The 55040-nt window shown below is 63.0% G+C and carries 58 protein-coding genes, 1 tRNA gene and 1 pseudogene (1 of these 60 running past the window's edge); 29 read left to right on the top strand and 31 right to left on the bottom strand.

Going from position 1 to position 55040, the window contains the following annotated elements; all coding sequences use genetic code 11:
- Positions 1-22 carry the 3' portion of a low molecular weight protein-tyrosine-phosphatase gene (locus IEV82_RS17520; RefSeq protein WP_188483340.1) on the top strand. 440 nt of this gene lie to the left of the window's left edge, so only the last 22 of its 462 coding nucleotides appear in the window; its start codon lies off the left edge, out of view; the stop codon is at positions 20-22.
- Here IEV82_RS17520 and IEV82_RS17515 read toward each other — a convergent pair.
- The 5 genes from IEV82_RS17515 to lepA form a co-directional block, all read right to left on the bottom strand.
- Positions 13-195 carry a CTP synthetase gene (locus IEV82_RS17515; RefSeq protein WP_188483339.1) on the bottom strand — a complete coding sequence of 61 codons (183 nt, stop codon included), beginning with the start codon at positions 193-195 and terminating at the stop codon, positions 13-15. The two genes, IEV82_RS17520 and IEV82_RS17515, sit on opposite strands and share 10 nt — an antisense overlap.
- A gap of 91 nt (positions 196-286) precedes the next feature.
- Entirely contained in the window at positions 287-598 is a 312-nt protein-coding gene (locus IEV82_RS17510) for a TraR/DksA family transcriptional regulator (protein ID WP_188483337.1), read from the bottom strand.
- Positions 599-680: 82 nt separating this feature from the next.
- Positions 681-1349 carry a hypothetical protein gene (locus IEV82_RS17505; RefSeq protein WP_188483335.1) on the bottom strand — a complete coding sequence of 223 codons (669 nt, stop codon included), beginning with the start codon at positions 1347-1349 and terminating at the stop codon, positions 681-683.
- Between the two features lie 384 nt (positions 1350-1733).
- A complete protein-coding gene (locus IEV82_RS17500; protein ID WP_188483333.1) occupies positions 1734-2396 on the bottom strand; it encodes a hypothetical protein in 663 nt (220 codons plus the stop codon).
- A 118-nt stretch (positions 2397-2514) separates the two neighbouring features.
- Positions 2515-4317, bottom strand: coding sequence for a translation elongation factor 4 (lepA, locus tag IEV82_RS17495; protein ID WP_188483331.1), 1803 nt, complete (start codon positions 4315-4317; stop codon positions 2515-2517).
- Positions 4318-4493: 176 nt separating this feature from the next.
- Here lepA and IEV82_RS17490 point away from each other — a divergent pair, with 176 nt between their 5' ends.
- The gene (locus IEV82_RS17490) at positions 4494-4841 is read left to right on the top strand and encodes a hypothetical protein (RefSeq protein WP_188483330.1); all 348 of its coding nucleotides are present in this window, start codon (positions 4494-4496) and stop codon (positions 4839-4841) included.
- Here the strand turns inward: IEV82_RS17490 and IEV82_RS17485 are convergent.
- Entirely contained in the window at positions 4835-5599 is a 765-nt protein-coding gene (locus tag IEV82_RS17485) for an alpha/beta fold hydrolase (RefSeq protein WP_188483328.1), read from the bottom strand. The two genes, IEV82_RS17490 and IEV82_RS17485, sit on opposite strands and share 7 nt — an antisense overlap.
- Positions 5600-5677: 78 nt before the next feature.
- Here IEV82_RS17485 and IEV82_RS17480 point away from each other — a divergent pair, with 78 nt between their 5' ends.
- The 3 genes from IEV82_RS17480 to IEV82_RS17470 are packed head-to-tail and all read left to right on the top strand — an operon-like array spanning position 5678 to position 8251.
- A complete protein-coding gene (locus IEV82_RS17480) occupies positions 5678-6037 on the top strand; it encodes a hypothetical protein (RefSeq protein WP_188483326.1) in 360 nt (119 codons plus the stop codon).
- Between the two features lie 40 nt (positions 6038-6077).
- Positions 6078-6743 (top strand): SDR family NAD(P)-dependent oxidoreductase, encoded by a 666-nt coding sequence (locus IEV82_RS17475; RefSeq protein ID WP_188483325.1) that lies wholly within the window; start codon positions 6078-6080, stop codon positions 6741-6743.
- On the top strand, positions 6737-8251 hold the full coding sequence (locus tag IEV82_RS17470; RefSeq protein ID WP_188483323.1) for a cryptochrome/photolyase family protein: 1515 nt from the start codon (positions 6737-6739) through the stop codon (positions 8249-8251). Before IEV82_RS17475 ends, IEV82_RS17470 begins: the two co-directional genes overlap by 7 nt.
- Positions 8252-8293: 42 nt before the next feature.
- Here IEV82_RS17470 and IEV82_RS17465 read toward each other — a convergent pair whose 3' ends face one another.
- Together IEV82_RS17465 and IEV82_RS17460 are read right to left on the bottom strand one after the other, a co-directional pair.
- On the bottom strand, positions 8294-10573 hold the full coding sequence (locus tag IEV82_RS17465) for an NADP-dependent malic enzyme (RefSeq protein ID WP_188483321.1): 2280 nt from the start codon (positions 10571-10573) through the stop codon (positions 8294-8296).
- An 86-nt stretch (positions 10574-10659) separates the two neighbouring features.
- Entirely contained in the window at positions 10660-10851 is a 192-nt protein-coding gene (locus IEV82_RS17460) for a DUF3072 domain-containing protein (protein WP_188483319.1), read from the bottom strand.
- A 62-nt stretch (positions 10852-10913) separates the two neighbouring features.
- Between IEV82_RS17460 and IEV82_RS17455 the strand changes: the two genes are divergently transcribed.
- From IEV82_RS17455 to IEV82_RS23975, 6 genes are all read left to right on the top strand, one after another.
- Positions 10914-11366 (top strand): cytidine deaminase, encoded by a 453-nt coding sequence (locus tag IEV82_RS17455; RefSeq protein WP_268236132.1) that lies wholly within the window; start codon positions 10914-10916, stop codon positions 11364-11366.
- Positions 11366-12658, top strand: a complete 1293-nt coding sequence (locus IEV82_RS17450) for a thymidine phosphorylase (RefSeq protein ID WP_188483315.1) — start codon at positions 11366-11368, stop codon at positions 12656-12658. The genes IEV82_RS17455 and IEV82_RS17450 overlap by 1 nt, the downstream gene beginning before the upstream one ends.
- Positions 12655-13863, top strand: a complete 1209-nt coding sequence (locus IEV82_RS17445) for a phosphopentomutase (protein WP_188483310.1) — start codon at positions 12655-12657, stop codon at positions 13861-13863. Before IEV82_RS17450 ends, IEV82_RS17445 begins: the two co-directional genes overlap by 4 nt.
- A 98-nt stretch (positions 13864-13961) precedes the next feature.
- Entirely contained in the window at positions 13962-14939 is a 978-nt protein-coding gene (locus IEV82_RS17440; RefSeq protein ID WP_188483452.1) for an adenosine deaminase, read from the top strand.
- The gene (gene upp, locus IEV82_RS17435; RefSeq protein WP_188483308.1) at positions 14936-15568 is read left to right on the top strand and encodes a uracil phosphoribosyltransferase; all 633 of its coding nucleotides are present in this window, start codon (positions 14936-14938) and stop codon (positions 15566-15568) included. The genes IEV82_RS17440 and upp overlap by 4 nt, the downstream gene beginning before the upstream one ends.
- Positions 15537-15764 (top strand): DUF6471 domain-containing protein, encoded by a 228-nt coding sequence (locus tag IEV82_RS23975; RefSeq protein WP_308420454.1) that lies wholly within the window; start codon positions 15537-15539, stop codon positions 15762-15764. Before upp ends, IEV82_RS23975 begins: the two co-directional genes overlap by 32 nt.
- Here IEV82_RS23975 and IEV82_RS17430 read toward each other — a convergent pair.
- Entirely contained in the window at positions 15745-16287 is a 543-nt protein-coding gene (locus tag IEV82_RS17430) for a hypothetical protein (RefSeq protein WP_188483307.1), read from the bottom strand. The genes IEV82_RS23975 and IEV82_RS17430 overlap by 20 nt on opposite strands.
- A 298-nt stretch (positions 16288-16585) precedes the next feature.
- Between IEV82_RS17430 and IEV82_RS17425 the strand changes: the two genes are divergently transcribed.
- Positions 16586-17239 carry a hypothetical protein gene (locus IEV82_RS17425; protein WP_188483306.1) on the top strand — a complete coding sequence of 218 codons (654 nt, stop codon included), beginning with the start codon at positions 16586-16588 and terminating at the stop codon, positions 17237-17239.
- Here the strand turns inward: IEV82_RS17425 and IEV82_RS17420 are convergent, their stop codons facing one another.
- On the bottom strand, positions 17240-18265 hold the full coding sequence (locus tag IEV82_RS17420; protein WP_188483305.1) for a hypothetical protein: 1026 nt from the start codon (positions 18263-18265) through the stop codon (positions 17240-17242). It abuts the gene before it with no gap.
- Between the two features lie 118 nt (positions 18266-18383).
- Positions 18384-20012, bottom strand: a complete 1629-nt coding sequence (locus IEV82_RS17415; protein ID WP_188483304.1) for an AMP-binding protein — start codon at positions 20010-20012, stop codon at positions 18384-18386.
- Positions 20013-20117: 105 nt separating this feature from the next.
- Here IEV82_RS17415 and IEV82_RS17410 point away from each other — a divergent pair, with 105 nt between their 5' ends.
- Positions 20118-20768 carry a sulfotransferase family 2 domain-containing protein gene (locus IEV82_RS17410; protein ID WP_188483451.1) on the top strand — a complete coding sequence of 217 codons (651 nt, stop codon included), beginning with the start codon at positions 20118-20120 and terminating at the stop codon, positions 20766-20768.
- A gap of 169 nt (positions 20769-20937) precedes the next feature.
- Complete coding sequence (locus IEV82_RS17405; protein WP_188483303.1) at positions 20938-21132, top strand: hypothetical protein; 195 nt, start codon at positions 20938-20940, stop codon at positions 21130-21132.
- A gap of 79 nt (positions 21133-21211) precedes the next feature.
- On the opposite strand, the gene IEV82_RS17400 is transcribed toward IEV82_RS17405, so the two are convergent.
- The 8 genes from IEV82_RS17400 to IEV82_RS17365 form a co-directional block, all read right to left on the bottom strand.
- Entirely contained in the window at positions 21212-23398 is a 2187-nt protein-coding gene (locus IEV82_RS17400; RefSeq protein WP_188483302.1) for a 3-hydroxyacyl-CoA dehydrogenase NAD-binding domain-containing protein, read from the bottom strand.
- 38 nt (positions 23399-23436) lie between these two features.
- The gene (locus IEV82_RS17395) at positions 23437-23916 is read right to left on the bottom strand and encodes a hypothetical protein (protein ID WP_188483301.1); all 480 of its coding nucleotides are present in this window, start codon (positions 23914-23916) and stop codon (positions 23437-23439) included.
- A 248-nt stretch (positions 23917-24164) separates the two neighbouring features.
- Positions 24165-25376, bottom strand: a complete 1212-nt coding sequence (locus IEV82_RS17390) for an acetyl-CoA C-acetyltransferase (protein ID WP_188483300.1) — start codon at positions 25374-25376, stop codon at positions 24165-24167.
- Between the two features lie 13 nt (positions 25377-25389).
- Positions 25390-26028, bottom strand: a complete 639-nt coding sequence (locus IEV82_RS17385; RefSeq protein WP_188483299.1) for a glutathione S-transferase family protein — start codon at positions 26026-26028, stop codon at positions 25390-25392.
- A 304-nt stretch (positions 26029-26332) separates the two neighbouring features.
- The gene (locus IEV82_RS17380; protein WP_229747896.1) at positions 26333-27472 is read right to left on the bottom strand and encodes an acyl-CoA dehydrogenase family protein; all 1140 of its coding nucleotides are present in this window, start codon (positions 27470-27472) and stop codon (positions 26333-26335) included.
- A gap of 68 nt (positions 27473-27540) precedes the next feature.
- On the bottom strand, positions 27541-29322 hold the full coding sequence (locus tag IEV82_RS17375) for an acyl-CoA dehydrogenase C-terminal domain-containing protein (protein WP_188483298.1): 1782 nt from the start codon (positions 29320-29322) through the stop codon (positions 27541-27543).
- 29 nt (positions 29323-29351) lie between these two features.
- The gene (locus IEV82_RS17370) at positions 29352-29756 is read right to left on the bottom strand and encodes a MerR family transcriptional regulator (RefSeq protein ID WP_188483297.1); all 405 of its coding nucleotides are present in this window, start codon (positions 29754-29756) and stop codon (positions 29352-29354) included.
- 291 nt (positions 29757-30047) lie between these two features.
- Positions 30048-30419 carry a MerR family transcriptional regulator gene (locus IEV82_RS17365; protein ID WP_188483296.1) on the bottom strand — a complete coding sequence of 124 codons (372 nt, stop codon included), beginning with the start codon at positions 30417-30419 and terminating at the stop codon, positions 30048-30050.
- Between the two features lie 121 nt (positions 30420-30540).
- On the opposite strand from IEV82_RS17365, the gene IEV82_RS17360 reads away from it, so the two are divergent.
- The 4 genes and pseudogenes from IEV82_RS17360 to trpB all read left to right on the top strand — a co-directional run bounded on the left by IEV82_RS17360 (position 30541) and on the right by trpB (position 34067).
- On the top strand, positions 30541-30963 hold the full coding sequence (locus tag IEV82_RS17360) for a PaaI family thioesterase (protein WP_188483295.1): 423 nt from the start codon (positions 30541-30543) through the stop codon (positions 30961-30963).
- 1 nt (position 30964) lies between these two features.
- Complete coding sequence (locus IEV82_RS17355) at positions 30965-31483, top strand: PaaI family thioesterase (RefSeq protein ID WP_188483294.1); 519 nt, start codon at positions 30965-30967, stop codon at positions 31481-31483.
- A complete protein-coding gene (locus IEV82_RS17350) occupies positions 31476-32804 on the top strand; it encodes an MATE family efflux transporter (protein ID WP_188483293.1) in 1329 nt (442 codons plus the stop codon). The genes IEV82_RS17355 and IEV82_RS17350 overlap by 8 nt, the downstream gene beginning before the upstream one ends.
- A gap of 80 nt (positions 32805-32884) precedes the next feature.
- Positions 32885-34067: pseudogene (trpB, locus tag IEV82_RS17345) on the top strand (tryptophan synthase subunit beta).
- Between the two features lie 303 nt (positions 34068-34370).
- Here the strand turns inward: trpB and IEV82_RS17340 are convergent.
- Entirely contained in the window at positions 34371-35006 is a 636-nt protein-coding gene (locus IEV82_RS17340; protein WP_188483292.1) for a hypothetical protein, read from the bottom strand.
- Between the two features lie 40 nt (positions 35007-35046).
- On the opposite strand from IEV82_RS17340, the gene IEV82_RS17335 reads away from it, so the two are divergent.
- Positions 35047-35484, top strand: coding sequence for a hypothetical protein (locus IEV82_RS17335; RefSeq protein ID WP_188483291.1), 438 nt, complete (start codon positions 35047-35049; stop codon positions 35482-35484).
- A gap of 30 nt (positions 35485-35514) precedes the next feature.
- A complete protein-coding gene (locus IEV82_RS17330; RefSeq protein ID WP_229747895.1) occupies positions 35515-36042 on the top strand; it encodes a helix-turn-helix transcriptional regulator in 528 nt (175 codons plus the stop codon).
- 6 nt (positions 36043-36048) lie between these two features.
- On the opposite strand, the gene IEV82_RS17325 is transcribed toward IEV82_RS17330, so the two are convergent.
- From IEV82_RS17325 to IEV82_RS17300, 6 genes are all read right to left on the bottom strand, one after another.
- The gene (locus tag IEV82_RS17325; RefSeq protein ID WP_188483290.1) at positions 36049-36432 is read right to left on the bottom strand and encodes a DUF2237 family protein; all 384 of its coding nucleotides are present in this window, start codon (positions 36430-36432) and stop codon (positions 36049-36051) included.
- A 34-nt stretch (positions 36433-36466) separates the two neighbouring features.
- Positions 36467-37504, bottom strand: coding sequence for a DUF2332 domain-containing protein (locus IEV82_RS17320; protein WP_308420453.1), 1038 nt, complete (start codon positions 37502-37504; stop codon positions 36467-36469).
- Positions 37501-38205 (bottom strand): aminoacyl-tRNA hydrolase, encoded by a 705-nt coding sequence (pth, locus tag IEV82_RS17315; protein ID WP_188483289.1) that lies wholly within the window; start codon positions 38203-38205, stop codon positions 37501-37503. Before pth ends, IEV82_RS17320 begins: the two co-directional genes overlap by 4 nt.
- 76 nt (positions 38206-38281) lie before the next feature.
- A complete protein-coding gene (gene chrA / locus IEV82_RS17310) occupies positions 38282-39538 on the bottom strand; it encodes a chromate efflux transporter (RefSeq protein WP_188483288.1) in 1257 nt (418 codons plus the stop codon).
- 60 nt (positions 39539-39598) lie between these two features.
- Positions 39599-40780 (bottom strand): glycoside hydrolase domain-containing protein, encoded by a 1182-nt coding sequence (locus tag IEV82_RS17305; protein ID WP_188483287.1) that lies wholly within the window; start codon positions 40778-40780, stop codon positions 39599-39601.
- A gap of 130 nt (positions 40781-40910) precedes the next feature.
- Positions 40911-41555 (bottom strand): 50S ribosomal protein L25/general stress protein Ctc, encoded by a 645-nt coding sequence (locus IEV82_RS17300; RefSeq protein ID WP_188483286.1) that lies wholly within the window; start codon positions 41553-41555, stop codon positions 40911-40913.
- Between the two features lie 93 nt (positions 41556-41648).
- Between IEV82_RS17300 and IEV82_RS17295 the strand changes: the two genes are divergently transcribed.
- Positions 41649-42884 carry an MFS transporter gene (locus tag IEV82_RS17295; protein WP_229747894.1) on the top strand — a complete coding sequence of 412 codons (1236 nt, stop codon included), beginning with the start codon at positions 41649-41651 and terminating at the stop codon, positions 42882-42884.
- 336 nt (positions 42885-43220) lie between these two features.
- On the opposite strand, the gene IEV82_RS17290 is transcribed toward IEV82_RS17295, so the two are convergent.
- The gene (locus tag IEV82_RS17290; protein ID WP_188483285.1) at positions 43221-44387 is read right to left on the bottom strand and encodes an alpha-hydroxy acid oxidase; all 1167 of its coding nucleotides are present in this window, start codon (positions 44385-44387) and stop codon (positions 43221-43223) included.
- A gap of 138 nt (positions 44388-44525) precedes the next feature.
- On the opposite strand from IEV82_RS17290, the gene IEV82_RS17285 reads away from it, so the two are divergent.
- Positions 44526-45647, top strand: coding sequence for an Acg family FMN-binding oxidoreductase (locus tag IEV82_RS17285; protein ID WP_188483284.1), 1122 nt, complete (start codon positions 44526-44528; stop codon positions 45645-45647).
- The gene (locus IEV82_RS17280; RefSeq protein WP_188483283.1) at positions 45640-46101 is read left to right on the top strand and encodes a MarR family winged helix-turn-helix transcriptional regulator; all 462 of its coding nucleotides are present in this window, start codon (positions 45640-45642) and stop codon (positions 46099-46101) included. Before IEV82_RS17285 ends, IEV82_RS17280 begins: the two co-directional genes overlap by 8 nt.
- A gap of 298 nt (positions 46102-46399) precedes the next feature.
- Here the strand turns inward: IEV82_RS17280 and IEV82_RS17275 are convergent, their stop codons facing one another.
- Entirely contained in the window at positions 46400-47188 is a 789-nt protein-coding gene (locus IEV82_RS17275; protein ID WP_188483282.1) for a 2-keto-4-pentenoate hydratase, read from the bottom strand.
- The gene (trpA, locus tag IEV82_RS17270) at positions 47181-47972 is read right to left on the bottom strand and encodes a tryptophan synthase subunit alpha (protein WP_188483281.1); all 792 of its coding nucleotides are present in this window, start codon (positions 47970-47972) and stop codon (positions 47181-47183) included. The genes IEV82_RS17275 and trpA overlap by 8 nt, the downstream gene beginning before the upstream one ends.
- 150 nt (positions 47973-48122) lie before the next feature.
- Between trpA and ppk2 the strand changes: the two genes are divergently transcribed.
- The 5 genes from ppk2 to ychF all read left to right on the top strand — a co-directional run bounded on the left by ppk2 (position 48123) and on the right by ychF (position 53258).
- Entirely contained in the window at positions 48123-49064 is a 942-nt protein-coding gene (ppk2, locus tag IEV82_RS17265) for a polyphosphate kinase 2 (protein WP_188483280.1), read from the top strand.
- Between the two features lie 75 nt (positions 49065-49139).
- The gene (locus IEV82_RS17260; protein ID WP_188483279.1) at positions 49140-49781 is read left to right on the top strand and encodes a DUF1007 family protein; all 642 of its coding nucleotides are present in this window, start codon (positions 49140-49142) and stop codon (positions 49779-49781) included.
- On the top strand, positions 49760-50692 hold the full coding sequence (locus IEV82_RS17255) for a nickel/cobalt transporter (RefSeq protein ID WP_188483278.1): 933 nt from the start codon (positions 49760-49762) through the stop codon (positions 50690-50692). Before IEV82_RS17260 ends, IEV82_RS17255 begins: the two co-directional genes overlap by 22 nt.
- 64 nt (positions 50693-50756) lie before the next feature.
- Positions 50757-52124, top strand: coding sequence for an MATE family efflux transporter (locus tag IEV82_RS17250; protein WP_188483277.1), 1368 nt, complete (start codon positions 50757-50759; stop codon positions 52122-52124).
- 36 nt (positions 52125-52160) lie between these two features.
- The gene (gene ychF, locus IEV82_RS17245) at positions 52161-53258 is read left to right on the top strand and encodes a redox-regulated ATPase YchF (RefSeq protein ID WP_188483276.1); all 1098 of its coding nucleotides are present in this window, start codon (positions 52161-52163) and stop codon (positions 53256-53258) included.
- A gap of 20 nt (positions 53259-53278) precedes the next feature.
- Here the strand turns inward: ychF and IEV82_RS17240 are convergent, their stop codons facing one another.
- Positions 53279-53944, bottom strand: coding sequence for a hypothetical protein (locus IEV82_RS17240; protein WP_229747893.1), 666 nt, complete (start codon positions 53942-53944; stop codon positions 53279-53281).
- Entirely contained in the window at positions 53941-54423 is a 483-nt protein-coding gene (locus IEV82_RS17235) for a hypothetical protein (protein ID WP_188483275.1), read from the bottom strand. The genes IEV82_RS17240 and IEV82_RS17235 overlap by 4 nt, the downstream gene beginning before the upstream one ends.
- A 186-nt stretch (positions 54424-54609) precedes the next feature.
- On the opposite strand from IEV82_RS17235, the gene IEV82_RS17230 reads away from it, so the two are divergent.
- Positions 54610-54699 (top strand) — tRNA-Ser (locus IEV82_RS17230).
- The last annotated feature ends 341 nt before the right edge of the window (positions 54700-55040 follow it).

Here is a 55040-nt window from a genome sequence, read left to right as displayed (position 1 = left end):
GCGCCCCGCACGTCAGGACTGAGTGATTTCGCGCGCCACGAAATAGCTGACCGGCAGCGCCACGACGGCACCTATAACGGCAGCGATCAGGATGGGCACAAGCGTGTCATAGCCTGCGGTCAGCACCGCGATCACGGCGCTGCCTGCAAGCGTGGTTGCAATGAGCGAATAAAGAATGCCGGCGAGTCGGAGCATCTGAGCCTCCATGTCATCAGGATCGTGTGCTGTATTCCACGATCCCGATATGTCCGCCTTGATGCGGATCAAATCGGCATACAGCAAAGCGTCAGGCGCAGACCCGGCAGAGGGCGGCGGTGGGAACCGCGCTCAACCGTTCATCGGAAATCGGGTCACCGCATTTGACGCAGACACCATATGTTCCGGCCTCGATCCGCCCCAACGCGGCATCGACGCGGTGCAATTCGTCAAGATCGGCCTTGCCAAGCGCTTCGAGCACCTCGTCGCCCTGCCGTTCCGTGGCGCGGTCTTCCCAATCCTGGGGCATCGGATCGTCGAGCGAATCCTCGATCCGGCCAAGCTCTCCGGTGATCTCGGCGCGGCGCTTCTCAAGCATGTCTTTTTGGTGGTTCAGGTCCATGATGGTCTCCCTTTGATCCCGTCATCCTGCCCGACCGGATCGGCCTGCACATTGATGTCGCGCAAGTGAGGCTTTGAAAACGTCAGGGGGTTTCGACCTCGATCACCTGCAATCCGACCTCGCCGATGACCGTGTTCCGCCCCCGGTCGCGGTGCATCAGGGTGCCATCAGCGATATAGAGGTTTTCCACGTCAAAGATGAACGGCCCGATCCCGGTTGACGCGACACGCACCTTGTTGGCGGTGGCAATCGCGTCGCGCCCGCGCAGCGTGACATAGGGGCTGCCCTCGCGGATCAGGGTGAACATGGTCGGGTCGGAATTGGCCGACAGGTTGCTGACGATATAGAGGATCTCGTCGTAGTCGGTGATCCGTTCGACCTGGAAATGGCACACGCCCTCGTAGCCCCCCAGCGCCACGGCGGTCAGCCCGGCCACCGCCAATGTGACCGGTGCCGTGACGATGGCACCGGCGGCTGTCGCGGCCCCACCGGCGCCCGTGGCAAGGCTGGTGCCCGCCGCTGTGACGCTGCTGAGGCCGGTGCTGATCATGCTGACGCCGGACACGGGGTTTTCCAGCGTATAGGTGCCCACGGCGCGAATGCCTTCGGTGGTCACGGAGGCCACGGTTCCGGCAGTGGACTTGGCGGCTTGCCCGGCCTTTCCGGCAAGGATGCTGGGGCGGTAATCGCACACATCCGCCGTGGCGGCCTGCGCGACAAGGGTAAGGGCGGCGATGAGAATCGGGCGCATTGGTGATTGGTCCTGCTCGTGTTTTTTTGCCACAATAGCAGAGTGTCGCGCAGCAGAGCAGGGGGTGTTCGGTCACATCACCGGGAGAGGCGGAAGGTTGCGCAGGCTGGGGACTGTCTGGAGCAGGGCAGCGGCTGGCCGCGGCCTGCCGCGCATCGGCCTGAGGTCGCCACTTTATGCCGGGCAGATCCGGACGACCTCAATCCCCGCGCTTGCGGCACCAAAGCGGCTGGCCGGGGGGCGGCCATCCGCTGCCCGAGGGCGCTGCGCGCTGTTCCTCGGGCGGGGTCGTAGGATGCGTGTTCACACGCACGTTTTGAAGGGTCGAAATTGGTGCGTGAGATCACGCACCCTACGCCGCTGAGAGTGCGCAATTCCAATTTTTCAGGATTTCCTTGCAGCGCTTAATGCGCGCATTACAAGGTTAAAAGTTGGCCAGTCCACTTGGTGGTGCTGATGTTCGCGAAAGTGGTCTTCCAGAATTATCGCTGTCGCATCAACATCATTAAAAAAATCTAATTGCTTGCTCTGCAGAGCCTCACCTTCATAAAAAAGTTCTTTGATATCTATAAAGGAATGAGCGAATTGGTCTCTTGTAGACTTGATCGCGCGCAGCTTTTTCTCTGTTTCTTTATCGATCTTCCCCCCCTCTTTTAGGATCTTCAGTCTTTCGGAGAAAGTCTCTGTTTTTTCATCGTAGGAGGGATCCAAGTGATACTTTGGAAACTTACATAGGAAATAAATAACGTATTCAAAGAAAGTGAATATACGTCGAAGGTGGTTCGTCGTCAGCTTGAGGTTATCTCTAAGGAAGGTGGATCCTGCCTCCCTTTCCATTCTGTCTGACAGAACTAGTCTATTTAAAGACAGACTAATATTAAGTTCGTCAGAGATTAAAAAGACTGTTGTGGTATTCGCTGCAGCCCGCAGGCTCGTATTTAAGTCACGCAGCGCCCCACCACTGACACTCTCGTCAAAGAAATCCGCTATTTGAGCTTCTCCCTTCGACGCTGTCCGCAACGTGTCAATTATTAATTTGTTTGCCACAATTGACCTCAATTCTTGGGCGAAGTCTTTGGTAGCGCACCATTGCAAAACGCCCTTGACTTCACATCAAGGGAACAACATCGATTGTGTCTATCACATTCGCTGCTCGACAAAGCCCTCAACTATCCATCTTCAATGCCGAGATGAACGCTTCCTGCGGGATCTCGACCTTGCCGAACTGGCGCATCTTCTTCTTGCCCGCCTTCTGCTTTTCCAGAAGCTTCTTCTTCCGGGTGGCGTCGCCGCCATAGCATTTGGCGGTCACGTCCTTGCGCAGGGCGGACAGGGTTTCGCGGGCGATCACCTTGCCACCGATGGCGGCCTGGATCGGGATCTTGAACATGTGGCGCGGAATCAGGTCCTTGAGCTTTTCGCACATGGCGCGGCCCCGCGTCTCGGCGCGGTCGCGGTGGACCATCATCGACAGCGCATCAACGGGCTCGTCGTTCACCAGCACCTGCATCTTGACGAGGTTGTCCTCGCGGTAGCCGATCATCTGGTAGTCAAAGCTGGCGTAGCCCTTGGTCACCGATTTCAGGCGGTCGTAGAAATCGAACACCACCTCGTTGAGCGGCAGGTCATAGACCACCATTGCGCGGCTGCCGACATAGGTCAGGTCAAGCTGCAGACCGCGCCGGTCCTGGCAGAGCTTGAGCACATCGCCCAGATATTCATCCGGAACGAGGACCGACGCCTTGATGCGCGGCTCTTCGATATGGTCGATGGTCGACGGATCGGGCATGTCGGCGGGGTTGTGCAGTTCGAGCATTTCGCCGTCGCGGGTGTGGACGTGATAGATCACCGAGGGCGCGGTGGTGATCAGGTCGATGTCATACTCGCGCTCCAGACGGTCGCGCACCACTTCGAGGTGCAGCAGCCCGAGGAACCCGCAGCGGAAGCCGAAACCAAGCGCCGCCGAGGTTTCCATCTCGAAGGTGAAGGACGCATCGTTCAGCGCCAGCTTCTCCATCGCGTCGCGCATGTCCTCGAAATCATTGGCGTCCACCGGGAACAGCCCGCAGAACACTACGGGAATCGACGGCTTGAAGCCGGGCAGGGGGGTCTCGCAGCCCTTTTTCTCGGTCGTGATCGTGTCACCCACGCGGGTGTCGCTGACCTGCTTGATCTGCGCGGTGATATAGCCGATCTCGCCCGGTCCCAGTTCCTTGATCTCCTGCATCGCGGGGCGGTAGACGCCGATCCGGTCGATGTCATAGGTGCCGCCGGTCTTCATCATCTTGATGCGCTGGCCCTTGCGCAGGACTCCGTCGATGACGCGCACGATGACCACGACACCGAGATAGGAATCATACTTGCTGTCCACCAGCATCGCCCTGAGAGGCTTGTTCGCGTCGCCCTCATGCGGCGGCGGCAGGCGCTTGACGATGGCCTCCAGCACGGCGGGAATGCCGACGCCGGTCTTGGCCGAAATCTCCAGCGCTTCGGAGGCGTCGATGCCGATCACATCCTCGATCTGTTCCTTGACGCGCGCAGGTTCGGACGCGGGCAAGTCGATCTTGTTGAGCACCGGCACGATCTCGTGGTCGGCATCGATGGCGGTATAGACATTGGCCAGCGTCTGCGCTTCCACACCTTGCGTTGCATCCACCACCAGCAACGATCCTTCGACCGCGCGCATCGACCGGGACACCTCGTAGGCGAAGTCCACGTGTCCGGGCGTGTCGATCAGGTTGAGGATATACACCTCACCATCATCGGCCTTGTATTCGATGCGGACCGTGTTGGCCTTGATCGTGATGCCGCGCTCGCGCTCGATATCCATCGAGTCGAGAAGCTGCTCCTTCATCTCCCGTGCCGTCACGGTGTTCGTGGACTGGATCAGCCGGTCGGCCAGGGTGGATTTCCCGTGGTCGATATGGGCAACAATGGAGAAATTGCGGATGTGCGAAAGCTCTGTCATGGCTCGGATATGATGCGGTTTCGGGGTCTGGTCAAGGTGGCGTGACAGCTTGGGCCCGCTTGACAAAAGGTGATTTGAATCCAACTGGCCTTTCGGGCATATTTCCCCCAGGCAAATGGCTGCAACACCGGGCATAAGACCCGGGGCGCGGCCTTGAGTAGGTGAGATCAGGCGTCATGAAATTCTGGACAGCACTCTTGGTAACGGCATTGGTTGCGGGATGCGGCGGAAACCGGTTCGATCGCGACGACACGGGCGCGGTCACGCGGTTCTCGACCGGCCCGATCAGCCGCGCCTGCCTGTCCTCGGATCGCAGGGCGCGCAATTCCCGTTTGTGTGGCTGCATCCAAACCGTCGCCAACAGTTCCCTCTCGGGCGCGGACCAGCGCAAGGCGTCGCAGTTCTTTTCCGACCCGCAGCGCGCACATGAGACGTGGATGTCGCAGTCGCCGGCGGATGACGCCTTCTGGGAGCGCTACAAGGCCTTTGCCGCGCGCTCCGAAAATTCCTGTCGCGGTTACTGATCCCGGTCGAGAAAGGCCCGCACCGACGCTTCGAACTCGCGTGGCTTTTCGGCGTGCAGCCAGTGCCCAGCGCCCGGTATCTTTGCGAACCGCGCTTTGGGAAACAGCGTTTTGATCGTCGGACGGGCGTCGGGTGTCACGTAGTCCGACTGCGCGCCGGACAGAAACAGCACCGGCTTGTCAAAACTGCCGCCGATCTGCGGAAAGCCAAGGATCTTCGGCATCTCGGCCGCCAGCGTATCGAGGTTCAGCTTCCAGCGTTTGTCCTTCACGTCCAGCGACTGGGTAAAGAACGCCTGCAAGGTCGGATCATCGACCAGCCGGGCCAGTTGCTCGGATGCGTCCGACCGTTTCTCGACGCTGGACAGGTCGACCGCGCGCATCGCCTCGATGAACTGGATCTGCGAATGGGTGTAGGTGACCGGCGCGATATCGGCCACGATCAGCCGCTCCACCAGCTCGGGTCGCGTCAGCGCCAGAACCATCGCCGCCTTGCCGCCCATCGAATGGCCGATCACATCGACCGGGCCACCCTGCGCCGTGATGACTTCGGCCAGATCACCAGCCATATCTTCGTAGCTGTGGCTTTCGGACCAGAAACTGTCGCCGTGATTGCGCTGGTCCACGGCGATCACCGGACCCCGATCCGAAAGGCGTTTGGCGATCACGCCCCAGTTGCGACCGGACCCGTAAAGCCCGTGCACGATAAGGACCGGGCGGGCGGAACCGGTCGAGTCTGTAAACACTGTGTTCAGCATTCGCGCTGCATACTGCGCCACAACTGTCTTGAGCAAGAGGAGAAGGGGACGTAAGTTGACGCAATGGAACATGTAAAGATGATCAAGTCCAACGCCGATGCGTTGCGGACCCTGATGGCAAAGCGGCTGGGTCTCAAGCGCGGGTCGCTGTCGCGCCGCGTCGCGAAGGCCGGTCGTCGTTTGCCGTCAGGTGTGCTTCGGGATATCGGCATCGTCGCCGAGGCGGAAAAGATGTCGCGCAATCCCAAGCTGGCGATGCGCCTTGATCCCAACGCCACCAAAAGCGCCTATGACCGCGCGGCCACCCATCTCAAGGCGATCGACGTGATGGACCGCCGCAAGGGCATCGCATTGTCGGTGCTGGGCAGCATGGCGTTCAACCTGCTTGCGGCGATGACCCTGCTGATCGTTGTTCTGCGGTGGCGCGGGCTGGTCTGACCCGTTGACCGGTTGATCCGCCACCCTAGATGGCGGGGTCATGGAAAACGCACTCATCATCGGGTCAAGCGGCGGCATCGGCTCTGCTTTGACAGACACTCTCACCACACGCGGCGTGACCGTCACAGGCCTGTCGCGCAGCCGCGACGGCCTGGACGTGACCGACGAGGCCAGCGTGGAACAGGCGCTGGGCGCGCTTGAAGGGCCGTTCGACCTGATTTTCGTCGCCACCGGCGCTTTGGAGATCGACGGGGCGGAGCCGGAAAAGAGCCTGCGCCACATCACGGCAGAGGCGATGATCGACCAGTTCAAGCTGAACACGGTCGGGCCCTCGCTGGTTCTGAAACACGCGATGCGGCTCTTGCCGCGCAAGGGTCGGTCGGTTTTTGCCGCCCTGTCGGCGCGCGTCGGCTCCATCGGCGACAACAATCTGGGCGGCTGGTACAGCTACCGGACCTCGAAGGCGGCGCTGAACCAGATGCTGCACGGGGCTGCCATCGAACTTGGGCGCACTCACAAAGACCTGATCTGCGTCGCGCTGCATCCCGGCACCGTCGAGACGTCGTTTACCGAGAAGTACGTGGCCAACCACCCGACAGTGCCCGCGCCCGAGGCGGCGCAAAATCTGCTCTCTGTGCTGGATGGCCTGACCCCCGAGCAGACAGGCAAGTTTTTTGACTGGCAGGGCAAGGAGGTGCCGTGGTGACCCGCCTTGTCCTGGTCCTGGGCGACCAGCTGACCGACACGCTCTCGGCCCTGGACGCGGCGGACAAATCCTCAGACGTGGTGGTGATGGCCGAGGTGTCGGAAGAAGCCACCTATGTCCAGCATCACCCCAAGAAGATCGCGTTCATCTTTGCCGCCATGCGCAAATTCGCGGCCAGCTTGAAGGATGAGGGCTGGGACGTGCGGTATACCCGGCTAGACGACCCCGAAAACGCAGGCTCCATCCCAGGCGAACTGTTGCGCCGGGCCGATGAGACCGGCGCAACCGAAGTGATCGCCACCCAGCCGGGCGAATGGCGCCTGATCGAAGCGCTTGAGGACATGCCGCTCAAGCTGAGCATGAAACACGACACCCGTTTCGTCAGCACGCAGGAGGAATTCGAAACTTGGGCCGAAGGGCGCAAGGCGCTGCGGATGGAATATTTCTACCGCGACATGCGTCGCAAGACCGGCCTTTTGATGGATGGCGACCAACCCGAGGGCGGCAAGTGGAACTACGATGCCGAGAACCGCAAGCCCGCGCCCGATGATATCGCCTTTTCGGGCCCGATGCAGTTCACGCCGGACGATACCGTCAACGCGGTGCTCGACCTTGTGGAGGCACGCTTCGGCAATTCCTTCGGAACGCTGCGCCCCTTCCATTTCGGCACCGATCAGGAACAGGCCCGGCGCGCGCTGACGCACTTCATCACCTACGCGCTGCCCCGGTTCGGCGACTACCAGGACGCGATGCTCAACGACAATCGCTTCCTCTATCACGCGCTGATCTCACCCTACCTGAATGTCGGGCTGCTGGACCCGCTTGAAGTCTGCAAGGCGGCCGAAGAGGCGTACAAGGATGGGCATGCGCCGCTCAACGCGGTCGAAGGGTTCATCCGTCAGATCATCGGCTGGCGCGAATATGTGCGTGGCATCTATTTCCGCGAAGGCCCGGACTACACCCGCCGCAATGCGCTCAACCACCAGCGCAAGTTGCCCGATTTCTACTGGACCGGCGACACCGACATGAACTGCCTGTCCAAGGCGATCACCCAGACCAGGGAAGAGGCCTATGCCCACCACATTCAGCGGCTGATGGTGACCGGCAATTTCGCGCTTCTGGCGGGGGTCGATCCGCACGAGGTGCATGAGTGGTATTTGCGTGTCTATATCGACGCTTTCGAATGGGTCGAGGCACCCAACGTGGTGGGCATGAGCCAGTTCGCCGATGGCGGGATCATCGCGTCCAAGCCCTATGTGTCGTCGGGCGCCTATATCAACCGGATGTCGGATTACTGCAAACCCTGCCGATACAAGGTGCAGGACAAGACCGGCAAGGATGCCTGCCCGTTCAACACGCTCTATTGGCATTTTCTCGACCGGCACGCCGACAGGTTCGCAAAGAACCAGCGGATGGCCCAGATATACGCCAATTGGAAGCGGATGGATCAGGACCGTAAGGATACGATCCTGTCCGAGGCCGAGGCGTTTCTCGACGGGTTGGGCTAGGGTTTCGGGCCACACCGAAACCACGCGGCGTTGACGCCCCGATCAGCCGTAGCGCGCCACCGGCGTTCCCGCGATCGCTGCCATGTTCAGCAAACCGCGCGCGGTGATGCCCTGCGTGACCACATGCGCCCGGTTGCCCATGCCCATCAGGATCGGCCCCACTTCAAGCCCACCTGCGCGCATCTTGAGGATGTTGCGCACTGCCGACGCTGCATCGGCATGGCCGAAAATCAGCACGTTGGCGACGCCCTCCATCCGGTTGCCCGGCAGCAGACGGTCCCGCAATTCGGGATCAAGGGCCGCATCCACGTTCATCTCGCCCTCGTAGCAGAAATCACGCGGTTCGGCATCCAGAATGGCAATGGCTTCGCGCAGCCGCTGGCCGGACCCTTCTTCCTGGTTGCCGAATTGCGATTGCGAACAAAAGGCGATGTTCGGCGTCAGGCCAAAGCGGCGCACATGCCGTGCGGCGCCGATGGCGGTCTGAGCAAGTTCCTCGGGCGTCGGCCGCGACCGCACATGGGTGTCCGCAATGAAGAGCGGCCCGTCTTCGAGGATCATCATGCTCAGCGCGCCATGCGGCGAGTGCTGTTCGGTCCCCAGAACCTGCGTCACGTAGTTCAGATGCCAGCGGAATTCCCCGAACGTGCCGCAGATCAGGCTGTCGGCCTCGTCGCGATGCACCATGACTGCGCCGATGGCGGTGGTGTTGGTGCGCATGATCGCGCGGGCCAGATCGGGCGTCACACCGCGCCGGGCCATGATCTTGTGATAGGTTTCCCAGTAATCGCGATAGCGCGGGTCGTTTTCCGGGTTCACCAGCGTGAAATCCCGGTCCGGGCGAATCTCCAGCCCCAGCCGTTCGCAGCGGCTCGCGATCACGTCGGGACGTCCGATCAGGATCGGGGTCTCGGTGGTTTCTTCAAGGATCGCCTGCGCCGCGCGCAAGACCCGTTCATCCTCACCCTCGGCAAAGACGATCCGCCGCGCACCGGTGGCGGCGGCATCGAAAACCGGACGCATGAGCATCGCGGATTTGTAGACGCTCGCGTCCAGCTTGGCCTTGTACGCCTTGAGGTCGTCGAGCGGCCGCAGCGCCACGCCCGATTCCATCGCCGCCTGCGCCACGGCGGTCGACACCACACCCGACAGGCGCGGATCGAACGGTTTGGGGATCAGGTAATCTGGGCCAAAAGTGAGCTGTTCACCGCGATAGGCCGCAGCCGCCTCTGCGCTTGTGGTCGCGCGAGCCAGCTTGGCGATGCCTTCGACGCAGGCGATCTGCATGGCGTCGTTGATCTCGGTCGCACCCACATCCAGCGCGCCACGAAAAATGAACGGGAAACACAGCACGTTATTGACCTGATTGGGAAAATCGCTGCGTCCCGTCGCCATGATCGCGCCCGGTGCAACCTCGCGCACCTCGTCGGGAAGGATCTCGGGCGTCGGGTTGGCCAGCGCAAAGATGATCGGGCGATCCGCCATCTTGGCCACCATTTCGGGCGTCAGCACCCGTGGTCCGCTCAGTCCCAGGAACAGATCGGCCCCGTCGATGACATCATCCAGCATGCGCAGATCGCTTTTCTGGGCAAAGGCCGCCTTCTGCGGGTTCATGTCCTCGGCACGGCCCTCGTAGACCAGCCCGTGAATGTCGCAAAGCCAGATGTTCTCGCGCTTCACACCCAGCTTGACCAGCATGTTCAGACAGGCAATGCCCGCAGCACCACCGCCGGTGGACACGATCTTGATATCCTCGAACGCCTTGCCCGACACGTAGAGCGCGTTGGTCGCAGCGGCCCCCACCACGATGGCGGTGCCGTGCTGATCGTCATGGAAAACCGGAATGTTCATCCGCTCGCGGCACAGCTTCTCGACGATGAAACAGTCGGGCGCCTTGATGTCTTCGAGGTTGATTGCGCCGAACGTCGGCTCCAGCGCGCAGACGATAGCGGCCAGCTTTTCGGGATCGCTCTCGTTCACCTCGATGTCGAAACAGTCGATATTAGCGAATTTCTTGAACAGGACCGCCTTGCCCTCCATCACCGGCTTGGAGGCCAACGCGCCGATATTGCCCAATCCCAGAACAGCGGTGCCATTGGTCACAACCGCAACCAGATTGCCCTTGGCGGTGTAGCGCGCCGCATTGGTCGGATCGGCCTTGATCTCGAGGCAGGCTTCGGCCACGCCCGGACTATAGGCGCGGGCCAAGTCGCGACCGTTCGCAAGCGGCTTTGTCGCGCGGATCTCAAGCTTACCGGGCTTGGGATACTCGTGGTAGAAAAGTGCCGCCTGACGCAGCGTTTCGTTGGTGTTGTCCGACATGAAATTGCCCCCCGCTCAATTTGGTTTAGGGGTAAACCTTTTGCGAGCGGAGGGAAAGGGCGCTCAGTTGTCCCTGTGCAAGAAGCTTAGTTCAGATATTCCTGAAGATGGGCGATGCGCCGCTCGGCCTGTCTGCGGGTCAGACTGCCATCAAAGGGCTCGTCCGCCTTGCTGGTCAGTTCGCGCAGCTTGACGGCCTGTTTTTCGGTCATCCGCTCTTCGGGATCGGGCCCCAATCCAAGCGAGGGATCAAGAGCGATGCTGTTGTAAAGTGGCATGTCTGGTCTCCTTTGTTTTGCTGCAAAAACGCGGACGTCGGGTCGCGGGTTCCCGCCAACCCTTGCAATCGGGCGCGCAGGCTCGCAATCATGCGGGCCAATGTGATGGGGACAGAAACGATATGGACTTGAAGACCGCAGCTCGACAGGTGCGCGAAAACGCCTACGCGCCTTATTCGAATTTCAAGGTCGGAGCGGCGCTGCGTGCGGAAAACGGCAGCGTTTATGTGGGCTGCAACGTCGAAAACGTGGCCTATCCCGAAGGCACCTGTGCCGAAGCCGGAGCGATTGCCGCGATGATCGCCTCCGGCGCGCACCGGATCGCCGAGGTCTACGTGATCGCCGACAGCCCCGACCCGGTGCCGCCCTGTGGCGGGTGCCGTCAGAAACTGTCGGAATTCGCCGGGCGCGATGTGCCGGTGACGCTGGCCACAACCGACGGGGCTGAGTTCCGCACCTCGGTGGGCGACCTCTTGCCCGGTGCATTCGATGCGGGCCATATGGACCGCAGCTGATGGATGCCCGCGCGATCATCGCAACCCTGCGCAGGGGCGGCACGCCCGATGCCGATGCGCTGACATGGTTCGCGCAAGGGCTGGCCGACGGGTCTGTCACCGACGCACAGGCCGGGGCCTTTGCGATGGGTGTGTGCCTGAACGGTCTGGATGGTGCGGGCCGCGCCGCCCTGACCGCCGCCATGCGCGACAGCGGCAAGGTCCTGCACTGGGATCTGGATGCGCCGGTTCTGGACAAGCATTCCACTGGCGGCGTTGGCGATTGTGTCAGCCTGATCCTTGCGCCTGCGCTGGCGGCCTGCGGGGTCTACGTGCCGATGATCTCAGGCCGGGGGCTGGGCCATACCGGCGGCACGCTGGACAAGCTCGATGCCATTCCCGGCCTGCGCACCACCTTGACCGAAGACCAGTTTCGCCAGGTCGTGTCCAAGGTTGGCTGCGCCATCGTCAGCGCCAGCGCCGATATCGCCCCCGCTGACAAGCGGCTTTACGCGATCCGCGACGTGACCGCGACAGTCGAAAGCCTTGATCTCATAACCGCCTCGATCCTGTCCAAGAAACTCGCGGCGGGGCTTCAGGGGCTGGTGCTTGACGTGAAATGCGGATCGGGGGCGTTCATGAAAACTGCGGATGATGCGCGATCACTTGCCCGCGCGCTGGTCGATACCGCCAATGCCACCGGCTGTCCCACATCCGCGCTTATCACCGACATGTCGCAGCCACTGGCCCCCAGCCTTGGCAACGCGCTCGAAGTCATCGACGTGATGCGCGTCCTGACCGGGGCTGCGTCCGGCAGGCTGCTGGACCTGACGGTCGCCTTGGGTGGTGTGCTGCTCGAACAGGCGGGGATGGCCGACGGGCAGGCAAAAATCCGCGAAGCGATCACCACCGGGGCCGCAGCCGAAAAATTCGGCGCGATGGTCTGCGCGATGGGCGGTCCCGTCCGGTTTGTCGAAGACTGGGCGCGCTTCCTGCCCGAAGCACCCGTGATCCGCGAAGTCACCGTACCCGAGACCGGCACCGTGACAGCGATTGACGGAGAGGCGCTGGGCCTGACCGTCGTGGCGCTGGGGGGCGGTCGTCAGGTCGAAACCGACATCGTTGACCCCGCTGTCGGCCTCAGCGACGTGGTCTCCATCGGCGACGCGGTGCAAAAGGGCCAACCGCTGGCGCGCATCCACGCCGCCCGCGAAAGTCAGGCCGACGCCGCCGAAAAAGCCGTGCGCGCGGCGATCACCATTGGCGGCGGTCCGGTCACGGCACCAACCCTTGTGCTGGAGCAAATCACATGAGCCGCGCCTTCCTTGTCGTCATGGATTCAGTGGGCATCGGCGGTGCGCCCGACGCGGATCAGTTCTTCAACGACCACATACCCGATACCGGCGCAAACACGCTGCTGCACATCGCGCAGGCCTGCGCGAACGGCGAGGCCGAGGTCGGGCGCAGCGGCTCCTTGCGCTTGCCGACGCTCGATGCGCTGGGCCTTGGCCGGGCTGTCGAACTGGCTTGCGGAGAGCCGCCACCGGGGTTTGACGCCACACCGAACGGTCGCTGGGGTGCCGCGACCGAGATCTCCAGGGGCAAGGACACGCCCTCGGGTCATTGGGAGCTCGCGGGCCTGCCCGTGCCGTGGGACTGGACCTATCTGCCCGACACGGTGCCGTCCTTTCCGCCCGACATAACGGCGCGGATCTGCGAACTGGCGGACACCGACGGCATCCTGGGCAATTGCCACAGCAACGGGATCAAGGTGATCGAAACCTTCGGTGCAGAACACCTGCGCACCGGCAAGCCGATCTGCTACACCTCTGCCGACAGCGTCGTCCAGATCGCCGCCCATGAAGAGGCGTTTGGCCTCGACCGACTGCTGAAGCTCTGCGCAGACCTTGCGCCGATGTGCCACCAGCGCCGCATCGGCCGCGTGATCGCGCGGCCTTTCGTTGGGCAGGAGGATGATTTCGAACGCACCACCAACCGCCGCGACTATGCCATCGTGCCACCAGAACCCGTGCTCACGAACTGGGTGCAGGACGCCGGGCAGCGCGTTATCGGCATTGGCAAGATCGGTGATATCTTGTCCATGGCGGGCATCGACGAGGTGCACAAGGGCTCTGACGCGGAACTGATGCAACACCTCGCGCACCAGATCGACACCGCGCCGCAAGGGGCGCTGATCTTTGCCAATTTCGTGGAATTCGACAGCAAATACGGCCACCGCCGCGATGTGTCGGGCTATGCGCGTGCGCTCGAGTGGTTTGACGCGGAACTTGCCACTCTGCTTCCAAGGCTCAAAGCCGATGACCTGTTGCTCATCACCGCGGATCATGGCAACGACCCCACGTGGATCGGCACGGACCACACCCGCGAACGTGTGCCCGTGCTGATTGCCGGGGCCGGCACGGGCGAAATCGGCCATGTGGGATTCGTGGACGTGGCCGCCAGCATCGCCGAACATCTGGGTGTTGTGGCAAGAGGATCGGGGCGGAGTTTCCTGTGATGGATGAAGAACAACTGGATCGCATGCGCCGCGGCATGGACGAAGAGCAACTCGACCGCATGCGCCGCGGCATGGACGAAGAGCAACTCGACAGCATCATGCGTCTGCCCAAGGTGGAACTGCATCTGCACCACGAAGGCGCGGCACCTCCCGGCTTCATCCGGGGGCTGGCCAAGGAGAAATCGGTCAACCTCAGCGGTGTGTTCAAAGCCGATGGCAGCTATGCCTTCCGAGATTTCGTGCATTTCCTGAGCGTCTACGAGGCCGCGACAAGCGTGCTCAAGACACCCGGGGATTACGCGCGGCTCACTAAGGCAGTGCTCGAAGAAAGCGCCGCAAATGACGTGATCTATTCCGAAACCTTCCTGTCGCCGGATTTTTGCGGCGGCGGCGATGTGGGCGCGTGGCGCGAATACCTGCACGCCATCCGCGAGGCCGCCATTGAGACCGAACGCGACACCGGCATCATCCTGCGCGGCATCGTCACCTGCATCCGCCATTTCGGCCCGGATCAGGCCAAGGCGACCGCGCTCTGTGCCGCCGAAACCGCCGGTGACTGGATCGTCGGGTTCGGCATCGCGGGGGACGAAAGCAGGGGCAAACCCAGGGACTTCGCCTACAGTTTTGACCTTGCACGCGAAGCCGGGTTGCGCCTGACCGCCCATGCGGGTGAATGGAGCGGCGCAGGGTCGGTGCGCGAGGCGCTGGATGACCTCAAGGTCGAACGCATTGGCCACGGGGTGCACGCGATCAACGATCTGGCGCTTGTGGACAGACTTGTGGAAAACCAGATTACCCTCGAGATTTGCCCCGGTTCCAACGTGGCCTTGAACGTCTACCCGAACCTTGCCGCGCATCCGATTGAAAAGCTGCGCCAACGCGGGGTGAAGGTCACGGTCTCGACCGACGATCCGCCGTTCTTTCACACCACGATGCGCGACGAATATCTCAACCTTGCGCGCAGCTTCGGCTGGGACGAGACTGTTTTCGCCGAGATAAACGACAATGCCGCCCGCGCGGCCTTCTGCGACGAGGACACGCGCAGCCGTGTTCTGAAACGACTGGAGCGCCCATGACCGATCACCTGACCATCGTCGACCACCCGCTGGTGCAGCACAAGCTGAGCCTGATGCGCGAGAAAGACACCTCGACCAAGTCGTTCCGCCAATTGCTGCGCGAAATCAGCCACTTGCTCGCCTACGAGGTGACGCGCAACCTGCCGCTGACCACCAAGCGCATCGAAACGCCCTTGTGCGAGATGGATGCGCCGGTGATCGACGGCAAGAAGCTTGCCCTGATCTCGATCCTGCGGGCGGGCAACGGGTTGCTCGACGGCATCCTCGAACTGATCCCGGCGGCCCGCGTCGGTTTTGTCGGGCTCTACCGCGACGAGGCAACGCTCAAGCCCGTGCAGTATTACTTCAAGGTTCCGTCCCATCTGCAGGACCGCATCACGATTGTCGTCGATCCGATGCTGGCCACCGGCAACAGCTCCGTCGCGGCGATCGACCTGCTCAAGGATGCGGGTGCCAGGAACATCATCTTCCTGTGCCTGCTTGCCGCCCCCGAAGGCGTCGCCCGCATGAAAGAGGCACATCCCGACGTGCCCATCGTCACAGCCTCGCTGGATTCGCATCTCAACGAACTGGGATATATCGTACCCGGTCTGGGCGATGCCGGGGATCGCATGTTCGGGACGAAATAGCCGGGATCGGAAGCGCCCTGAAAATTTACCGCTCAAGGCAGAGTTGAAACGTAGCGGGGTGACCTACGTACATCTTGCAGAGATGGTAGGAGACAAAGAGCCGAGTGTCAGGAACGAGCCGTCAATGGGCAAGTTCAGTGCTACATTTATGCTGCAAAGCCTTGAGGCTATAGGGGTCAGTGCGCTTCAATTGTGACGATCATAGGGTTTCCTTCGATCTGCTCAGGTATCCAGTCCGCAATTAGCTTCGGTCTTTTTGGCAAGTAGTCTTCCCGCAGAGATGGAGTGTAAATCTGTGTTTCAATTGTTGCACCTTCAATGCCTGGGAACTGTGGCTTGCCCACCCTCCTGACTTCATACTCCCCAATACGAGAGATGAGGTGGATATGCGCCTCTTGGCTACACACCCAACCATCATATACGGCCTCTATCAGTTCAGAGGCTAAAGCCTTAGCCCTTGCGGACGCTGCGTAACCGTCTGGCTCTATACCTGCCAACGCGCAAGCGGCATCTTGGATAGACATGATTGCAATGCCGTCTGCCCATTCTGTGCTGTAAACTATTTCTGGCAGTTTTGGCCCAGAAGCCTCCAAAGCGTCGGCGCGTTCTTTCTGTATGCGATATGGCGCAGCACAAAGGTTCCAAACGAAAATGGCAAGGAACGCTAACCCAAGCGGCGCAAGCATGTAAACTAACCAGATATGCGCCTCGTCAGACATTGGCGCATACCCATCGAGCAGAAAGTGTAGACCGAGACCGATTGCGGGCAGTACGATAATTGCAATGTACGTTGGCCACCCACCCAATAACTGGTGAGTGTCCCGCCACGCCCTTTGAAATACAGCCTTGATTCCCTGCGCCATCTGGAGACGCTACGAGAATGGCGCTTCGGGTTGGAGTCCTATTCATCACGCACCCGCCGTAGCTTGGTGCGTTTGCTACATAATCCCGCGAAATAGCCCTTTACACCCAAACACCTCGCAGGCAGTCTTCCCAGACATCTGTGGGGACAGAATAATGTTTTATTGCCGTATCAAGGCCGCGACCGCGTTGGTCGCGCTGCTCGCGTCAACCGTCACAGCCTCGGCGCAGGGGTTGCAGGTGACGCCGCCTGCCGAGCTTCCTCCCGCCAGCTTTGATGCCCGGCAATATGTCGACAGCCGGGGCTGCGTCTATGTCCGGGCGGGCGTCGACGGCGCGGTGAACTGGGTGCCGCGTGTGGGGCAGGATCGCAGTCCGATCTGTGGCCAGACGCCCAGTCTTGCGCGGCCTGAACCGGTCGTCTTGGCCCAGGCCGCCCCGGTCGTGATCACGCCGCAAGGCAGCGCGCCACAGGTCGAAGCACCCCGACGTGTGGCCCCGTCCGTGCCCAACCGCACGATCCGTGCCCAGCAGACACACACCCATCAGCAGCGGCACCCGCGCGAGGAACGGATCGTTCCCAAACATGTCTACGACATGCAGGGCGAAAGGGTGCCGAACGTCCCCAAGGGCTACCAGCCCGCATGGGAGGATGACCGCCTCAACCCGCATCGCGCCCACATGACCCGGCAAGGTCACCGCGCCACGCAAGAGGTCTGGAGCAACACGGTCCCGCGCAAGCTGCTGTCCCGCGATCAGAGGATCATCGAACCGGTCATCGTGGGGCGCGGCAAGGGGCTTGGCCACTGATCACTCGCCGCAGATGCCCTGCAGGCGCAGCCAGTCCGCATCGCTCAGCACCGGGCGCTGATCACGTCCCGCCATCGGGTCGGCCTCGATCAGGGGCAGGGTAGATTCCCCCGTGATATCAACCGCATAGGCATAGGGCGTGGTGCGCAGGTTCGCCATCTCGAACCCCGCGATGATCACGTCATTCGACAACTCCACGGGGTCCCGCGACAGCAGGTATTCGCTGTAGCGGTCCAGATCCTTGTCCGCCATCTCGCCGGTGGTCAAAAGGCGCAGGCTCGACCACAGCCCGGTCTGGATCAGCATTTCCTCAAGCGGGTCCTGAGTCAGCGCGCGCAGCCGTTCGATCAGAACGTATCCCGCCGTCACATCCGGCTCTTCGGGGTCTTCGACCAGCGCCCGGTTCAACAGGATGCGCCCGCCGGGCAAATGCGCGGTCTCGGCCACGCCGCCCGGCAGCACCACCAGCGCGCCGCGCTGTGCCGGTCCCAGCACCCGGGAGGCCAGTCGCCGCAGCGGTTCACGGGCATCGCGCGTCATGCAGGCCTGCCCGGAGATCCGCGTGATCCGCGCCAGAAGAGCATCGCCGATCTCGACCCGCTTGACGGCAGGCACCACATGAACCGTGTGCCGGAGCAGCGCATCGGGCAGCCAGAACAGGATGCCGCCGATCACCGATGCCGCGATCAGCCCGGTGATCCAGAACCGCAGCTTGCCGGGTTTCGGGCGGGTCCTGTCGATGGCGGAGCGAATGCGCTCTATCGCATCGATCATCTGCGCGCTGTCTTCGCCGAATTCAAGCGTTTCGCCCGGATCGCCGTCAGGATGGTAGATGGCGGGCAACTGGCCCTTGTTCGCGCGGGCCACGGCGGCCACCGACCAATGCGCCAGCACGTTTTCCCGCAGATCGAGGATCGTCAGCGATGCATCGCCCAAGGACACGATCACGTCCTTGCGCTGGTCCGCGGGCGTCGCGCGCCAGACGCCCTCGGCCTCCAGCCGTTGAAATTCCTTCAGCGCGGTCATGCGGGCTGCTCTGCCTCGTTGATTGGAGGGAAGGGTACACCCGTAGGATGTTTCGCGCAATGCGGCAGCGGCATACGCGGTACACTCTTAAGTGCACGCCCACACCTCTGCAGCCGACCTACAGCGCCTTGGCCCTCTCGCGCAGCTGGAACTTCTGGATCTTCCCGGTCGAGGTCTTGGGCAATTCCTCGAACACCACCTTCTTGGGTGTCTTGAACCCGGCCAGCCGCGACCGGGCGAAGGCGATCAGCTCTTCCTCGGTGGCGCTGTGATTGCCCTTCAACTCGACAAAGGCGCAGGGCACTTCGCCCCATGTGTCGTCCGGCTTGGCCACCACGGCACACAGCAGCACCGCGTCATGCGCCATCAGGCAGCCTTCGACCTCGACCGAGGAAATGTTCTCGCCGCCCGAGATGATGATGTCCTTGGCGCGGTCGGCGATCTGGCAGTAATTGTCGGGGTGCATCACCGCGATGTCGCCGGAATGGAAATGCCCGCCAGCAAACGCCTCATCGGTCGCCTTGGGGTTCTTCAGGTAGCCCTTCATCACCGCATTGCCGCGAATGACGATCTCGCCCTGCGTTGTGCCATCGCGTGGCACGGGTGTGCCCGTGTCATCCACCACGTCGATCTTTTCCATCATCGGAAAGGCCACGCCCTGCCGCGCCTTGATGGCGGACTTGGCATCCTGCGCCAGCCCGTCCCATGCGTCGGCGTTCCAGAGACATTCGGTGACATGGCCATAGGTTTCGGTCAGCCCGTAGACCTGCATCACATGGAACCCCAGATCGCCGATCTTGGCCAGCGTCGCGGGGGCAGGGGGCGCGCCTGCGGTGTAGACCTTGACCGGATGGTCAAAATCGCGCCGTTCGCTCGGATCGGAATTGACGATCATGTTCAGCACGATGGGCGCCCCGCCGAAATGGGTCACGCCCTCATCGGCAATGGCATTGTAGATCGCGCGGGCAGAGATATCGCGGCAACACACGACAGTGCCGCCCAGAAGCGGCATCATCCACGTGTGGTTCCAACCGTTGCAATGGAACAACGGCACGATGGTGAGGTATTTCGGCCGCAGCGCCATTTCCCAACTGACCGCCGTGCCCATCGTCATGAGATACGCTCCGCGATGGTGGTAGACGACCCCCTTGGGCCGCCCGGTTGTGCCGGACGTGTAATTGAGCGCGAGGCTCTCCCACTCATCCTCGGGCAGGATCCACGCGAACTCCGGGTCGGCGGCGGCAAGAACATCCTCGTACTCGGGATAATCGCTGGACGCGTTCACGCCGCTTTGCGGATCGGCCACTTCGATCACCTTCGGGGCTGGCCCCTCCATCTGCTCCATCGCCTCGGCCAGCACCGGCAGGAATTGCGGGTCGCACAGCACCACCTTCGCCTCGCCGTGATCGAGGATATAGGAGATGGTATCCACATCGAGTCGCGTGTTGATCGTGTTCAGAACCGCACCACAGGCGGGCACGCCAAAATGCGCCTCGGCCTGCGCGGGAATGTTGGGCAGGATCGTCGCCACCACATCGCCGGGTTGCACGCCCATCGAACCCAGCGCAGAGGCCAGCCGCGTCACGCGGTCGTGGTAGTCGCGATAGGTTTTGCGGTGTTGCCCGTGCACCACGGCCAGCGTGTCGGGAAACACCTGCGCCGCGCGTTGCAGATGCGACAGTGGCGTCAAAGGCACATAATTCGCCGCGCGCTTGTCCAGCCCGCTTTCATCCCGCATCCAGCCCATGGCGCATCCTTCCCGATACAGAAACGTCCTATGACATAGCCCGGAGACGTCGTGCAGGAAAAGCAAATCCTTGCCTCGGACCGGGGACGGTGGCACCTCTGGCACATGATCCTGTCGCGCGCCCGGAACTTCATCTTCGTGCACATCCCCAAGACGGGGGGCACGTCGCTGGCGCTGGCGCTGGAGGACCGCGCGCATCGGGACGACATCCTGATCGGGGACACGCCCAAGGCGCTTCGGCGCAAGGGGCGGGTCAAGACGTTGGGTGCCAAGGGGCGACTTTGGAAACACAGCACGCTGGCCGATCTCGACGGGGCGCTGTCACCCGATGAATTGAGGCGGATGTTCGTCTTCACGCTGGTGCGCAACCCTTGGGACCGGATGGTCAGCTATTACCACTGGCTGCGCGCGCAGGGCTTTGACCATCCGGCGGTGACGCTGGCCAAGGCCCAGCCCTTTGACGGCTTCGTGTTGCACCCCGACACCAACGCCAGCCTGCGCGCCTTTCCCTATGCGCGCTATGTCACCGACGCGGCGGGGATCAATCGCGCCTCGGCGTTTGTGCGGCTTGAACATCTGACCGAGGATCTGGCCCCGGTGGAACAGCACCTCGGCTTTCGGCTGGAGATCCCGCACGCCAATGCATCGGACCGTCCAAAGGAGTACCGCGCCGCCTATGACGACCGCACCGCCGCAGCCGTGGCCGATATGTGCGCCGAAGATATTGCGCAGTTCGGCTATCGGTTTGACGCCTGAATATTCGGCAAATGGCAATCATCTGCCCAATGTGTGGGCGGAAAATCCGGATTTGCTGCAGTGCAGCATCGGCGATCATCTCGGCTCAAGCTTTTTGCGCTAGCCTGAGATCACCGCCCGTCAGAGGTGGATCATGCCAAGGGAGGACACTTGAAAAAGGAGTTTTCCCATGTGTCTGACTGCCGAAGCCTTCGCCTTGTTTCTCAACATGATCATCGTGCCCGAGATCACATCCGAGCCCGGTCGCATCGCGGTCCACGCCGAAATCCGGGACGCCCATTGGGTCGCGGTCGGGGATGACTGGTGCACCATGGCACCACAGATCGACCGGATGGACAGGTTGGCGACCCTCAGGACAGAGTAAATGCGTGGGCCGGGCACATGCCCGGCCCACGCATTTCCGGATGTTTTGTCATGGGCCGGGCATGTGCCCGGCGTGCCGATCAGGCTGCCGCTTTCTCGGGTGCGAAGCGTCCGTAAAAGCTCTGACCCTTTGCGGCCATCTCGCGCAGCAGGTCGGGGCAGGCAAAGCGGTCGCCGAACGCCTCGACCAACTGGTCACAGCGTTCTGCCGCATATTCCGCGCCCAGCATGTCGAGCCATGACAGCGGACCACCGGACCAGGGTGCAAAGCCCCAACCCAGGATCGCGCCCACGTCGCCTTCGCGGATGTCCATCAGAACACCGTCCTCCAGCGCCCGCACCGCTTCGAGCGATTGCGCGAACAGAAGACGATGCTGCACGTCGATCAGGTCGGGCTGGTTGTCCACTTCGGGATACTGCGCCTTGACCACATCCGACAGGCCCTGCCGCTTGCCCGCCGCGTCGTAATCGTAGAACCCCGCCTTTGACTTGCGGCCCAGACGACCCTGCGCTTCCATCCAGAAGATCACCTCGTCCACTTCACCATCCGGATAGGCATCGCCCATCGCCGCTTTGGTCGCCCGCGCGATCTTGGCCCCCAGATCAATCGAGGTTTCATCGACAAGCTGCAGCGGGCCCAGCGGCATGCCCACCATTTTTGCGGCATTTTCGATCAGGGCAGGGGACACGCCCTCCTTCACCAGGCGGATGCCCTCGTTGATGTAGGGAATGATGCAACGGTTGGCGTAGAAGAACCGCGCGTCGTTGACCACGATGGGCGTCTTGCGGATCTGCCGCACGAAATCCAGCGCCTTGGCCACGGCACGGTCGCCGGTCTGCTTGCCCTTGATGATCTCGACCAGCATCATCTTCTCCACCGGGCTGAAGAAGTGGATACCGATGAACTGCTCGGGCCGCGTGCTGGCCTTGGCCAGATCGCTGATCGGCAGGGTCGAGGTGTTGGTGGCAAAGATGCAGTCCTCGCCGATCACCTTTTCCACTTCGGCGGTCACCTCGGCCTTGATCTTGGGATCCTCGAACACCGCCTCCACGATCAGGTCACACCCCGCCAGATCACTGTAATCGGTCGTGGCCGTGATCCGCGCCAGCATCGCGTCGGCCTTGTCCTGCGTGATCTTCTTGCGCGACACACCTTTGGCGGCATAGTCGGCGGAATAGGCCTTGCCCTTGTCCGCCGCCGCCTGATCGCGGTCGAGCAGCACAACCTCGATACCCGCCTGTGCCGACACCAGCGCAATACCCGCGCCCATCATGCCCGCGCCCAGAACACCGACTTTTCGGACTTTCTGGTCGTCGATCCCTTCGGGCCGCACGGCACCCTTTTCAAGTGCCTGCTTGTTGACGAACAGCGACCGGATCATCGCGCCGGAAGACGGGTTCATGATGATGTTGGTGAACCACCGCGCCTCGATCTTCAGCGCGGTATCGAATGGCACAAGCGCGCCCTCATAGACCGCAGACAGCAGCGCCTTGGCCGCAGGATAGACGCCCTTGGTCTTGCCGTTGACCATCGCGGAAGCGCCGACAAAGGTCATGAAGCCCGCCGGGTGATAGGGCGCGCCACCGGGCATCTTGTAGCCCTTGGCATCCCACGGCTTGACCAGATCGGCATCCTTGGCGTTCAGCACCCAGTCGCGCGCCGCCGCCATCGGGTCATCCGAAACCTCGTCGATCAGGCCCGCAGCCTTGGCTTTTGTCGGGTCCGACAGCTTGCCTTCGAGCAGGAAGGGCGAAGCCGCCATCGCGCCCATCTTGCGCGCCACACGGGTTGTGCCGCCGGCACCGGGGAAGATGCCGACGATGATCTCCGGCAGACCGATCTTGGCCTTGGGATTGTCGGCGGCAAAGACGCGGTGGCAGGCGAGTGGAATCTCGAGCCCGATGCCCAGCGCCGTGCCCGGCAGCACCGCCGCCACCGGCTTGCCGCCCTTGTTCGTCTTCGGGTCCATGCCCGCACGTTCGATCTTGCGCAGCACGCCGTGCATTTTCATGATGCCCTCGAACACCGCCTCGGCCCCGGCGTCGCGCAGTGTCGCCAGCACGTTGAGGTCCATCCCGGCGGCGAAATCGGCCTTCGCGCTTGTGACGATGATGCCTTTGACGGCGGCGTCTCCCAAGGCGTCGTCCACGAGGTCATTCAGCACCTGCAAGCCTTCGAAGCTCAGCACGTTCATGGATTTGCCAGCAACGTCCCAGGTGATCGTCGCAATGCCCTCGGCATCGGTGGTCATCGTGAAATCGGTCATTCTGTCTTTTCCCTTTCGTGGGTGGTCGTGTCGCCGCCTCAGCGACGTATCCTGTCGAGGACGCGGCGGGCTTCGGCCTGTGCCGCGGCGATGTCGGGGCTGAGGATCTCCAACTCCGTGTTGTCCATGATCGCCTGCAGCCAGATGCCTTTCCACTGGCCGTCGATCTGCATCAGGACACTGTGGTTGAGATACGGGGTGATCGCGTCACCGTGGCGGCCCGTCATGACCGTCCGGTGACTGCCCGCGATCATGTCGCCGCGCTCGGCGACGAAATCGGCCTCGAGGCAGGTCCGCGTATAGGTCTCGACGCCCCGTGCCAGCAATTGCGCCCGGAAATCCGACATCACGATATCCAGCTCTTCGGGTGAGGACATGACGATCTCGGTGTCATGCGTCGACATCATGTTCGGGATCGCGATATGGCGCATCATCTCGCTCAGATCGCCCGCCATCAACGCGCGCGACACCACGTCGAGGTTTTGTTGGTAAATGTGGAAGGCCATGGCTTTGATCATCAAATGCACTCCGCGAAATAGAACTTGAGATTGATCTGGCCGCAAGGGAGGCGACCCGAATCCGAATGGACCCGAGTATACACGGCCCACCGAGGGGAGAACCTGAATTCAAGGACATGTCCGCGTGTGTCATGATGTTCTTTCGATGCGTCGACCTGCGTTGGTGTCGTGTTTCATGTCCGGTCGGACCTGCACTGTCGAAGGTGCGCCCTGTCGAACGCACCTGTCGGTCCCGTGTGACCCATGGCTCAGACCCGCTCGATGATCGTGGCCGCCCCCATGCCCGACGCGATGCAGAGCGTCGCCAGACCTGTACCCTTGCCGCTGCGCTCAAGCTCGTCCAGCAGCGTGCCGATGATGATGGCCCCGGTGGCCCCCAGCGGATGCCCCATCGCGATGGAACCGCCATTGACGTTGACCCTGTCGGCATCGACACCGAAGGCCTGCATGAAGCGCAGCACGACCGAGGCAAAGGCCTCGTTGACCTCGAAGAGGTCGATGTCGCCGATGCTCATGCCTGAATCGGCAAGGATCTTTTCCGTCACCGGCACCGGCCCCGTCAGCATGATGGTCGGATCGGTCCCGATCTTGGCCGTGGCGCGGATGCGGGCGCGGGGCTTCAGGCCCCACTTTTCGCCGAATGCCTTGCTGCCGATCAGCACACCCGCCGCACCGTCCACGATACCCGAGGAGTTGCCCGCGTGGTGGATGTGGTTGATCCGCTCCAGATGCGGGTATTTCATCAACGCGATGGCATCGAAGCCCGGCATCACCTCGCCCATCTGCTGGAACGCGGGGCTGAGCGCGCCCAGGCTCTGCATGTCGGTTCCGGGGCGCATGTATTCGTCCCGATCGAGGATCGCCAGACCGTTCTGGTCGCGCACGGTGAGGATCGAGCGGTCGAACCGCTTGTCATCCCACGCCGCCTTGGCGCGGCGCTGGCTCTCGACGGCAAGGCCGTCGGCATCGTCGCGGGAAAACCCGTACTGGGTGGCGATGATGTCGGCCGAAATGCCCTGCGGCACGAAATAGCTCTCCATGGCCACAGACGGGTCAACGGCAATCGCCGCCCCGTCGCTGCCCATGGCGACCCGGCCCATCATCTCCACGCCACCGGCGATATAGGCCTCGCCCGCACCGCCCCGCACCTGGTTGGCGGCAAGGTTCACTGCTTCCATGCCGCTTGCACAGAACCGGTTGATCGCAAGTCCCGGGATCGATTGATCCAGCCCCGAGGCCAGCACGGCGGTCCGCGCAAGGCAGCCACCCTGTTCGCCCACCTGCGTCACGTTCCCCCAGATCACGTCCTCGACCGCGTGCCCCTCGAGACCGTTGCGCTCCTTGACCGCGTCCAGAACCTGCGCGCTCAGGCGCACCGAGGTCACTTCGTGCAGGCTGCCATCTGCACGGCCCTTGCCCCGCGGCGTGCGCACGGCGTCGAAAATATAGGCTTCCGTCATTCTGGTCTCCGTTTCAGGCCCGGTCCGCAGGGGAGCCGGGCATCAGATCGTAAGGGTGTTTCCAACCGGGCAGGGCTGCGATGCCCCCGAGCCAGCGGTCGATATTGGGCCAGTCCGCCCGGTCGAAACCGAACGGTTCGGGATAGAAAAGATACCCGCAGCACGAGATATCGGCATTGGTGATCCCGTCGCCGACGATCCAGTCGCGCCCCTCGAGATGGGTGTCCAGCACCGCATAAGCCGCCTTGAGCCTACCTTGCGTGAAGGCGATCACCTCTGCCGGGCGCTTGTCCTCGGGCAGGAAATTCATCAGGAACCGGGTCATCCCGGCCTGGCTGCTGAGCTTGTGGTTGTCCCAGAACACCCAGCGCATCACCTCGCGCGCCTCTTCCGAGGTGGCCCCACCGAACTTGCCCGATCGCTCGGTCACGTACATCTGGATCACGCCCGATTGCGTCACCTTCATATCGCCATCCACGAGAACCGGCGCTTCGCCCATCGGGTTTATGTTGGTGCGGTAGTCGTCGCTGCGGGTCTCGCCGCCGAAGAAATCCACCTTCACCGGCTCCCAGTCGAGGCCGCTGAGTTCAAGCGCAAGCGCTGCCTTGTAGGCGTTGCCGCTCTCGCCGAAACAGTAGAGTTTGATGGTCATGCGTAAAGATCTCCGCCTGTATGTGTGACGATGACAGGAGTGGGGGTTTCACACCCCCACACCCCCGTGGACGTATTTTCAACAAGAAGAAGATCAGACTTTAACCGGTCGTTAAGGTTAATCGCCCCATGCTGCTCACACGGTACAGGCTGGAGAGCCGATGACCGTACAAGGAGAAGCCCTGTCGGCGACTGACCAAGGGCCGCGCCCGAAAGGGTGTCGTCAGACAGGGTGGACCTGCCCCTGCTTCTTCTTGTTCCAAATACTCCAGACCCCGGTCTGCCACAGGCGCGACGGTCGGTCATCACAACGCCCTCGCAATCAGCTCTTTCATGATCTCGTTGGTGCCGCCGTAGATCCGCTGCACGCGGGCATCGGCCCACATCTCGGCAATGGCGTATTCCTGCATGTAGCCATAGCCGCCATGCAGCTGCACACATTCGTCCAGCACTTCACCCTGCGTATCCGAGAGCCAGTATTTCGCCATCGCGGCTTTCTCGACACTCAGCTCTCCGCGCAGGTGTTCTTCCATGCAATTGTCCAGAAACGCCCGGGCCACGGTGGTCTTGGTCAGGCATTCCGCCAGTTTGAAGCGGGTGTTCTGGAACTGCGTGAGCGGCCCGCCGAAGGCCTCGCGTTCCTTGCAGTAAGAGATCGTGCGCGCGATCGCCCCCTCCATCGCGCCGACAGCCCCGCATCCGATGATGAGCCGTTCCTGCGGCAGCTGCTTCATCATCTGGTAGAAGCCCTGACCTTCCACGCCGCCCAGCAGGTTTTCCGGCGCGATCTCGACATTGTCGAAGAACAGCTCCGACGTGTCCGCCGCATGGCAGCCGATCTTTTCAAGGTTGCGCCCGCGCTGGAACCCCTCGGCCCCGTCGGTTTCCACGACGACCAGCGACGTGCCTTTCGACCCAAGTGACGGATCGGTCTTGGCCGCCACGAGGATCAGGTTCGCGTGCTGGCCATTGGTGATGAAGGTCTTTTGCCCCGACAGGCGGTAGGCGTTGCCGTCTTTCACCGCACGCGTCTTGATCCCCTGCACATCCGACCCGCCCGACGGTTCGGTCATCGCCAAAGCGCCGACCAGTTCGCCGGTGACCATCCTGGGCAGCCAGCGCTTCTTCTGCTCTTCGGTGCCATAGGCCAGCACGTAATGCGCGACGATGCCGGAATGGATGCCGTGACCCCAGCTTGCCAGATTGGCGCGGCCTGCTTCCATCAGGATCACCGCCTCGTGGCCGAAATCCCCGCCCGCGCCGCCGTACTCTTCTGGCACCGAAGGGCAGAGCAGGCCCAGTTCGCCGGCCTGCTGCCATGTCTCCCGGTCCATCTGGCCCTGCTTGCGCCACTTGTTGTAGAGCGGCTGCCATTCGGTCTCGATGAACTTCGCGGTCATCTCGGCAAGCATCTCGTGCTCGTCGGTCATCCAGTTGGATCGCATGGCTCCCCTCCCTTGGCGCGCATGGTGTCTCTTGGCGGTAGGGTGCGTGATTGCACGCACCGCCCCCTTCAGAAGTTCGCCGCCTCCAGCGCCATGACAGGGTCTGCCCCGGTTTCGATCCGCGCAAGGTGCATCTTGGTCGCCGGAAGCTGACGCGCCATGTAATAGCGCCCGGTGGCCAGCTTTGTCTCGTAGAATGCCACGTCCGAGGCCCCGTCGGCCAAGGCTTTCGACGCCGCAAGCCCCATCCGCGCCCACATGTAGCCAAGGCAGACATGGCCGAACATGTGCATGAAGTCATACGACCCCGCCAAAGCGTTGTTGGGGTTCTTCATGCCCTGGGACATGAAATACATCGACGCCGCCTGCAGATCCTTCGAGGCCGATTTGAGCGGCTCGAGGAAGTCGCGGTCGAAAGCTTCGTCCTGACCCTTGGTCTCGGATGCAAATGTCTTGATCATGTCGAAAAACGCCATGACATGCTTGCCGCCATCCTGCGCCAGCTTGCGGCCCACCAGATCAAGCGCCTGAATGCCGTTGGCACCTTCGTAGATCATGGCGATGCGCGCGTCGCGGGCGAATTGCGACATGCCCCATTCCTCGATATACCCATGCCCGCCATAGACCTGCTGGGCGTTCACCGCCATCTCGAACCCCTTGTCGGTCAGGAACCCCTTGACGACCGGGGTCAGCAGCGAGATCAGGCCGTCGGCGTCTGCATCCGAGGTCTTGTGCGCCCGGTCGATCAGGTAGGCGCCCCAATAGGTAAAGGCGCGCGCCCCTTCGACAAAGCTTTTCTGATCCATCAGGTTGCGGCGGATGTCGGGGTGTACGATGATCGGGTCTGCCGATTTCTCGGGCGCCTTGGCCCCGGTCACGTCGCGGCCCTGAAGCCGGTCATTGGCATAGGCCACGGCGTTCTGATAGGCGACCTCGGCCTGCGCATAGCCCTGAAGGCCCACACCCAGACGCGCCTCGTTCATCATGGTGAACATCGGGCGCATGCCCTTGTGCATCTCGCCGACAAGATAGCCGGTCGCGTCGTCGTAGTTCATCACGCAGGTGGCGTTGCCGTGAATGCCCATCTTCTCTTCGATCTTGCCGACCGACACGCCGTTGCGGTCGCCCAGCGATCCGTCTTCGTTGACGATGAATTTCGGCACGATGAAGAGGGACACGCCTTTGATGCCATCCGGCCCGCCGGGGATTTTCGCCAGAACAAGGTGGATGATGTTGTCGGCCATGTCGTGATCACCGGCCGAGATGAAGATCTTCTGACCCGTCACCTTGTAGCTGCCATCGTCCTGCGGCACGGCCTTGGTGCGCATCAGGCCCAGATCGGTGCCGCAATGCGGCTCCGTCAGGTTCATGGTGCCGGTCCATTCGCAGGTGGTCATCTTGGGCAGGTAGGTCTGCTTCTGCGCAACCGAGCCGTGCATGTAGATCGCGGTATAGGCACCATGGGTCAGGCCCTGGTACATGTTGAACGCCATGTTGGCCGACACGAACGGCTCCTGCGCCGCCGTGTGCATCACATAGGGCAGGCCCTGCCCGCCGTATTGGGGGTCGCAATCCAGTGCCGTCCAGCCGCCATCGCGCATCTGGTCGAACGCGGCCCTGAAGCCGGTGGGCGTGCGCACCACGCCGTTTTCCAGCGTGCAGCCCTCGGTATCGCCCACCGCGTTCAGCGGCATCAGGACATCCGAGGCCAGCTTGCCCGCTTCCCCGATCACCGCGGCCGTAAAGTCGCGGTCCAGCTCGTCATAACCCGGAATATTCTGTTCCGAGGCATTGAGAACGTCGTGCAGGACGAACTGCATGTCTTTCAGAGGTGCGGTATAGCTTGGCATTGCGGTCTCCCTAACTGCGGTGCTGCGGCCTATTCAGCCGCGCGTTTGCTTTGATCCATCGAGGCAAGCATCTTCTCGCCCCAACGCATCTGTTCCTTGAGTTCATCAATCGCCTGATTAAGCTCGTCGCGTTGCGTTTCCATGTCAGTCAGGCGCTGCTGGGCGATTTCATAGGTCCGGGCCAGCTGTGTCTGCTGCTGGTCACCCATGTGATAGAGGTCCAGAAGCTGCCGAATCTCTTCGAGGCTGAAGCCAAAGCGCTTGCCACGCAGGATCAGCTTGAGGCGCGCGCGGTCGCGCTTCGTGAACAGTCGCTTCTGGCCTTCGCGGATCGGAAAGAGCAGTTCCTTGGCTTCATAGAACCGCAGCGTGCGCGGTGTGACATCATAGGTGTCACACATCTCCCTGATGGTCATGGTGCGGTCGTCAGTCATTGTCGTCGTCCTTGTTTCGCTGCCGGTCATGGCATCGACATGCGAAGGCTGATGCCGTCTTACAATGGGAATTTACGTTGACGTAACACAGACGCCACGTCACTTTTACGTTGACGTAAGATCAGGCAACGTCACCCTCGTTGACCGGAAATATTGTTTCAAAGCGCTTTGAGGTTGCCAGCGCAGGCGATGCGAGAAGCCGTGCCCCGGATCACCCGCACACGGACCTCACGGCGCGCGGTCAGGAAAACCCGAGGGGCACAGGCTTGGTGAGTCGTGAAAACCCGGTGATCAGTCGTTCAGGATCGTGGCCGTGTCGTCGCGCAGCTTCTGCAATTCCTCGATCGCCTCGTCAAGCTGGCTGCGCTGTTCGTCAAGCTCTGCCAGCTGGCGGTCGGCAAGGTCGATCCAGGCCCGCATCTGCGCATCCGTGCCGTCCTGTTCGTAGATCAGCAGCCATTGTCGGATGTCTTCGAGCTGAAAGCCGAACTTGCGTCCGCGCAGGATCAGGGTCATCCGCGCGACCTCTTTCGGGCGGTACCAACGCGATCGTCCATCGCGTTCGGGCTGCAACAGTTCGATGTATTCGTAATACCTGAGCGTGCGCGGAGTCACATCGAACTTCGCACACATCTCCTTGAAACTCAGACGCTGGTCGGTCATTGCACCACCCTCTCGCTGCGCGACCATAAAAGCGCACAGCCTGCAGGGCAACCGGGTCATCACATGGCTGGTTTCCCGGCGCGAAGGGGCGTAAACCGGGCGCAACATTCAAGGACGGACCATGACCCTCGACAAGGCCAAGATCGCAAGGCAATTCATTCAGACCATTCCCCATTCCAGCGCGCTTGGCATGCAGGTCACCGCGCTGGGCGATGGTATGGCCGAGATCTCCATGCCCTATGACGAACGCTTCATCGGTGATCCCAAGACCGGGGTGATCCATGGCGGCGCGGTGTCGGCGCTGATGGACACCTGCGGCGGGGCGGCTGTCATGAGCCATCCCGACGCGCCCGCAGGCACGGCCACCATCGACCTGCGCATCGACTACATGCGTGCCGCCACCCCCGGTCAGGCGATCACCGCGCGGGCCGAGGTCTATCACATCACGCGCTCGGTGGCTTTTGTCCGCGCCACCGCGTTCGACGACGACACCGCCCACCCCGTGGCCACCGCCACCGGCGCCTTCACCGTGGAGGGGCGCTGACATGGCGCGCAAGGCTCCCGACCCCGTCCAGATCGTCAAGCAACGCCGCGACGCCGCGCTCAATGCGCTGGTGGGGGGCGTGCCCTATATCAGCTTCATGGGCATCGGCTTTGACCGGCGCGGCGATGAACTGACCGGCGTGCTGTCCTATGATGACAAGCTGATCGGCAACCCGATCCTGCCCGCGATCCATGGCGGAGTGACGGCGGCCTTTCTCGAGGTGACGGCCGTCATCTCGCTCAGCTGGGCCTATATCTGGGAGGATTTCGAAAGCGGCGCTCTGGATGTCGAGGCGCTGGCTGCCGGCAATCTGCCGCGCCTGCCCAAGACCATCGACTTCACAGTCGATTACCTGCGCTCCGGCCTGCCGCGCGACGCCTATGCCCGCGCCACGATCACGCGCGCCGGGCGGCGCTATGCCTCGGTGCAGGCCACAGCCTGGCAGGACAACAAGGACCGTCCCTTTGCGCAGGCCACCGCGCATTTCCTGATGCCGCGGCCCGACCATTCCAGTGACTGACACGGTCGTCGCGCCGCACGCGATCACCCATTGGCGCGTTCTCAAGATCGCGTTTCCGATCGTGCTGTCCAATGTCACCATCCCGATCCTGGGCGCGGTCGACACTGCCGTTGTCGGCCAGATGGGCGATGCCGCGCCCATCGGCGCTGTGGGGATCGGTGCGATCATCCTCTCGGCGATCTACTGGCTGTTCGGGTTCCTGCGCATGGGCACCACCGGACTGGCCGCGCAGGCGCTGGGGCAGGGCAACCGCGCCGAGGTGGCAGCGATCCTGACGCGGGTTCTGATGATCGGCCTTGCCGGTGGAGCCGCGATCATCCTGCTGCAACTGCCGATCTTCTGGGCGTCCTTCCGCATCGCCCCCGCCAGTGACGAGGTCGAAAGCCTGGCCCGCGGCTACATGCAGATCCGCATCTGGTCGGCCCCTGCCGCAATCGCGGTCTTCGGCATCACCGGCTGGCTGATCGCGCAGGAACGCACCCGCGCCGTGCTGGTGCTGCAATTCTGGATGAATGGCGTGAACGTGGTGCTCAGCATGCTCTTCGTGCTGAGTTTTGGCTGGGGCGTGAACGGCGTGGCCTTCGCCACCTTCCTCGCTGAATGGAGCGGGCTGGCGATGGGGCTCTACCTGTGCCGCGCGGCCTTTCGCGTGCCCGACTGGCGCAACTGGGCGCGGGTGTTCGACCGGGTCAAGCTGGTGCGCATGGCGCAGGTCAACTCGGACATCCTGATCCGGTCGCTGCTGCTGCAGGCCATCTTCCTGTCGTTCATGTTCATTGGTGCGGATTTCGGCGATGTGACGCTCGCCGCCAACCAGGTGTTGCTGCAGTTCCTGCACATCACCGCCTATGCGCTCGACGGCTTTGCCTTTTCCGCCGAAGCTCTGGTCGGGCAGGCGGTCGGCGCGCGGGCTGTGGCGACCCTGCGACGGGCCAGCGTGGTGGCAAGCCTCTGGGGGCTGGCCGCCTCGGTGCTGCTGGCGTTGGCGTTCTGGGGTTTTGGCGCGCAGATCGTCGATCTCATGGCCAAGAACGCGGAGGTGCAGCAGGCCGCGCGCGCCTATCTGCCGTGGATGGCCGCCGCCCCGGTGCTGGCGCTGGCGTCGTTCATGTTCGACGGTATCTTCATCGGCGCGACGCGGACAGCGGACATGCGCAACATGATGCTGGTCTCGGCGCTGATCTATGCCGGGGCCGCTCTGATGCTGGTGCCGAGCTTTGGCAATCACGGGCTCTGGGCCGCGTTGCTGATCTCCTTCGTGGCGCGTGGTGTGACACTGGCGGCGCGGTATCCGGCGCTCGAACGGTCGGTCGCGGATTAACTGCGCTGATCGGCGCTTCCCCTTGCTCATCGCGTATCACACCGCTACCTGTGTCCCGTTCGGCAAGAGAGGCGCGCGCGATGAATGATCTATTCAACAGTTTCATGACCGGTCCCGATGAAAAGGGCCGCTTCGGCATCTTCGGGGGACGGTTCGTCTCGGAAACCCTGATGCCGCTCATTCTCGAACTTGAAGAGCAGTACGAGCGCGCCAAGACGGACGACAGTTTCTGGTCCGAGATGGACTTCCTCTGGAAGCATTACGTGGGCCGCCCGTCGCCGCTCTATCACGCCGAACGCCTGACCGACCATCTGGGCGGTGCCAAGGTCTACATGAAGCGCGACGAGCTGAACCACACCGGCGCGCACAAGATCAACAACGTGCTGGGCCAGATCATCCTGGCCCGCCGCATGGGCAAGACCCGCCACCGCCACCGTCTGCGCCAAGTTCGGGCTGAAATGCATCGTCTACATGGGCGCGCATGACGTCGAACGGCAGCAGCCCAACGTCTTCCGCATGCGCCTTCTGGGCGCCGAGGTGATCCCGGTCACATCCGGTCGCGGGACGCTCAAGGACGCGATGAACGACGCGCTGCGCGACTGGGTGACCAATGTGCGCGACACGTTCTACTGCATCGGCACCGTGGCCGGTCCGCACCCCTATCCGGCGATGGTCCGCGATTTCCAGTCGATCATCGGCAAGGAAGTCCGCGAGCAGATGCACGAGGCCGAGGGCCGCTTGCCCGACACGCTGATCGCGGCCATCGGGGGCGGATCGAACGCGATGGGTCTGTTCTACCCGTTCCTCGACGACAAGGAGGTGAACATCATTGGCGTCGAAGCGGGCGGCAAGGGTGTGAACGAGAAGATGGAGCATTGCGCCTCGCTCACCGGCGGCAGGCCCGGCGTGCTGCATGGCAACCGCACCTATCTGTTGCAGGATGACGACGGCCAGATCCTCGAAGGGTTCAGCATCTCGGCGGGGCTCGACTATCCGGGCATCGGGCCGGAACACGCCTGGCTGCATGACATCGGTCGCGCGAAATACGTGTCGATCACCGACAAGGAAGCGCTCGAGGCGTTCCAGCTGAGCTGTGCGCTCGAAGGCATCATCCCGGCGCTGGAACCCAGCCACGCGCTGGCCCATGTGATGAAGATCGCGCCCGAGCTGCCCAAGGATCACATCATCTGCATGAACATGTGCGGACGTGGCGACAAGGACATCTTTACCGTCGCCAAGCACCTGGGATTCGACATGGGCTGACGCCCGCCGCGTAAACCTGCGATCTAGACCGACGACCGAACCCCTCGTGCCGCACGGCACGGGGGGATTTCTTTTGGCCCGAACGCCCAAGGGTCCGCATAAACCTGGGTTTATGAGGCTAGGGCAGGGGTTTATGGACCGGGGATTAAACCTTGTGCACATATCCCCCGATCACCGCCGCGATCAGTGTTCCGACTGTCTGCATCAGGGCAGGCATATGGGACATGAAAGGACGGACCAGTGAAAAAGACAGTGATGACCGCGCTCTTCGCCACGCTCACCGGCAGCATGGCGCTTGCACAATCAGCCACCGACCAGATCGTCAGCGATCTGACCGCCCAGGGGTTTCAGCGCATCGAGATCGACAATGGCCTTGGCCAGATCAAGGTCGAGGCGATCCGTGGCACGCAAAAGCTCGAAGTGGTCTATGACCGCGCCACGGGCGATATTCTCAAGCAGGAGATCGAACGCGTCCGTGGGGACGATGACACCCGCCCCGGTGTCGAGATCCGCAACCGCGCCCGTGACTTCGTCGACATCGCGCGCTCTGATGATCTGCGTGACGACGACGATGACGTCCGTGGCAATGGGCGGGGTGATCGTGGTCGGGATGATGACGCGCGTGGCCGAGGCGATAATGACGATGATCGTGACGACGATGACGATCGCGATGATGACCGGGATGACGACCGGAATGATGATCGGGATGACGACCGCGATGATGACCGGGACGACGATCGCGATGATGACCGGGACGACGACCGCGACGATGACCGCGACGATGGGCGGGATGATGATCGGGATGCTGACCGCGATGACGACGATGATGATGACAACGACGATGACGACAGCGACGGCGACGACGACAGCGATGACGACGACAGCGACGACGATGATGATGATGACGACGATTGAACCATCTGGTAGCTGAACACCCAAGGCTTCCGTCCCCCGGACGGGAGCCTTTTGGAGATCGGGAATGAAACGAAGACAGCTCTTGGCAGGCTTGGTGGCGGGCATCCTCGTGCCACGGTCGGTTCTTGCGCAGACCGCCGAAGACCAGGTGGTCAACCAGCTGCGCCGGCAAGGCTACCGCGAGATCACGCTCCAGCGCACGCTTCTGGGCCGGACGCGGATCGTCGCCACCGGGTCGGCCGGGCGCCGCGAGATCATTCTCAATCCCTCGACCGGGGCGATCCTGCGGGATTACATCGACCGATCCGACCGCGACCGCGACCGCGACGACGGGACCGACCGCGGCAGGGATCGTGCCGATGAAGATGACGATGATGACGACCGCGATGATGACAGGGGCGGTCGGGACGACGACGATGACGACGACGACGACGATGGTGGCGACGATGGTGACGATGGTGGTGGTGGCGACGACGACGATGGCGGCGATGATGACGATTGATCCCGCATCCGCTCGAACATCGGTTGGCCGGTGAGGGTCTGGGTCGTCCTGATCCCACTGGGGGCGCTGCAACTTGCCAGCGGGCTGTTCCTGTTGTGGGACATCCTTGGCAGCATGTTCGGCATCAAGTCATCCCCGATTGCCTGGGTCTATTACGAACTGGCGCAGATCGGGGCCGTGATCGGCCTCATCCTCGGGATGGTTGTCAGCGCGACGCTCATGGTCCGGTCGCTTCGCCGCCAGCGCGCGGCCGAACAAAGCCTGCGTCTGGCCTCGGGGGCATTCATGGACGTGTTGCAGGAACGCTTCGCCGAGTGGGAACTGACCCCGGCGGAACGGGATGTGGCGCTGTTTTCCATCAAGGGGCTGAGCACCGCCGACATCGCCGCGTTGCGCAACACGTCCGAGGGCACGGTCAAGGCGCAGACCAACGCGATCTACCGCAAGGCGGGGGTTTCGGGTCGCCCGCAGCTTCTGAGCCTGTTCATCGACGAATTGATGGGCGATCCCATCGGCACGCCCGCCGCACAGCCGCAGCAGATCGACAAGGCGTCCTGAGCCGGTTCAGGTGTCGGAGGTGTTGATGTCGTGTTGCTCCAGCACCCGCATCGGCACGACATCGAGCGCGCGCTTGTGCGTCGCGGCAAGGTTCACCAATGGCGCGCATCCCTCGTCATGCGCCTGCAGAAAGCGCGAGGCGCACAGGCACCAGTGATCGCCGGGCTTGAGCCCCGGAAACCGGAACTGCGGCACAGGGGTGCTCAGGTCGTTGCCCACGTATTTGGAATAAGCGAGGAATTCCGCCGTCATCACCGCGCAGACCGTGTGACTGCCCTGATCGGCGGCGCAGGTGTTGCAATGCCCGTCGCGGAAGAACCCGGTCATCGGGTCGGTCGAACAGCCTTCGAGCGGGCCACCCAGCACGTTGATTGCGTCGTCCGGTTCCATTCCAGGCCTCCTTGCTGTGCATGTCGCTACACACCTAGTCGGGATCACCCGACCAATCCACCCAGCGGCCATGAAAATCTGCCCGCCCGAGCGTGATATGTATGTTCCCGGGCCACAACCGCGCTGTCACGGACGCGCCCCGCGCGGCACCATCGGCCTCCATTCGCAGCCACGCGACCGGGGTGTCCGGCGTGGCGCGCGCACCTGCCGCCTCGATCAGAGCCGTTCCCCGTGCTTGCCGATCCGACGGAAAATACTGCCATGCAACCGTGTGGAAGATCAGGTGAATCCGCGCTTTCGGCGCATCGGCCAGACGCCGCTCCAGCCAGTTCACGGCATCGCCGCGATCAACGATGGCGCAACTTGCCTTGATCGCCGCGTCGGTCAGCGCAACACGGTGCGCTTGATCCGCCCAGAGGTAGGCACGCAGGCGCAGGGCTTCATCGGGCTTGTGCGGATCAAGCGGGTTGAGATCGACACCGCGCCGGTCGGTCACCACGAAAGGCGCGGCCACAGGCGCAGGCCCGGTCCAGTCGGGCATCAGTGTCAACGCCGCATCCTCCGGCCCCAGCCGGGTGTCGCCCGCCATCAGTGCAAAGCGGTCGAACATCAGGTTCAGCCCGCCACTCGCCCCCAGTTCAGACAGGTGCACCTGCGCAACCCCGGTGCGATGCACCAGCGCATGTGTTCCGGCGATCAGCACAGCCGACCGGCGCACCTCGTTGGTCTGCGGCGCAGAGGTGATCCAGTCCAGCAGGAACGCTGCGTGCCGTTCCAGCGCGCCTGTCAGCGCCGCCGCAAGCCTGTCATCAGACGCCGCGTTGGGCGGGTAGACCGCCGCCAGCCCGGCATCCTGCCCAGTCAAAACCAGCGCATGCAGGCCAGAGGCCAGTCGCAAGGGGAGCGAGTGGCCGTTGGGACCGATATCGCCCTCAAAACCCGCCACGGCCCTGTCCAGCGCCGACCCCACGGGCCAGACCCTGGCCAATATCGGCAGCATCTGCGCCATGAACGGCGAACCGAGCGCTGCACAGCTTTGGGCCTGACGCATCAGCGTAACGTACAGGCTCACCGGAACCGGTCCACCAATCTTTGCAACGGGTTGCGGGCCTCGGGTTCTTGCTTTGCCTCGGGTTTCGGGTCGGACTTCGGCACATCCGCCTTCTCCGCCTTGGCGGACTTGTCCGGTGTTTTCGACGACCGGGGCGGGGCCACGCGCAGCGCCACCGCGTTCATGAACTTGCCGGTATCGCCATCCGCCAGTTGCGCCGCGCCGTCTGAAATCCCGCGCAGCAGGTCATCGAGCCACGCCTCGTCCGCCTTGGGAAAATCGTGCAGTACATAGCCCGCTACCGCGTCCTTGTGGCCGGGATGGCCGATGCCCAGCCGCACGCGGCCATAGGCGTCGCCGATATGACCGTGGATCGACCGCAGGCCGTTATGCCCCGCATGCCCGCCACCCTGCTTGACGCGGCATTTGCCGGGGGCGAGATCCAGTTCGTCATGGAACACCACCACGTTCGAGGGCTCCAGCTTGTAGAACTGCATGGCTGCCTGCACCGACTGGCCGGAGCGGTTCATGAAGGTGCCGGGTTTCAGAAGCAGCACCTTGTCAGAGCCCAAACGCCCTTCCGTCACCTCACCCTGAAACTTGCCCTTCCACGGGGCAAAGCCATGATCCGACGCGATCCGGTCCATCGCCATGAAGCCGATATTGTGCCGGTTGCGGGCATAGCCGCTGCCCGGATTTCCAAGCCCCACAAAGAGTTTCATCGCTGCCCCTGCCTCCATGCGCCAAGCATTTGCCCCTCTCTAGGCCAAACCGGGGCCGAGGGCAAAAGCCGCGTGATCAGATCTGCGCCAGAACCAGCGCTGCTGCCGCGGAAAGGCCCAAGGCCCAGCCAATCGCCAGATGCGCGCGCAACAGCAGAACCGCCGACAGCGCAATGAGCGCCACCGCCTGCCAGTTGAGCGTCGTCCCGTCCGGCACCCAAAGGCGCAGGATTCCGGCCTCGGTCTTGGTCACGGTGCCGAACACGACATGCAGCGCGAACCAGAGCGACAGGTTCAGGATCACACCCACCACCGCTGCCGTGATTGCGCGAAGAGCGCCGTTCAGGCGCGGCTGAGCAGAGATCCAATCGATGTAAGGCGCGCCGACAAAGATCCACAGGAAGCACGGCACGAACGTCACCCAGAGGGTCATGAGACCACCCGCAATTGCCAGCGCATAGCCGCCTTCGCGGAACGCGGCCAGGGTGCCCACGAATTGCGTCACAAGGATCAGCGGGCCGGGGGTTGTCTCGGCCAGTCCCAACCCGTCCATCATCTCGGTCGGGGTCAGCCAGCCATATTGCACGACCACGTCCTGCGCCATGTAGGCCAGAACCGCGTAGGCCCCGCCAAAGGTCACCACCGCCAGCTTGGAAAAGAAGAGCGCGATCTCGGTCAGGATCGATCCGGCGACCAGCAGATCCACCACCAGCACCGGCAATCCCCAGATCGCCAATCCGATCCCGATGGTGGTCAGGCTGCGCGTGCCCGAGACCGCAACCGGCACGGCAGGGGTCGCGTCAGACGCCGTGGCCACCAACGCGCCGTACATTCCCGCCGCCAGAACGATCACGGGGAAGGGCACCGCGAAGAAAAAGATCGCGACAAAGGCCAGCCCCGCCAGCGCCCAATGGGCGCGCCCGTGCAGCGCGCGTCTTGAGACCTTGAGCAAGGCCTCGACCACGATCACCACCGCCACCGCCTGCACGCCCAGAAACAGCGTATCCACCAGCGGCAGGTCGCCATAGGTCACGTAGAGCAGCGCCAGCGCAAAGATCACCATTGCACCCGGCAGCACGAACAGCAGCCCCGCGATCAGCCCGCCAAGGATTCCGTGCAACCGCCAGCCCGCATAGGTCGCCAACTGCATCGCCTCCGGCCCCGGCAAGAGCATGCAGAAGCTCAGCGCGTTGAGGAACTGCTTTTCGGTCAGCCAGTCGCGCTCGTCCACCAGCATCCGGTGCATCAACGCGATCTGCGCTGCCGGTCCCCCAAAGGACAGCAGGCCGATTTTCAGAAAGACGGCAAAGACCTGGGCAAGCGTGGGCGACATGAGGGGCGGTTTCTTTGATCTGCGTGTCAGGAGCATGACACTTTGCCCCTCAATGACAGATCACTCGCAGGATGTCGCGCTGCGCCGGGTGGTGTCGAAAATCCAGTCGGGCTTGTAGCCGAAATGCGCCGTCAGGTTGCCATGCGCTGTCCAGCCGTCGAACGTGCCGTCATCGTCCACATCCACCTCGATCAGGTTTTCCGTGGCCTCGCCCACCCGTGCGGCATTGGCAAAGTCGATCCGGGGGGCGACCGGCACCGCCTTGCCGCCCTTGCATTCGGTCATCCGCACCACGTCCGAGGCAGGTGACCCGATCTCGCGCCGCACCACAGCGTCGCCGTTGCAGGCAAACCGCCGTGTGGCAAAGATGTCGAAGATGCGGCCCTCGTCCTCGACATAGCTGTGACCTCCGCGCCACAGGCCGACATCGGCGTCCTGAAACATGTTCTGCACATTGGTGTCGATCGGAAGGCCGCGCCGACAGCCCGATCCGGTCTCGCCGAACCATTCCCGGTCGACCTGATTCTGAAACAGGTGCCAGTCGCCGGAGCGGTGAAAGGCGCTGCTTCGGGAAAAGGCGCGCGAGGCGGAAATCCACGAATAATCGATCAGGCCCTGGTCGCGCAGGATCTGATGTGCATGACCGCTGCCGTAAGCGCCCGTCTTGTAGCCCGCCGCATCCATCCGCGCCTTGATCACGCGGAAATAGCGGATCATGAGGTCGATGGTGTCCCTGTCGCTGTCGGTGAAGTTGAAATCCACGCCGAAATAGATCGCGCTGCCCTTGGGCTGAGCCAAAGCCTGCGCCTGTTCAATCGCCGCCTGCACATCCAGCCCCGCTTCCTGCTCGACGGTTCGGCTTGCCCCGGTCCAGGTGCAATTGGCGTCCGGCAGGGCCGTGCCCTCGCGGTTCTGACCGCGAAACTTGTTCGGCGTGTTGCTGTAATACTGGTAGATCGACAGCACCGCGAAGCCCTTGGCGACCATCTGCGCAATCTCGCTTGAGGGATCACCGGGCCGCCCCTGATTGATCAGGCGCTTTTCGGTCAGGCCGTATTCCGGCTGATCGCAGCGCGCATAGTAGCGTCCGATCACGGTCACGCCGCGATCCTTCAGCTGGTCAAGATAGGGGCGGGTGTCAAAGGCCGTGTCGATGATGGCCACGCGGGTTTCGGACTGTGCGGGATTGGCCAGCACGGCTGGTATCACTGCAATGAGCAGGCAACGCAGAATGGGTGTCATCACGGGAAACCCCCGAAACCGGCAAGACCAATGCGGCGATCCTACGTGCAATCTGCCCAAGGTCAAAGGTCGAAACGAAAACGGCCCCGCCCGTGGGGCGAGGCCGTTCGAACCATTTGGTCCGGCAGGATCAGTCCTCGGACTGCTCGGTTGCCGGAACCGCGTCTGCATCCGCGGCCTCTTCTTCGGCGTCCGAGGCGCGCAGTCCGGACGGGGCCGAGATGTTCGCGATCACGAAATCGCGGTCGATGGTTGCCTTGGTGCCTTCCGGCAGCGTGATGTCGGAAATCGTCACGGTGTCACCGATCTGCAGGCCGGTCAGATCGACCGTCAGCTTTTCGGGGATGTCACCCGCGGTCACGACCAGTTCCACCTCGGGACGCACAGCGGTCAGAACGCCGCCGCGCTTGAGGCCGGGAGCGGCACCTTCGTTAATGAACTCGACCGGGATGAACAGGTTGATCTTGGTGGTGCGGCGCAGGCGCATCAGGTCGACATGGGTCGGCAGGTCCTTGACGACATCGCGCTGCACGTCGCGGCAGATCACGCGCACATCCTCGTGGCCTTCAACCTTGAGGTTGAACAGCGTCGACTTGAAGCGGCCCTTGCGCAGGCGCGTCAGCAGCTTGTTGAACGGAAGGTTGATCGGAAGCGGGTCTTTCTCGCCACCAAAAACAATGCCCGGAACCATGCCGTCGCGGCGTGCCTGACGAGCGGCGCCCTTGCCTGTCCCCGTCCGTTCCAGAGCTTCGAGATCAGGAATCTCTCCAGCCATGATATATCTCCAATATGTAAGGGCAGGGTGCCTCCAAGGCTGTCACCCCGCATGAAGACCGCGCGATAGACCGGATTCCCGTGCAGGGCAAGAGTGAAGGTTGCGGATTTCACCCGGAATGTGCCGTTTGTGGGCTGGACCGTTGCGGCGCGCCGTGGCACTGGCAGCGCCATGAGCCTTTTGCGTGATCTCTACATCAGCCGAGGACCCGCCGCCGGTTTTGCCGCCGTGGGCGTGTTCTGGGGCAGTTTCGCAGCCCTCGTGCCGGTGCTCAAGCCGCAGGTCGGTCTGTCGGACGGTCAGTTCGGGCTGGCGCTGCTGATCACGTCCATCGGCGCGGTGATGGCGATGTGGCTGGCACCGCTGGCCGAACGGGCGCTGGGCCCGCGGGCCGTGGGTGTGCTGATCGCGCTGCTCGCCGTCGCGACCCTCCTGCCGGGGCATACCACGAACGGGGTGCTGTTCACGCTGGCGATGCTGGGGGTGACGATGACCTCGGGCACGCTCGATGTGGCGATGAACGCACGGGTCAGCGCGCTCGAGGCGCAGGTCGGGCGCAGCCTGATGAACCTCAACCACGCGGTGTTCTCGGTGGCCTATGCCATCTGCGCGCTGGCCACCGGGCTGATGCGCGAGGCGGGCTCCGGTCCGGCGGCGATTCTCACATGGGCGGCCGTGCTGATCGGAATGCTGGTGATGCAGGCCGTGGCCGCGCCGGTGGCCGATGCCGAACACGAGGCCGACGGTATCGAGGTGGCCCCGCTGCCCTGGACGCTGCTGCTGCCGGGCGGAATGATCATCCTCATCGCCTTCATGTCGGAACAGGCGACCGAGGGCTGGTCGGCGCTCTATCTGGAACGCAATCTCGGGGCAGGGGCCGCACAGGGCGCGCTGGGCCCGGCGCTGCTGGGCATCACGATGGCGGTGGGACGCCTGTCCGGTCAGGTCGTCGCCAACCGCGTGTCCGAACGCATGGTGATCCGCTGGGCCTCGGTCATCGCCGGGATCGGCGCGTGCATCGCGGCGACAGCCCCGTCGCTGGGCGTGGCCTATCTGGGGTTCTCGGTCCTTGGGCTGGGCGTGTCGGTGATGGCGCCGATGGCCTATGCGTGGATCGGGCGGATGGTGCCGAACCGCTACCGCAGCCACGCGATCTCGCGGATCTCGGTGGTGGGCTATGCCGGGTTCTTCATCGGCCCGCCGCTGATGGGATTCCTGTCCGAAGGCTTCGGGCTGGCCACGTCTTTCCTTGTGATCGGCGGGCTGCTCTTCTGCGTGACGCTGGTGCTTTTGCCGGTGCTGACGCGGGTGGCGCAACTGCGGGTCTGAGCAGGGTTGTACCGCACGCCCGGTTTCCGGATCGTTAACGCCTTCTGCGCCATACCCCCGTCCACGATGCGCATCGAGCGGGAAGGGTCACTCCCATGCCGCGATACTTGAACTGACCTTCTCTCGACAGCCCGCAAGGGCCGACCCTGAGAAACCGGTTTCACAAGGCCCGGCAACGGGCACAGGTCACGGGGAAACCCGGCAGTACGAGAGACGGGTCAGGCCACAAGGGCGGCGCCGCTTCTTCCAAGCTGAGACACGTTGTGCCGGGCCTTGGCCCGGCCTAGGGGATACGGATCCGGTAGGCCTTGCGCCTGGCCGGGCTTTTGTCGTGGCTTATTCCACCCAATCGCCGGAAAATCCCTTGGGGATCATCAGGATGTCGCGGTCCAGATCGTTCACATCCTTCCGACCGCACAGGCCCATCGACACTTCCAACTCCCGGTGGATCACCTTCAGCGCGTCGGTGACGCCCTGCTGTCCGTTGGCCCCAAGCCCGTAGACATAGGCGCGGCCGATATAGGTGCCCTTGGCCCCCATCGCCATCGCCTTGAGCACGTCCTGACCGGACCGGATGCCACTGTCGAGATGCACCTCGATCTTGTCGCCCACCGCGTCCAGAACTGCCTCCAGCGCCCGGATCGACGACAGCGCGCCGTCCAACTGCCGCCCGCCGTGGTTCGACACGACGATCGCATCCGCGCCGACATTCAGCGCCTCCAGCGCATCGCGCGGATCCATGATGCCCTTGATGATGAGCGGGCCGTCCCACATCTTGCGGAACTGCCGGATGCGATCCCAGTTGAGCGACTGGTCAAAGGCCTGCGCCGTCCATGACGACAGCGAGGACGGGTCTTCGACGCCCTTCGCATGGCCCACGATATTGCCGAAGAACCGCCGCTTGGTCTGGAGCATGCCCAGACCCCACTGCACCTTGGTCATCATGTTGGCGACCGAGGCGGGGGTCAGCTTGGGTGGGGCGGAAAGGCCGTTTTTCAAATCCTTGTGGCGTTGGCCCAACAGTTGCAGGTCGACCGTGATGATCGCCGCCGAACATTTGGCGTCTTTCGCCCGGTCGAACAGGCGTTGCATGAAATCGTCGTCCTTGAGCGTGTAGACCTGCATCCAGAACGGTTTGGAAGTGTTGGCCGCCACGTCCTCGATCGAACAGATCGACATGGTCGACAGACTGTAGGGCACGCCGAATTTCTCCGCTGCCCGTGCCGCTTTGATCTCGCCGTCGAAATGCTGCATCCCGGTCAGGCCCACCGGGGCCAGTGCCACCGGCATCGACACGTCCTGACCGATCATCCGGGTTGCGGTCTTGCGGTTTTCCATGTCGATGGCAACGCGCTGGCGCAGGTAAAGCTTGTCGAAATCCGACGAGTTCTCGCGGAAAGTCTGTTCCGACCAACTGCCTGATTCCGTGTAGTCGAAGAACATCTTCGGCACCCGACGTTTGTAGATGCGGCGCAGGTCTTCGATTTCGGTGATCACGGGCATGGCACAGCCTTTCGGAGTATTGGTTAGATTTCTTTACCAATGACGGTGATACCGCGCAACGCGGCATTTTTGTTTGTGATTGATTTATGGTTCGATATCGGACTAAGTAATTCGATATCGAACAAAAAGGAGATTCTCATGACACTTTCCCGCCGCAAGACACTTGGCCTGATCGGGGGCGGCGCGGTGGTTTCAGCCGCCGCCGGACTTGGCCTTTTCGCCGCCAGCCGCACGCCCCATGCCGCGCTTGCCCCGTGGGACATGGCGGGCCAGTATCCCGACCCGCGCCTGCGTGCCCTGTCCCATGCGCTGCTGGCACCCAACCCGCACAATCGCCAGCCCTGGGAGGCTGAACTGATCGGGGATGACACCGTTGCGATCTGGCGCGACCCGGCGCGGGACCTGCCCGTCACGGACCCCCATGCGCGCCAACTGACCATCGGGATGGGCTGCTTTCTGGACCTGATGCGCATGGCCGCCGCCGAGGAACGTTACGCCATCGACCAGACGCTGTTCCCCGAGGGAGAGGCGGGGCCGGTGGCGCTGTGCCGCTTTACCGCCGGTGGCGCGCAGCCCGATCCGCTGTTCGCCCATGTGCTGCAACGGCGCTCGCACAAGGAGGTGTTTCAGGACCGCGCGCTCGATGCCGCCTCGCTGGACAGCATCGCGCCGCATGTCGATCTGGTCGCGCAAGGTGGCGATGCCACCGCGCTGCGCGATCTTGCGACCGAGGCGTGGCTGATCGAAGCGCGAACGCCCGATGCGTGGAAGGAAAGCATTGATCTTCTGCGGATCGGCAAGGCAGAGATCAACGCGCAGCCCGATGGCATCGACCTTGGTGGTGCGACGTTCGAACTGCTGAACAGGACCGGGCTTCTGACGCGGGAGGCCTCGCTTGATCCGACGACGATGGCCGCGCAGGGCGCGATCAACGGCACTCTGGAGGCCATCGCCTCGGCTCCGGCCTTTGTGGTGCAGACCAGCCCCACCAACACCCGCGCCGACCAGATCGCCACAGGGGTGCGTTGGCTGCGGCTCAACCTTGCGGCTACGGGGGCCGGGCTGGGGGTGCGGCCCGTCAGCCAGGCGTTGCAGGAATATCCCGAGATGACGGCGCTTTACGACGCGATCCATGCCGCCTACGCACCCGACGGCGGGACGGTTCAAATGCTCGGGCTTCTGGGCTACGCTGCGCCCACGGCCCGCACCCCGCGTTGGCCGATTGATGCACGGATGAGGCCAAAACCCGGGAATGCCTGACACACCAGACACACACACAGCGACGGGTCTCTATTTCGAACTCTTCAACGAGATCGGCATCCTCGGCCAGCTCAGCCGCGCCCTGTTCGAGGCGCGGTTGCCCGAAGGTCTGGTGCTGCCGCACTTCACGGTGATCAACCACCTGATCCGGGTGCAGGATGGGCGCACGCCCTTGCAGTTGGCCCGCGCGTTCCAGGTGCCCAAGACCAGCATGACCCACACACTGGCGGGGCTGGAGAAACGCGGCTTTGTCACGATGCGCGTCAATCCCGATGATGCCCGCAGCAAGCAGGTCTGGCTGACCGACGCGGGCCGCAGGTTTCGCGATACCGCGATTGCCGGGATCGCGCCTGACCTTGCCGGGATTGCCGACACGCTTGACCCGGCGGAGGTGCGCGCTGTCATCGACAAGCTGGCCACCCTGCGCAAACGGATGGACGCCGCGCGGGATTAGGGTTTGCCGCCCGACAAAAGGGCCCCACGGGCTCAAGGCTTTGGCCGCTTCGTGTTGCGGGGCAGGTATGCGGGACGAAACTGTCGTTTCGGTTCCAGAAAGCGTTGCGCGCCCGCCCCGTGGGGGCGGTTCGGGCGCTGCCCGTGCGTTGCACGGGCAATCCGGGCAATCGTGACATTGCGCTCAAGCGCCATCCGAGAGCTATGTTCAGCGTCGTCAGGTCCCTGTTCGAGCCATTCTCAAAAAATGTATCTCTTGTCCTGCTGCGAACCTCTGGGCTGGTTTTCGGGCGTTCGGTTCAGGCGAAGGTGACGCGCAGCCCGTCGATCAGAGGGGTGTCGAACGTGGTTTCCCACGTCTGACCGGGCGCAATCGGGCGGGCATCGGTGAGCGTTCCGGTGGTCACCACCTCTCCGGGCTGTATCACGTCTGCACCGGGCATCCGGCCGATCTGGCTGACAAGATACTGCAGCGCCATCAATGGCCCGCCCAGCACGTCGACGCCGTGGCCGATCAGGTCTTCACCCGGCCCGCCGAGTTTGACACCGCAGGTGGTCAGCGCCTCCAGCCGGTCTTGCGTCGGCGCGCTTCGCGGTCCGACCCACAGCGCGCCATGCATCGCCATCGCGGCCACGGCATCCGGCGCGGTGAACCGCCAGCCGGGGTAAAGCGAGGTGACGATCTCGAACCCGTGCGCCACCCAGTCGATGCAGTCGGCAAGGTCCGTCAGGTCCATGTCGGGCGCGGGGGTGGCCTTGAACCCGAACACGATCTCGGGCTCGATCCGCAGTTCGGGCAGGGCGGGCAGGGGGATCACGCCATCGGACGGAATGTCACTTACGCCGCCGTCGTACATCCAGCCCCAGACGGGCGCATCGACATTGTAGATCGGCCAGATCGTACGGTTGGTAAAGCCGATCTTGCGGCCCGCGATCTGTTCACCGCGCGCGCGGCGTGTCTCGCCGACCTGCGCGGCAATGCCGTAGCCCTCGTCCAGCGTCAGGGCGGGAGAGGCATCCGTCAGCGGCCCAATCTGGGAATTGCCGTCAAAGGCCGCAAGCAGGGCATCGGCCGCGGTGTCACGCACGGTGCGCCCCGTCCGCGAGCGTCTTGACGAAGGCCAGCACGTCGCTCACCGGTTTGCCCATGGCGAGTTCCGACACGATGGCCGAACCGACGACACAGCCATCCGCCACTCCCGCGATGGCCTGCGAGGCGTCGGGCGTCCTGATGCCGAAGCCCACGATCACCGGCAGATCGGTCTGCGACTTGATCCGCGCCACTTCGGGGCCGACATCGGCGGCCTGCGCTTCGGCAGCACCCGTGATGCCGGTGATCGACACGTAATAGACGAAACCGGAGGTGTTCTGGAGCACCTTGGGAAGGCGCTTGTCATCGGTGGTGGGTGTGGCCAGCCGGATGAAGTTCAGACCCGCCGCCTGCGCCGGGATGCACAGCTCGTCGTCTTCCTCGGGGGGAAGATCGACGATGATCAGGCCGTCGATGCCGGCTTCCTTGGCCTGCGAAAGGAACAGGTCGACACCGCGCGAGTAGATCGGGTTGTAATAGCCCATCATCACGATCGGTGTCGTGTCGTCCTCTTCGCGGAACCGGCGCGTCAGCTCAAGCGTGCGGTCCAGCGTCATGCCCCCTTCGAGCGCGCGCTGACCGGCCAGCTGAATCGTGCTGCCATCGGCCATCGGATCGGTGAAGGGCAGGCCCAGTTCGATGATGTCCACGCCTGCACCCGGCAAGCCCTTGACCAGTTCGAGCGAGGTGTCGAAGTCGGGATCACCCGCCATGACATAGGACACGAATGCCTTTTTGCCGTCTTTGCGCAGCTCTGCGAATTTGGCGTCGATACGGGTCATGGCACTCTCCTGATTGGTCGAACCCGATTGCCGGAACTGGCGGGGAAAATCAATGGGGCAGGGGTGGGTGTTTTTGATGCGTGTCAAAGAGGCCTTTTCACGCAGCTGTTACAATTGGGGCAACCAACACCCCGAAGACCGGAACCCTGCATGACATCCTCCCCCCAGAGTGCCAATGATCCCAAGATCGACCCGCAACCGGCAGCCGCCCTGTCGAAGGTGCCCGCCAAGGCGGTGACCGCCGATCAGGTGCGCCGCGCCTTCGAGACCGGCCGCTACCCCTATCGCTACCGGATGTCCCGCCGGACCTACGAGGCCGAGAAAGCCGCGCTGCAGGCGGAACTGCTCAAGGTGCAGCTCTGGGCGCAGGAGACGGGTCAGAAATTCGTCATGATCTTCGAGGGGCGCGATGCGGCGGGCAAGGGCGGCACGATCAAGCGGTTCACCGAACACCTCAATCCGCGCACGGCGCGGGTGGTGGCGCTGAACAAGCCCACCGATGTCGAACGCGGGCAGTGGTATTACCAGCGCTATATCGAGCACCTGCCGACAGCGGGCGAGATCGTGCTTTATGACCGCTCGTGGTACAACCGCGCCGGGGTGGAGCGGGTGATGGGCTTCTGCGAGCCGGCAGAATACCTTGAATTCATGCGACAGACGCCGGATTTCGAACAGATGCTGACGCGCTCCGGCATCCGGCTTTACAAGTACTGGTTCTCGGTCACGCAGACCGAACAGAAGAAACGCTTTGCCAGCCGCGAGACCGATCCCCTCAAGCAGTGGAAGCTGTCGCCCATCGACAAGGCGAGCCTTGATAAATGGGAGGAGTATACCGAGGCCAAAGAGGCGATGTTCTTTTACACCGACACCGCCGACGCGCCCTGGACCATCGTGAAATCCAACGACAAGAAACGCGCGCGGCTGAATTGCATGCGGCATTTCCTGTCGACGCTGGACTATCCCGGCAAGGATCCCGCCATCGTCACGCCGCCCGATCCGCTGATCGTGGGCGGCGCCGGGCATGTGATCCACCGGCTGGATCACATCCTCGGCCCGTCACCGCGCCCCGTGATGCGGGAGGCCGGTGCCTGAGGGGTGCGCAATTCTCTGCCGCTGCGCAGTGCATGACCTTGCCTTGGCGGTCCGGGGGGCTTACCTCGGCAACCTATGAAACATGCCCTCTGCGCCCTCGTTCTTGGTCTGGTTGCCGCGCCGCTTGGCGCGCATCCGCACATCTTTGTCGACACCGCCCTGCGCTTCGAGGTCAACGCGGCCCGCGAAGTCACGGGCGTGACGGTGACGTGGACCTATGACGATTTCTTCACGCTGCTGATCCTCGAGGATTACGGTCTTGATCCCGATGGCGACAGCACGCTGACCAAAGCCGAACTGGACACGCTTTTCGGGTTCGACCTGATCGAATGGCCGCCGGGCTTTGAAGGCGATCTCTACGTCTATTCCTACGGCGAAAAGATCGAGATGCCGCGCCCGAAACCCACCGGCATCGCGGTCGAGAACGGGCTGATCACCGCAACCCATTACCGCGAGATCCCCGCGGTGCCGGTCGAGGCGGTCGAGATCCTGCAATACGATCCGACCTATTATGTCGCTTATGACGTGTCGCAGGGGGTCACCGTGACCGATCCCGACTGCACCGCCAAAATAACCGAGCCCGACCAGGCCGCCGCACAGGAGGCCGTGGATCAGGAACTGAACGGTGGGTCGATGGAGGATATCTTCGACGAGATGCGCGTGGGCATCCATTTCTCCGACTCGATCACGATCTCATGCGCACCGCCCTCCAACTAGCGGCGCTGGCCGTTGTCGCCCTTGCGATCTGGCTCTGGGGCTTTGACGGCGCGCAGATGCTCGAACGCTGGGCTGCGGAGGGGCAGCGCGCTGCCCAAAGCGGCATGGCGCGCAGTCTGCGGGCGCTGCGGGCAAACGAGCCGGGCGCGATCCTCACGCTGATGACGGTCTGTTTCGGCTACGGGTTTTTCCACGCGGTGGGGCCGGGCCACGGCAAGATCCTGATCGCGGGATACGGCGTGGCCGAGCGCGTGGCGCTGACCCGCCTGTCGCTGCTGGCTGTCCTGTCGAGTCTCGCACAGGCGCTGGCCGCGATTGTCGTCGTCTATGCCGGCGTCTGGGTCCTTGGGCTTGGCCGCGAGGCGATGGTGGGCGCGGCCGAGGATTTGTTCGCGCCGCTCAGCTATGCCGCGATCTGTGCCGTCGGGGCGTGGCTGGCGCTGCGCGGCGCGCGGCGGCTCTGGGCGGATTGGGCCGTGGCACAGGTGCACCACCATCACGATCACCAGCATGACCACCATCACGATCATACCGATGACGGAACGTGCCAGTCCTGCGGGCACGCCCATGCGCCGACGCCCGAACAGGCGCAGAACGTCCATTCGCTGCGCGATGCTCTGGTCCTGATCGGGGCCATCGCGATCCGTCCCTGCACTGGCGCATTGTTCCTGCTGATCCTTGCGGTCAGCATGGGGATCGACCTTGCGGGCATCCTTGGCACGCTAGCGATGGGGCTGGGCACCGCGAGTGTCACGCTTGCCGCCGCTGTCGGGTCGGTGACGTTCCGCGAAGGCGCGCTGGCGCGCTTTGCCGGTGGGCCGCACACCGCGCGCATCGCGGGCGTGATCGAAACCGGCGCCGGGCTGATCATCGCCATTCTTGCGGCGCAATTCCTGATCCGCGCGCTCTGAGCAGACAAAACACTTGCCCATTTTGTGGGCACTGTCTATCGCGGGCGCCATGCAAGCAGCGCAGATGTCATACCCGGCCCATGTCAGGGCCATCCTCGTCTTGGGCGTGCCGCTGGTCGGCGGACACATGGCGCAGATGGGCATTGGCCTGACCGACACCATCATGGTGGGCTGGTACGGGGCCGAGGCGCTGGCCACGGTGACGCTGGCCAACACGCTGTTCTTCACGCTGTTCCTGTTCGGCTGCGGCTTTGCCTGGGCGGTGATGCCGATGGTGGCCTCTTATGCGGCTGAAGGCGACAACCGACAGGTGCGCCGCGCGACCCGCATGGGGCTGTGGCTGTCGGCGCTGTTCTGTGTCGTGATGTTCCCGCTCTTGTGGTGGTCGGAAGCCTTGCTGCGCGCCTTGGGCCAGACCCCGGATATCGCGGCTGAGGCACAGGTCTACCTGCGGGTTCTGGCCTTCGGCCTGCTCCCTGCGCTGGTGACGATGACGCTCAAGAGCTACCTTGCCGCGCTCGAAAAGACACAGGTGGTCTTCTGGGTCACGGTTGTGGCGCTGCCCTATAACGCGCTGGCAAATTACGCGCTGATCTTCGGCAATTTCGGTTTTCCCGAACTGGGCCTGCAAGGGGCGGCCATCGCGTCTCTGAGCACACATGTGGTCTCGATGCTGGTGGTGGTTGCCTATATCCTCGCCTTCGTGCGCACGCACAGCCTGTTCCAGCGTCTGTGGAAACCCGACAACGAGATGTTCGCGCAGGTGTTTCGGCTGGGCGTTCCCATCGGGCTCACATCCTTGTCGGAAACCGGGCTTTTCGCGGCCTCGGCCATCATGATGGGATGGCTGGGCACAATCCCGCTGGCCGCACATGGCATCGCGCTGCAACTGGCCTCGATGTTGTTCATGCTGCATCTGGGCCTGTCCAACGCCGCCACGGTGCGGGCGGGCAACGCGTTTGGTCGCCGCGACTGGCCGCACATGGCGCGGGGCGGGGTGGTGGCGCTGGCGCTGTCGGCCTGTGTCGCGGCGATCACGATGGTGCTTTTCGTGGCGCTGCCCGAGCCGCTGATCGCGATTTTCCTCGATCCCGAAGACCCGGCCCGCGCGGACATCATCGAAATGGGCATCACCCTGCTGATCCTCGCCGCCGTATTCCAGTTGGTCGACGGCGCACAGGTGGTGGTGCTGGGCCTGTTGCGCGGGGTGCAGGATGCGCGTGTGCCGATGGTCTACGCGGCGGTGTCCTATTTCGGCATCGGCCTGCCTGCTGCCTATGTTCTGGGCTTCGTGCTTGACTGGGGCGCGACCGGCATCTGGATCGGTCTGGTCCTTGGCCTCGCAGGGGCTGCGGTGCTTTTGAACCACCGTTTCTGGTTCCGCATGATGCCCGATCTCAGCCGCCTTGCAGCGCCTGCGGGCAACGCTTAGAAGCGGCGCAAATCTGCAGGATCAGGAGAGATCGACATGGGCTTCAAGGTGGGAATCGTGGGTTTGCCGAACGTGGGCAAATCGACCCTCTTCAACGCGCTCACCAAGACCGCAGCGGCGCAGGCGGCGAATTTCCCGTTCTGCACGATCGAGCCCAATGTCGGTGACGTGGCCGTGCCCGATGCGCGGCTGGACAGGCTGGCCGATATCGCGAAATCCAAGCAGATCATCCCGACGCGCATCACCTTCGTGGATATTGCCGGTCTGGTCAAAGGGGCCTCCAAGGGCGAAGGGCTGGGCAACCAGTTCCTTGCCAACATCCGCGAGACCGATGCCATCGCCCATGTGCTGCGCTGCTTTGAAGACGGCGATGTGGTGCATGTGGACGGCCGTGTCGATCCGGTCGCCGATGCCGAAACCATCGAGACCGAGCTGATGCTGGCCGATATCGAAAGCCTCGAAAAGCGCCTGCAGAACATCGTCCGCAAGGTGCGCGGCGGCGACAAGGACGCGGTGCAGCAGGAACGCCTGATGCGCGCCGCCTTGGCCGCGCTCGAAGAGGGCAAACCCGCCCGCACCGTTCCCGTTGATGACGAGGACCGCAAGTCGTGGGACATGCTGCAACTTCTGACCACCAAGCCGGTGCTCTATGTGTGCAACGTGTCCGAGGCCGATGCCGCGAACGGCAACTCGCTGTCCAACGCGGTGGGCGAAATGGCAGCCAGCCAAGGCAACAGCCACGTGGTCATCTCGGCCCAGATCGAGGAAGAGATCAGCCAGCTGGACGAAGAGGAGGCGCAGGAATTCCTGTCGGAAATGGGCCTCGAGGAACCCGGTCTCGACCGCGTGATCCGCGCAGGCTACCAGCTTTTGCATCTCGAGACCTATTTCACCGTCGGCCCCAAAGAGGCGCGCGCCTGGACCATCGCCAAGGGCACCCACGCGCCCCAGGCAGCCGGTGTGATTCACGGCGATTTCGAAAAGGGCTTCATCCGCGCCGAAACCATCGCCTATGACGACTACGTGTCACTTGGCGGGGAGAACCCGGCCAAGGAGGCCGGCAAGATGCGCGCCGAGGGTAAAAGCTATGTCGTCAAGGACGGCGACGTGCTGCACTTCCTGTTCAACACGTAAGGCTGCTTTGCGACCTTGGATCAGAACCCGAACACCATCACGGCAATCGGGACGGGGGACACCGCGACCGCGATCGCGATAAACGTCTGGATCGGCGTGAAAATACCGCTCATTCCAGCCATCATCATTATGCCACCACCCCCGCCGATCAGGGCATTGCCGGGTGTATTGACCAGGATTGCAAGCGCCACGTAGCGATGGCGCAAGGCGAGGCCGACCGTCCGGGGCGGCGCTCTGTCGAGCAGCAGGCTCAACCGATCCTTCGGTGGCAAGAGAGCGGCCCGCGACACCAGATCAGACGCTTTGCGCAACCGCATCAGAGACAACAGCCAAGCGAGCGTTGTGGCCGGCAAAAGCCGCCCAAGCAGAAACGCCAACATCATGGCCGCGACCGTGGCGGCATAGACGAGCGGGGCAATGGCCGCGCCGAAGGCGGTCAGCATGGCGATCCCGATCTCGGCACCGGGCACAAAGGGCAGGGCAAGCAGACCGATATAGGCGACCGCTCCGATCATCAGCAGGCGGTGGACCTGCTTTTCGTTGTTCGGCATCATCGTCAGGTCAAGCGCGTCTTTCAGCAGATGCGCGGCCCAGCTTGCGAGAACCACAATCATCACCAGGCCCGCTGCCCGTACGGCGATACCCTCCGGTGTCACGCGTTTCGATTGGGACGGTTCGGGTGTCACCCCGACACGGCATCCTTGCCGCCCGGCACGAGCGACCCGGATCCTGTGCCCGTGATCTGATGCGTCCAGTACCAGCGCCGCGTGGTCCAGCTCATGTCGACGGTGATCTGGTCATCGACGATCCGACCGTGCCAAACAACGGTATGCGGAGCAGTCGGGCATTTGGCGACGGTCGTGAAATGAACGGCGTCGCCGTCCATCCAGGTTTGGTACTCCGAAAAGCCGAAATTGCAGTATGTCTCGCAATCCATCGACATGAACCGGCCATCCTCGAACACGAGCGTGTCCGTCTCGCCCTCGGCCCCATTGTCGAGTTCGGCCTGAATGAAGAATGATTTCCCATCAAGCGCCTTCCCCGCCGACCAATCCGCCTCCGGGACGGTCAAGTCAGGCACGTCCGGGTTCAGGACCGACACAGCGGCGGCCCCAGTTCCCAAGGTGATGCAGGCGATTGCGGCGGCTTGGGTGATCGGTGTCATGGAGAGCTCCGGCATGAGACAAAGCGTATGTTCGCTTGAACGTAAGCCGCACGGCTGTTTATGCAAAGGCCCAATCAACACGAGCCCGCCGCGCCACACCGGCAAAGCCCAAAACCACCCGATTTTTCCCGGTTCGCCTATGATTTGGCCTTGTCCCCATCTGCACTGGCCACTAAACGGGTCAACGGAGATGTGGCCGAGTGGTCGAAGGCGCTCCCCTGCTAAGGGAGTAGGCGGGAAACCGTCTCGAGGGTTCGAATCCCTTCGTCTCCGCCACTTGCCCTAGAGAAACTGTTCTCCCGATCCGGCCGAGGCCGGATTTTTCCGTTGTTTTCGAGGGTTATGCGGGAGGTGCTGAGCACTGGCCCTGGTGGCAAGAGGCCCGGAAGCGGTCTCTCAGGGCCGATATTCTCCGGACCTGATGACTACGCCGATTTGGTGAATAGCCATTAAGCGACTGATTTAGCGGTTTAAATCTCAATGGTCGCAAACTGGCCTGCTGCCGGTTTCGTGGACACGAAGATAAGATCGTGACCATGGAATTGGAGATTGGATATGACGAGACGAAAGTTCAGCCGCGAGTTCAAGATCGAGGCAGTAAAGCTGGTGACCGAGCG

This window comes from Marivita lacus (assembly GCF_014637725.1).
GTDB classification, from domain to species: domain Bacteria; phylum Pseudomonadota; class Alphaproteobacteria; order Rhodobacterales; family Rhodobacteraceae; genus Marivita; species Marivita lacus.
Note: the sequence above shows the minus strand (reverse complement) of the source record. Positions and strands in the feature narration are given on the sequence as shown.

Bases quoted from the DNA above. Each gene is read 5' to 3' on its own strand.
- IEV82_RS17515 (WP_188483339.1), bottom strand. From the start codon at position 195: ATGCTCCGACTCGCCGGCATTCTTTATTCGCTCATTGCAACCACGCTT.
- IEV82_RS17510 (WP_188483337.1), bottom strand. From the start codon at position 598: ATGGACCTGAACCACCAAAAAGACATGCTTGAGAAGCGCCGCGCCGAG.
- IEV82_RS17505 (WP_188483335.1), bottom strand. From the start codon at position 1,349: ATGCGCCCGATTCTCATCGCCGCCCTTACCCTTGTCGCGCAGGCCGCC.
- lepA (WP_188483331.1), bottom strand. From the start codon at position 4,317: ATGACAGAGCTTTCGCACATCCGCAATTTCTCCATTGTTGCCCATATC.
- IEV82_RS17490 (WP_188483330.1), top strand. From the start codon at position 4,494: ATGAAATTCTGGACAGCACTCTTGGTAACGGCATTGGTTGCGGGATGC.
- IEV82_RS17485 (WP_188483328.1), bottom strand. From the start codon at position 5,599: ATGCTGAACACAGTGTTTACAGACTCGACCGGTTCCGCCCGCCCGGTC.
- IEV82_RS17480 (WP_188483326.1), top strand. From the start codon at position 5,678: ATGATCAAGTCCAACGCCGATGCGTTGCGGACCCTGATGGCAAAGCGG.
- IEV82_RS17475 (WP_188483325.1), top strand. From the start codon at position 6,078: ATGGAAAACGCACTCATCATCGGGTCAAGCGGCGGCATCGGCTCTGCT.
- IEV82_RS17465 (WP_188483321.1), bottom strand. From the start codon at position 10,573: ATGTCGGACAACACCAACGAAACGCTGCGTCAGGCGGCACTTTTCTAC.
- IEV82_RS17460 (WP_188483319.1), bottom strand. From the start codon at position 10,851: ATGCCACTTTACAACAGCATCGCTCTTGATCCCTCGCTTGGATTGGGG.
- IEV82_RS17450 (WP_188483315.1), top strand. From the start codon at position 11,366: ATGGATGCCCGCGCGATCATCGCAACCCTGCGCAGGGGCGGCACGCCC.
- IEV82_RS17445 (WP_188483310.1), top strand. From the start codon at position 12,655: ATGAGCCGCGCCTTCCTTGTCGTCATGGATTCAGTGGGCATCGGCGGT.
- IEV82_RS17440 (WP_188483452.1), top strand. From the start codon at position 13,962: ATGCGTCTGCCCAAGGTGGAACTGCATCTGCACCACGAAGGCGCGGCA.
- upp (WP_188483308.1), top strand. From the start codon at position 14,936: ATGACCGATCACCTGACCATCGTCGACCACCCGCTGGTGCAGCACAAG.
- IEV82_RS23975 (WP_308420454.1), top strand. From the start codon at position 15,537: ATGCCGGGGATCGCATGTTCGGGACGAAATAGCCGGGATCGGAAGCGC.
- IEV82_RS17430 (WP_188483307.1), bottom strand. From the start codon at position 16,287: ATGTCTGACGAGGCGCATATCTGGTTAGTTTACATGCTTGCGCCGCTT.
- IEV82_RS17425 (WP_188483306.1), top strand. From the start codon at position 16,586: ATGTTTTATTGCCGTATCAAGGCCGCGACCGCGTTGGTCGCGCTGCTC.
- IEV82_RS17420 (WP_188483305.1), bottom strand. From the start codon at position 18,265: ATGACCGCGCTGAAGGAATTTCAACGGCTGGAGGCCGAGGGCGTCTGG.
- IEV82_RS17415 (WP_188483304.1), bottom strand. From the start codon at position 20,012: ATGGGCTGGATGCGGGATGAAAGCGGGCTGGACAAGCGCGCGGCGAAT.
- IEV82_RS17410 (WP_188483451.1), top strand. From the start codon at position 20,118: ATGATCCTGTCGCGCGCCCGGAACTTCATCTTCGTGCACATCCCCAAG.
- IEV82_RS17405 (WP_188483303.1), top strand. From the start codon at position 20,938: ATGTGTCTGACTGCCGAAGCCTTCGCCTTGTTTCTCAACATGATCATC.
- IEV82_RS17400 (WP_188483302.1), bottom strand. From the start codon at position 23,398: ATGACCGATTTCACGATGACCACCGATGCCGAGGGCATTGCGACGATC.
- IEV82_RS17395 (WP_188483301.1), bottom strand. From the start codon at position 23,916: ATGATCAAAGCCATGGCCTTCCACATTTACCAACAAAACCTCGACGTG.
- IEV82_RS17390 (WP_188483300.1), bottom strand. From the start codon at position 25,376: ATGACGGAAGCCTATATTTTCGACGCCGTGCGCACGCCGCGGGGCAAG.
- IEV82_RS17385 (WP_188483299.1), bottom strand. From the start codon at position 26,028: ATGACCATCAAACTCTACTGTTTCGGCGAGAGCGGCAACGCCTACAAG.
- IEV82_RS17380 (WP_229747896.1), bottom strand. From the start codon at position 27,472: ATGCGATCCAACTGGATGACCGACGAGCACGAGATGCTTGCCGAGATG.
- IEV82_RS17375 (WP_188483298.1), bottom strand. From the start codon at position 29,322: ATGCCAAGCTATACCGCACCTCTGAAAGACATGCAGTTCGTCCTGCAC.
- IEV82_RS17370 (WP_188483297.1), bottom strand. From the start codon at position 29,756: ATGACTGACGACCGCACCATGACCATCAGGGAGATGTGTGACACCTAT.
- IEV82_RS17365 (WP_188483296.1), bottom strand. From the start codon at position 30,419: ATGACCGACCAGCGTCTGAGTTTCAAGGAGATGTGTGCGAAGTTCGAT.
- IEV82_RS17360 (WP_188483295.1), top strand. From the start codon at position 30,541: ATGACCCTCGACAAGGCCAAGATCGCAAGGCAATTCATTCAGACCATT.
- IEV82_RS17355 (WP_188483294.1), top strand. From the start codon at position 30,965: ATGGCGCGCAAGGCTCCCGACCCCGTCCAGATCGTCAAGCAACGCCGC.
- IEV82_RS17335 (WP_188483291.1), top strand. From the start codon at position 35,047: ATGAAACGAAGACAGCTCTTGGCAGGCTTGGTGGCGGGCATCCTCGTG.
- IEV82_RS17325 (WP_188483290.1), bottom strand. From the start codon at position 36,432: ATGGAACCGGACGACGCAATCAACGTGCTGGGTGGCCCGCTCGAAGGC.
- pth (WP_188483289.1), bottom strand. From the start codon at position 38,205: ATGAAACTCTTTGTGGGGCTTGGAAATCCGGGCAGCGGCTATGCCCGC.
- chrA (WP_188483288.1), bottom strand. From the start codon at position 39,538: ATGTCGCCCACGCTTGCCCAGGTCTTTGCCGTCTTTCTGAAAATCGGC.
- IEV82_RS17305 (WP_188483287.1), bottom strand. From the start codon at position 40,780: ATGACACCCATTCTGCGTTGCCTGCTCATTGCAGTGATACCAGCCGTG.
- IEV82_RS17300 (WP_188483286.1), bottom strand. From the start codon at position 41,555: ATGGCTGGAGAGATTCCTGATCTCGAAGCTCTGGAACGGACGGGGACA.
- IEV82_RS17290 (WP_188483285.1), bottom strand. From the start codon at position 44,387: ATGCCCGTGATCACCGAAATCGAAGACCTGCGCCGCATCTACAAACGT.
- IEV82_RS17285 (WP_188483284.1), top strand. From the start codon at position 44,526: ATGACACTTTCCCGCCGCAAGACACTTGGCCTGATCGGGGGCGGCGCG.
- IEV82_RS17280 (WP_188483283.1), top strand. From the start codon at position 45,640: ATGCCTGACACACCAGACACACACACAGCGACGGGTCTCTATTTCGAA.
- trpA (WP_188483281.1), bottom strand. From the start codon at position 47,972: ATGACCCGTATCGACGCCAAATTCGCAGAGCTGCGCAAAGACGGCAAA.
- ppk2 (WP_188483280.1), top strand. From the start codon at position 48,123: ATGACATCCTCCCCCCAGAGTGCCAATGATCCCAAGATCGACCCGCAA.
- IEV82_RS17260 (WP_188483279.1), top strand. From the start codon at position 49,140: ATGAAACATGCCCTCTGCGCCCTCGTTCTTGGTCTGGTTGCCGCGCCG.
- IEV82_RS17255 (WP_188483278.1), top strand. From the start codon at position 49,760: ATGCGCACCGCCCTCCAACTAGCGGCGCTGGCCGTTGTCGCCCTTGCG.
- IEV82_RS17250 (WP_188483277.1), top strand. From the start codon at position 50,757: ATGTCATACCCGGCCCATGTCAGGGCCATCCTCGTCTTGGGCGTGCCG.
- ychF (WP_188483276.1), top strand. From the start codon at position 52,161: ATGGGCTTCAAGGTGGGAATCGTGGGTTTGCCGAACGTGGGCAAATCG.
- IEV82_RS17235 (WP_188483275.1), bottom strand. From the start codon at position 54,423: ATGACACCGATCACCCAAGCCGCCGCAATCGCCTGCATCACCTTGGGA.